Raw genomic sequence first — 44,976 nt, 5'->3', positions numbered from 1 at the left:
GCGATTGTTTTGAAAAACTGAAAAACGGCGGTGATAGACTCTTTTTGCAGAGGTGTGAAAACGGTTTCTGTCCAGGGGAATCGGCCGGCAAAGAGTGATTGCGATGAACGGAAAGCCCTGAATCGGTACGCCCTAAATCGGTACAATGAAAAAAAGGGAGGCCTGGCCATGAAAAAATGAAAGTGCTTTCAACCGTTTGCTCGTATTGATGTTTGTTGTGACGGCTTGCAACAGCGGCTCCGGCGGCGGCAATGGCGGCGAGACCGGCAAGACGCCGCCGGCCGATCAAGCAGGCACGGACGCGGCGCCCGGGGAGGAGGATGAGGCAGAGGAGCTGCCGGCCGCACTCGATCTTGGCGGCCGCACGATCCGCATCGCGGCCTGGTGGGACGCTAAGCCGAAGGGGGAGACGGCAGGCGAGAAGGCGAGCCTGGAAAAGATGGCCGAGCTTGAGCAGAAATACAACTTCAAGTTCGAGTTTCTGAACATCCCGTTTGGAGAATACATGGACAAATTCACGACGACCGTCCTTGCCGGCGAGCCTTTTGCCGACGTGCTCATCATGGAATACAAGCGCGCGATCGTCCCGGCAATACAAGGCCAGGTGCTTCCGCTGAGCGAATTCACGACGGAGTCAAGCGACATCAACAACGAGCAGAAGCTTGTCATCAAGCTGCCTCCGCTTGCCGGCGGCGAATATTCCTTCAATTCGCCGGGCGTATCGGTCGTCGGCATGCATTATAACCGCGAATTGTTCAGGAAGCTGGGCCTTCCGGATCTCCAGGAGCTTTACAACAACGGCGAATGGACTTGGGAGAAGTTCCTGGAAATTGCCAAGGAAGCGACGCGCGACACGGACAATGACGGCAAGATCGACGTTTACGGTTACGCCGGCTGGGCGGCGGACATGGCCCGCCATTTTGCCGCGGCGAACGGCGTGGCGTTCGTCGACGCTTCCACGATGGAGGATACGTCCGCCGACCCGAGGATGATCGAGGCGCTCGAATTCGTGAGCCGCATCTTTAACGTGGAAAATGTCGTCAAGGTGAAATCGGGCAACAAAATGGACTGGAACGAAACGAACACGTTCAAAGACGGCGACGTAGCCATGTCCGTTCAATACGACTGGAACATCGGCGATCTCACCTTCGAGGTCGGCGTCGTGCCGATCCCGGCCGGACCGCAGGGCAATCCGGAATTTACATATGCGAACACGGCGATCAACGGCTGGTTTATTCCGAAAGGCGTAAAAGATCCGCAAGCCGTATACCAGATCTTCGAAGCGATGCGCGATGTGCCGCCGACCGAAGAATATTTGGGCCAGGATTGGCTGGAGTCCCGCTACAAGACCGAGGCCGACATCCAAATGGCGCTGGAGCATATTAACGGTACGGGCATTACATTTGTCGAAGAAGGGATTCCGGACTATCCGTTCTTCAAGATTATGGACGATATTATCGTGAACAACCAATCCGTAACCGCAACGGTGGAAAAATACAAGGCGGAAGCGCAGGCGGCATTGGACAAAATCCGCCAATAAGCCGGTTGCGGGCAACGAATAGCGGAAATGAACGGGTGTAACGGGAATAAGGGGTGTCTGCGCCTATCAGCGCCCCTTTTTGTTATCCAAAACTACATAACAAAAAACCAGCGATATGCGGAATGTGTTTTGTTTGGCGGTACCAACGCATAGGGGGGAGACATTGAGAAGGGGAGCACGAATGAGAAAAGCGGCGATGGCGGCCATGAGCGTCCTGCTCGCGTTCGGTCTGCTGGGAACCGCCTTTCTGGTGTCGGCCAAAAGCGATTCGGGCGCTTCTGGCGAGGAAACCGCAGCGGATTTCGAGGGCGACCGGCTGTTCCGGACCATGCATAACCGCCAAAACTACTCCGATTATTTGTCATTATACGAAAGCGCCGCCCTGCCCAACCGGGAAATCGTGGTGCGAGCCTCCGATTATACCCGTATCGAAGGCGACGTCTTCGAACCGTTGGACGGCTTCGAAGGGATGGACGGCATTTCTTTGAAGACAGGCGAGCAGGGCAGCGTCGAGTGGACCGTCGATGTTCCGGAAGCCGGACTGTACCATATGTCGATCCTGTACTATCCGATCGAAGGGAAGAGCTCTAGCATCGAGCGCTCGCTGCTCATCGACGGCGAAATCCCGTTCGAGGAGGCGGCTTACCTGCAATTCGACCGCGTGTGGGATAACGAATCGGACGTGGTCAAGCAAGACAACCGCGGCAACGACCTTCGCCCGCAGCAAGTCGAGAAGCCCGAGTGGCGCGAGGCGATGTTCAAAGATTACGAAGGTTATTACGAGGAGCCGTTTCAGTTTTACTTCTCGGCGGGCAGCCACAAGATCGCGCTCGTCTCGCAACGGGAGCCGATGGCGATTCGCGAGCTCAAGCTGTTCCAATACGAAGCGCCCGTTCCGTACGCGGAAATGGCCAAGCGCTATCAAGCGGAAGGCTGGAAGGAAACCGAAGGTACGCTGATTACGGTTCAGGCCGAGGACGCGTCGGCCAAATCGTCGCCGACCTTGTATCCGCAGACCGAGCGGAGCAGTCCGGCCGTCGAGCCTTACAGCCCGTCGATGACGAGAGTGAATACGATCGGCGGGTACAACTGGCGCATTCCGGGGCAGTGGATCGAATGGGAGATCGACGTGCCGGAAACCGGACTGTACAAGATCGGCTTCAACGTACAGCAAAACTTCGTGCGGGGCACGTTTTCCACGCGCCGGCTGACGATCGACGGCAAGGTGCCGTTCAAGGAGATGGAGCGCGTGCCGTTCAAATTCAAGAGCGGTTACCGTCTGGACGTGATGGGCGGCAAGGAACCCTATCTGTTCAAGCTCGAGAAGGGCAAGCGCACGCTGCGGCTGGAAGTCAGCCTCGGCGAGTTCGCGCCGCTGATCCGGGAAGTCGAAGAAAGTCTGTTCAACCTGAACGCGATGTACCGCAAAATTTTGATGATTACCGGCGCCGCGCCGGATCAGCTTCGCGATTACCGCGTGGAAGTCCAGATACCGGATCTGCTGGACACGTTCGCGGCCGAAAGCGAGCGGTTGAAAACCGTGGGCAAGGAGCTGCGCAGATTGGCGGGAAGCAGCGGCGATTCGGAAGCGCTCCTGAAGACGATGGCCGAGCAGCTGGACGAAATGATCGAGGAGCCGCATACGATTCCGAGACGACTGTCCGCCTTCAAGACGAACACCGGCGGACTGGGCACGTGGCTGCTCAAGGCGCGGGAGATGCCGCTGGAAATCGACGCGATTTACGTCGCGTCTCCCGGTCAGAAGCTGCCGAAAGGCCGTACGGGCTTCTTCGCCGAACTGAGGCACGAAATGGCCACGTTCGTCCACTCCTTCCTGATCGATTACAACCAGATCGGCAACACGCCCGAAGGGGACGGGGGACGGTCGATCACGGTCTGGATCGGCAGCGGACGGGATCAGGCGAACACGCTGAAAGCGATGATCGACGAAACGTTCACCCCGGAAACGGGAATCAACGTCAATTTGAAGCTGGTGCAGATGCAAACGCTGCTGCCCGCGACGCTGGCGGGCCAGGGACCGGACATCGCGATGCAGATCGGCAACGACATCCCGGTCAATTACGCCATGCGGAATGCGGTGGCGGATCTGACCCAATTCGCCGACTTCGAGGAAGTGGCCGGCCGGTTCCGGCCGAGCGCGCTGGTGCCGTATACGTACCAGAACGGCGTCTACGCGTTGCCCGAAACGCAGACGTTCAACATGCTGTTTTACCGCAAGGATGTGCTTGACGAGCTCGGGTTGGCGATTCCGGAAACGTGGGACGATGTGGCCAACCTTTTGGCCGTGCTGAACAAGAACCATATGGAATTCGGGCTGCCGCTCGTTCTTCAGCCGTCGTATCCCGGGGAGAACATTCCGCCCAATTCCGCCTACGCCATGCTGCTGATGCAGAACGGCGGACAGTTCTACCGCAATGACGGCAAGGAATCCGACCTGGACTCGCGAATCGCTATCGAGACGTTCAAGATGTGGACGGAGTTTTATACGGATTACAAGCTGGAGCGGGAATTCGACTTCCCGAACCGCTTCCGCACCGGCCAGATGCCCATCGGCATTGCCGATTACACGACGTACAACCAGCTGTCCGTATTCGCACCCGAAATTCGCGGTCTGTGGGGCTTCGTTCCGGTGCCGGGCACGAAGCAGCCGGACGGCAGCATCCGGCGCGACGTGCCGAGCGGCGGCAGCGGTACGATTATGCTGCAGAAAGCCAGGGACAAGGAAGCGGGATGGCAGTTTATGAAATGGTGGACCAGCGAAGAGACGCAAACGAAGTTCGGCCGGGAGATGGAAAGCTTGATGGGCGCCGCGGCGCGTTACCCGACCGCAAACAGGAAAGCGCTGGACCGTCTGCCGTGGCCGGTGGCCGATTACGAAAATCTGAAGGCGCAGTTCGAGTGGGTGCGCGGGATTCCGGAGGTGCCTGGCGGCTACTTCACCGGCCGTCATCTGTTGAACGCCTTCTACCAGGTCGTCGTCAACGCCAAGACCGAGCCGCGGGAAGCGATTGTCGACTATGTGCAGTACATCCAGGAAGAAATCCGCTCGAAACGCAAAGAGTTCGGTCTGCCTGAATAAGGGGAGGGAATCGTATGTCCGACGTCACTTTGCAGGAACCGTATCCGGACGTCCCGACCGGGAGACCCTCGATCCGGCCTGAGTCCTGGTGGTCCGTCAAGCGGCAGGCTATCAAAGCGCACAAGCATGCCTACATTCTTATGGCGCCTTATATGCTGCTCTTCGGGATGTTTACGGTATTGCCCGTCATCATGTCCATCGTCATCAGCTTCACGTATTTCAATATGCTGGAATTTCCGAAATTTATCGGGTGGCAGAACTATTCCAAGCTGTTTCTGGAAGACGACATTTTCCTCATCGCAGTCAAGAACACCTTGCTGTTCGCGGCGATTACGGGGCCGCTCAGCTATTTGGCCTGCTTCATCTTCGCCTGGATCATCAACGACTTGCGTCCGAAGCTTCGCGCCTTCATGACGCTGGTGTTCTATGCGCCCTCGATCTCCGGCAACGTCTATTTCATCTGGCTGATGATTTTCTCCGGCGATCGGTACGGCATCGCGAACGGATTGCTGATCAACTGGGGAATCATTCTCGAGCCGATTCAATGGTTGAAGACGGAAGCCTACATTTTGGCCATTATCATTCTTGTGCAGCTGTGGCTCAGTCTCGGCACCGGCTTCCTGGCCTTTATCGCCGGGCTGCAGACCGTAAACAAGACGTTGTACGAGGCCGGCGCCGTAGACGGCGTCAAGAACCGGTGGCAGGAATTGTGGTTCATTACGCTGCCGTCGATGAAACCGCAGCTCATGTTCGGCGCGGTCATTCAGCTGACGAGCTCGTTCGCGGTGGCCGACGTCTCGATTTACCTGGCCGGTTTCCCGAGCGTCAACTATGCGGCCGAGACGATCGTCACACATCTGATGGACTTCGGCACGATCCGTTTCGAGATGGGTTTCGCCTCGGCGATCGCGACGGTGCTGTTCATGCTGATGGTCGGCACGAACCTGATCGTCCAACGACTTCTCCGGAGGGTGGGGGAATGAGCGCATGAATTTCACTATCCAACTGCGGAAGAAACGCGTCAACCGCTCCTTTGCGGGCAGCTTCATGCTGTTTGCGTTTCTGGCGGTCGCCGGCGCCTTCATGGCGCTGCCGCTCGTGTATGCGATCAACGCCGCGTTCAAGCCGCTGGATGAAATCTTTTTGTTCCCGCCGACGCTGTTCGTCCGCAATCCGACGATGTCCAACTTCGTGGACTTGATTGCGCTGCTCGGCAACTCCTGGGTACCGTTCTCGCGCTACATTTTCAATACCGTATTCATTACCGGCATGGGCGTTGCGGGGCACGTTATTCTCGCTTCGGCGGCGGCGTACCCGCTGGCGAAGTTCAACTTCCCGGGCAAGACGCTCCTGTTCACGACGGTCGTCCTGTCGCTCATGTTCACACCGCAAGTGACCGCGATCCCGAACTACATGATCATGTCGTGGATCGGTTTTATCGATACGTATTGGGCGGTTATCGTACCGGCGTTCGCTTTTCCGCTGGGACTTTATCTGATGAAGCAGTTTATGGAGCAAATTCCCGATGCGCTCATCGAAGCGGCGAAAATCGACGGCGCCTCCGAGTACCGGATTTTCTGGCAAATCATCATGCCGAATGTCAAGCCGGCGTGGATGACGCTGATCATTCTGTTGTTTCAGCTGTTATGGGGTACGGACGGCAACGGCTTCATTTACAGCGAGCAGTTGAAGACGCTTCACTACGCCTCGAGCCAGATCATTCAGGGCGGGATCGCCCGGGCGGGCGTCGGCGCCGCAGTGGCGCTTATTCTGATGAGCGTGCCGATTACGCTGTTCGTCTTCTCGCAAAGCCGCATCATCGAAACGATGGCCACATCCGGCCTGAAAGATTAAGGGGGGGGCGACCGTGAGATGAAAAAATGCTTCTCATGCTGGCGGGCCTGTCCCTTGCCGCGGCGACGGCTGTTCCGGCAGTATTCGCGGCGGCGCCTTACGAGGCGTATACCTACAACTATTACCGGGATGCCGTCCCGCTGCCGGCCCCGTTTCTGCCGGAGCGGTCCGTTTCGGGCCTCGATCTGGGAACGGGGGATTTCAAGTCTCCGAACGATATGTTCGTGACAGAAGACGGCTATGTCTATGTTCTGGACAGCGGCAACAAGCGCATTATCGTCACGGACGACGAGTGGAACGTGATCCGGGTCATCTCGGCGTTCGACAACGCCGGCCGGGAGGATACGTTCAACAATCCGGGCGGCCTCTTCGTGACCGAAAGCAAGGAAATCTACGTCGCAGATACCGATAACGGCCGCATCGTCGTGTTGACGAACGAGGGGGAGCTGATCAGAATCGTGTCCGATCCCCAATCCGATATTCTCCCGTCCGGTTTCAAATTCGCACCTGTCAAGATCACCGTCGACAGAGCGAACCGGATTTTCGCCGTCGCACGCGGCGTGTTCGAGGGTTTGATGCAATTCGACGACAAAGGCGGCTTTATCGGCTACGTCGGCACGATTCATGTAACCCAGAGCTTCGCGGACAGGTTATGGCTGCGACTGGCGACGGACGAGCAGCGCAAGCGGATGCAGCTGTACATTCCGACCGAGTTCGCGAGCGTCGATATCGATCACAAAGGGTTCGTGTACGCCACGAACATCGATGTGAATTCGACCGCGACGATCAAACGTCTCAATCCTTCGGGCCAGGATGTCATCAAACGGTTCGGCTATTACCCGAACATGGGGGACATCCGGTTCCGGAGCTTCGGCAATAACGCGGGCCCCTCCCGGCTGACCGACATCAAGGTGATCGGCGGCGGCATGTATACGGTGCTGGATTCGTTCCGCGGCCGTCTGTTTACGTACAACGACGAGGGCGAGCTCCTTTACGCCTTCGGCGGCAAAGGGACGCAGCTCGGCCTGTTCAATACGCCGGTCGCGGTGGAGCGCATCGGCAGCAAGCTCGCCGTATTGGACCGCGGCAAGAACAACATCATCGTGTTCCGGCCGACCTTGTTCGGAAGCGCCGTCCACCAGGCGACAACGCTTCATTACAACGGCCGTGACGCCGAAGCGGTCGAGCTCTGGAAAGAGGTTCTTCGCCTGAATTCCAACTATGACATCGCGTATCTGGGCATCGGCAAATCGCTGCTCATGGAGAAGAAAAACAAAGAAGCGATGGAGTACTTCAAGCTCGGCATGCAGCGCAAATATTATTCGGTGGCGTACAAACGATACCGGAGGGAAGTGATGCAAGAGCATTTCGGCACGATGATGACCTTGCTGACGGTGCTTGCGGTTGCGCTCTTCTCGTTCCGATTCGTCAAGAGATGGAGAATGAGGAGGACGGTGAATCGTGAAGTTGGAACATTATAAATTTCCGTTTCATGTCATCCTGCATCCGTTCGACGGATTCTGGGACATGAAGTACGAGGGCAAAGGTAAAGTCGGAATTGCGATGATCATTCTGTCTTTGCTCGTATTGAGCGTCATTGTGCAGCGCCAATTCTCGGGGTTTCTCGTGAACTTCAACGATCCGCGTTACTTGAACAGCCTGGACGATATGCAATTTACCGTTCTTCCGTTCTTTCTCTTCTGCATCGCGAACTGGTCGATTACGACGCTCATGGAAGGGGAGGGGAAGTTCGGGGAAATCATCATGGCGACCGGATATGCGCTACTGCCGATCGTAATCGTCAACCTGCCGCTCACCTTCGTCAGCCGGTTCATGACCATGGAAGAGACGCCTTTCTATTATTTGATCAACAGCTTCGCGGCGATCTGGTTCTGCTTCCTGCTGTTCGTCGGCATTATGACGGTGCATCAGTATACCCCGGCCCGCACCTTGATTACGCTCGGACTGACCGTCGTGGCCATGGGCATCGTCGTATTTCTGGCGTCGCTTGCGTTCAGCATGACGATGCAAATTTACTATTTCATCGCCAACATCTACCGCGAACTGATATTCCGGATGTAAAGGAGGCCGCCCCCATTGCGAAAACGGACCAAATGGTATGCGGCGCTGGCCTGCAGTCTGGTCGTCTGCGTCTCGGCTCTGTCGATATACGCGGCGAATCGAGGCGTGCCTGCCATTCAGCCGGATTCATACGTCCATGGAACTTTGGAGCCCGTTCGGACGACGGAGCTTTCGTTTCTGAGCGGCAGCGCCGATGCCGTTCCGGGGATGAAGCTTGCGGCGCGAACCGATGCGCTCGAGCTGTACTTCCACCCGGAGACGACGGAGTTCGCCGTATTGAACAGACGAAGCGGCAAAGTATGGCGAAGCAACCCCGCTGACCGGGACGAAGACGGCAAGGCGTCGCCTTTCGAGAAGGAAGTGCTGGCGTCCCAGCTTTCCGTCACGTTCCGGGACGGGATGGGGCGGATCGGCACGTTCGCGAATTTCTCGCAGAGCATCAGCCGCGGCCAGTTTCAGGCGGAATCTATCGAGAACGGAATCCGCATCACGTACACGCTCGGCGACATGTCGCTCGGCATCGACGCTTTGCCGCGGCTGATCAGCAAGAAGCGGATGGAGGAGAAGGTGCTCAGCCGGCTGGATGAGGCGAAGGCGCAATATGTAAGCAACCGGTATTATCCGCTCGAATCGAATCCGGACGTTCTGGAGCGGCTGGATCAGGCGGTCTCCAGAGAGCTTGTGCTGAAGCGGATGATCGAAGCGTTTCAGGAAGCCGGTTATACGGAGGACGATCTCGCGTACGACAACGAAGAGAACGGCATTGCAGGCGACGCTGCCGCGGATCGGCCGAACTTCACCATTCCTCTGGAAATCCGTCTGGACGGCGATTCGCTGCTCGTATCCGTTCCGGTCGGCCAGGTGCGGGAAAGCGACGGATACCGGATTCGCATGCTGGAGCTGCTCGGATTTTCGGCGCGGCCGGCACGGAAGAGAAGGGCTACATGCTCGTTCCGGACGGTACCGGCAGCCTGATTCATCTGAACAACGGCAAGACGAACCAGGAGGTGTACGCCCAACGGCTGTACGGCGAGGACGAGAACGACAACAGCGGCCGCCGCGGTCAAATTACCGAAAGCGCCAGACTGCCGGTATTCGGATTGAAATCGGGAGACGAGGCGTGGTACGCGGTCATCGAAGAAGGCGACGGCATCGCGAGCGTCAACGCCGACATCAGCGGCCGCAACAACTCCTACAACCATGTCTACGCCGGCTTCGCGATTCGCGGCGAGGACGAATACGAATTGTATAAAGGCACCAGCATCGAGGAGATACAACTGCTCACCGAAGCGCGCTACGAAGGCGACATCAAGGTGCGCTACAGCTTCCTGTCCGGCGAAGACGCGGATTATTCCGGTATGGCGAAGCATTACCGGGGATTACTGGAGCGGCGGGGCGTGCTGAAGCCGCTGTCGGCGCAGGGCGATATGCCGTTTTTCCTGAGCGTGCTGGGAGCCGTCGACAAGCGGAAGACGTTCCTCGGCGTCCCGTACAAGGGCATGATTGCGATGACTTCGTTCGATGCGGCCGGCGCCATCGCCGACCGGCTGCAGGCGGACGGCGTCGCCAATATTCGGATGCGCTATCTCGGCTGGTTCAATGAAGGCTTGAATCACGAGACGCCGGACAAGGTGAAGGTCGACAGCATATTGGGCGGCAAGGCGGACCTCGAATCGCTGGCCGGCAAGCTGGCGGCGATGGGCGGCAAGCTGTACCCGGATGTCGCGTTCCAGCGCGTGTATCAGGATGAAGGCCGTTTCACGCCGGCTTCCGACGCCGCGCGTTTTGTAACCCGCGAAGAGGCGCTTCGCGCGCCGTTCAACCGGTCGCTGAATTACATGGACCGCGAACTGGGTTCCTATTACCTGCTGTCGCCGGCGAAGCTGCCTTATTATGTCGACCGCTTTCTCCGGGAGTATGCAACGGTCGGCAACGACGCCGTCGCGCTCCGCGATCTCGGCGATCTTCTGCATTCCGATTACCGCGTGAACCGCGTCATCTTCCGTGAAACCGCAAAGAACGTCGTCACGGAACAGCTGGGCAAGATCCGGGACCATTACCCGGACCTTCTGATCGCCGGCGGCAACGCGTACGCGCTTGCTTACGCCGATCAGCTTGTGAACGTGCCGACTTCCACCAGCCTGTTCAACATTACGGACGAAGCGGTGCCGTTCTATCAGATGGTCGTTCACGGCTACGCCGATTATGCCGGACAGCCGGTCAATCTCGATGACGAGCAGGATGTGCGCACGCACCTGCTCCGCGCCGTCGAGCTTGGCGCGGCGCCGCATTTCCTGTGGTCGGAAGAGCCGTCGTCGAAACTGAAATTTACGCCATACGACACGATGTTCTCCATCCAGTACGCATCCTGGTACGACCGGGCGGTGGAGATGTACCGGGAAGTGAACGAAGCGCTGTCCGGCTTGCGCACCGTAAAAATGTCGGCGCATATCCGCCACGCGGAAGGCGTCGTGGAGACGAAATACGAGAACGGCGCTTCCGTCATCGTCAATTATACGGACAAAGCGGTTACCGTCGGCGGAACGCGAGTCGGTCCCCGAGACTTCGAGGTGGGAGGTGGGAGCCCATGATGCTGAGAAGATGGACGTTAACGCAAAAGAGGGCGTTGCTCGGCTTTTCCTTTATCCTGCCGTGGCTGATCGGATTCGTCTTCTTGTTCGCGGTGCCGCTGATCCAGTCGATCAGCTTCAGCTTCAACGAACTGAAAGTCGCGCCCGGCGGATACGAATTGCAGTTTGCGGGTTTTCGGAACTTTAAAGAAGCGCTGTTTGTCGACGCGAATTTTAACCGGATTCTGACCGAATCGGTGACGGATATGGCCTGGAACGTCCCGCTCATCCTGTTCTTCAGCCTGTTCTCGGCGGCGATGCTGAATCAGAAATTCAAGGGAAGGGCGTTAGCCCGGGCCGTCTTCTTCCTCCCGGTCATTCTGGCTTCCGGCGCCATCTCGGCCGCGGAGACATCCGGTCTGATCAGCTTGACCGGCAGCTCGGAAGTGGCCAAGGAACTCGGCGAGACGCAAAGCGGATTCGACACGCTTTCTTTTATCTTGCTGCTCGACAGCGCCGGCATGCCGGAATGGTTCATCCAGTATCTCGTGGATGCCGTTATGCGCATTTATGAAATCATCCGCAGCTCCGGCGTGCAGATTCTGATCTTCCTGGCGGCGCTTCAGTCGGTTCCGCCGGCGATGTACGAAGTGGCCAAGATGGAGGGCGCGACCGCTTACGAGGCGTTTTGGAAAATTACGTTTCCGATGGTGAGTCCGCTCATCCTGACCAATGTCATCTATACGATCATCGACTCGTTCGCGGACAGTCCGGTTACGCAAAAGATCTACGAGACGGCGTTCCGGTCGCAAAATTTCGGGCTCAGCGCGGCGATGTCGTGGCTGTACACGCTCGTCGTCGCCGTCATTCTCGTCGTCATCGGCGTGCTGATTTCGCGGAAAGTGTTTTATTATAACTGAGGCCGAGCGGGAGGAGGGATGGGCATATGGAAAATACGGCGAAAATCGCGCGGAACGAAGCGATGGTGTACCGGTTGCAGCGGACGAAGAACAAGTCGCTCGAATGGCTGTGGATGCTGTCGCTCTACGTTCTCGTCATCGGCATTTCGTTCGTCATTCTTTATCCGCTATTCAGCCGGATTTCGATGGCGTTCAAAGATCCCGTCGATATTTATAACCCTACGATTTATATGGTGCCGATTCATTTTACGCTGGATAACGTCAAGCTGGCGATGAAGGTGCTGGACTATTGGCCGATGCTCGGCAATACGCTTCTGTTCGCCGCCGTGATGACGCTGCTGCAGGCCGCCTCCTGCGCGCTTGCCGGCTACGGATTCGCCAGATTTTCGTTTCCGGGCAGCAACATTCTGTTCACATGCGTCGTGCTGACGATTCTGATCCCGATGAGCACGCTGATGGTGCCGATGTATCTGCATTTTCGCAATCTGGATTTTATGGGGCTGATCAAGCTGTTTACCGGTCGCGACGGCGTCAATTTGCTGAATACGTACTGGCCTTCCATGATTACGTCGGCGACGGCCAACGGGCTGAAATCCGGCTTGTACATCTATATTTTCCGCCAGTTCTTCCGCGGTCTTCCGAAGGAGATCGAGGAAGCGGCGGTCATCGACGGCGCGGGGGGCTATTCGGCGTTTTCCGGATCATGCTGCCAAACGCGGTTCCGGCGCTGATGACCGTGATGTTGTTCGCTTTCGTATGGCAATACAACGATACGTTCTACGCTTCTCTTTTCATGAGCGAAAGCGCGCTCATGTCGGTCAAGATCGCTTCTTTGCCGGCCGACGCGAACCAATACCTGCCTGCCTTGCTTGGGATCGGCACGAACGCGGATGTGAAGGCGGACCCGAATCACGTGGCGATGATCGTCGATACGGGCATATTGCTGGCGATCGCGCCGCTCATCGCGATGTACTTGTTCGTGCAGCGTTATTTTGTCGAAAGCGTGGAGCGCACGGGCGTCGTAGGCTGACCGTCCGATCGGAACCGCCCGACGGAAGGGAGAACCGCCGGAACTTTCTATATACGGAATATACGGAACGAGACCATAAGGGAGGCCGCAATGGCAGATCGCATATTGATGAAAGGCATGACGTGGGGCTGGAACTCCCGGCGGGGCGACTACCGGACGCCGCAAGCCGTCGATTCGTTAACGAAATTGAAGGAGAACGGCTGCGAGTGGGTAGCATTGTCGTTCGATACGTTGCAGGATCACGTGCATTCCACCAGTATTCCTTTCGATTACGGCTATACGGTGACGGACCGCGATCTGGAATTTGCGATCCGGGAGGCGAAGCGGCTCGGGCTCAAGGTATGTCTGAAGCCGGTCGTCAACTCGCGCGACGGCATTTGGCGGGCGCATATCGGGTTTCCCGAGGAAGAGAGCCCGAAGTATCCGTACTGGGACCGCTGGTTCGAATCCTATACGAACTTCCTTGTCCATTACGCGGAACTTGCAGAGGAACTCGGGTGCGAGATGTTCTGTGTCGGCTGCGAGATGGTCAGGACGGAATCGCAGACGACGCGCTGGACGAAGACGATCGCCCGCGTACGCGGGACGTATGCGGGGCCGATCGTATACAACGCGAATCACGGCACCGAAGAAGGGGTCGAGTGGTTCGACCAGGTGGATTATATCGGCACGAGCGCTTATTACCCGGTCGGCGCCGTACCGGGCGATACCGAAGAGAATATGATCGCCCGCTGGCTTCCCGTCCGCGAGAAGCTGGAACGGCTGCATCGGAAATACGGCAAGCCGGTCCTCTTTATGGAGATCGGATGCAGAAGCGCCGCGGGCTGCGCCACGATGCCCTGGGATTTCCGGCATACGGAACTGCCTGTCAGCGAAGAGGAGCAAGCGAACTTTTACAGCTCCGCCTTGAAAGTATTCTGGCATGAACCGTGGTTCGGCGGCTTCTTCTGGTGGGATTGGAGCGTCAAGCTGTACGGCATCGAAGCGGCGAAGCAGAACAAAGGGTTCGACGTATACGGCAAGAAAGCGGGACAACTGCTGAAGGAGTGGTATACGACCAAATAAGCGAATCATGCAGGACCGGGTCGTAAAGATGATCCGGTCTTTTCCTTTATGGTAAAATCGAGGAGAGAGTTATGGGGAAGCGCAAGCGGTTATTGGCGCAACGCGTTGAACATATGGAAGATTGCGGAAGGAGGCCCATGACGGGTGAAGGAACGGCTCATTCAGGAAGCGATCGAAGCGCGCAAGCGGGCGTACGCCCCCTATTCCGGGTTCCAGGTCGGCGCGGCGGTGATGGCGGACGGCAAGGTGTACCGGGGCTGCAACGTCGAGAATGCCTCTTACGGACTGACCAACTGCGCGGAACGGACGGCCGTCTTCAAGGCGGTGTCCGAAGGGGCGCGCCGGATCGAGGCGGTCGCCGTCGTGGCGGACACGGAAGGTCCGGTCTCGCCGTGCGGCGCGTGCCGGCAGGTGCTGGCCGAATTTTGCGATAGCGAGACGGTCGTTTATTTGGCGAATATTCGCGGAGAAGCGGAGGAATGGACGATCGGACGGCTGCTTCCTGGCGCTTTCCGCGCGGCGGATATGGGTGGGTGACGGAGAGCCGGCCGGCTGCGAGCGCGACAGGTGCGGCAGGCGCGACGGGCGTGACAGGCGCGACGGCGTGACAGATGCGATAGGCGCGACAGGTGCGGCGGGTGAGAATGCAAACGGAAAGGAAGCGTGAAAATGGCAGATCAGACAGACAGAGCAGATCAAGCAACGTTCAAACGGGTACATCTCATCGTCATGGATTCGGTCGGCATCGGGGAGGCGCCGGATGCGGCCGAATTCGACGATGTCGGCGCCGATACGCTCGGCCACATCGCCCGCGAAACAGGCGGGCTTCATATGCCGAATATGGCGAAGCTCGGACTTTCCAACATCCGGCCGATTCCGGGGGTGCCGCAGGCGGAACGTCCGCTCGCTTATTATACGGAGATGCATGAAGCGTCGCGGGGCAAAGATACGATGACCGGCCATTGGGAAATTATGGGGTTGTACATCGACAAGCCGTTCCGCGTCTTCCCGGACGGATTCCCGGACGAGCTGATCAAGCGAATCGAGAAGAAAACCGGCCGCAAAGTAATCGGCAACAAGCCGGCCAGCGGCACCGAAATTATCGCCGAGCTCGGAGAGGAGCATCTGAAGACCGGCGCCTTGATCGTGTACACCTCCGCCGATTCGGTACTGCAGATTGCCGCCCACGAAGAGGTCGTGCCGCTTGACGAGCTTTACGCGATATGCCGGTTTTGCCGCGACATTACGCTCGACGAGCCGTACATGCTCGGCCGCATTATCGCCCGCCCGTTCGTCGGCGAACCGGGCAACTTCGTGCGTACGGCCAATCGTCACGACTATGCGCTGAAGCCGTTCGGGCGGACGGTCATGAACGAGCTGAAGGATGCGGGGTACGACGTCATCGCCCTCGGCAAAATTTCCGACATCTACGATGGCGAAGGCGTTACGAAGGCGGTCCGCACCGCATCCAACATGGACGGGATGGATAAGCTGGCGCGGACGCTGGACGAACCGTTCACCGGGCTCAGCTTCATCAATCTCGTCGACTTCGATGCGCTGTACGGGCACCGGCGCGATCCGCAAGGCTACGGGCAAGCGCTGGAGCAATTCGACGCGCGGCTGCCGGAAGTATTCGCCAAGCTGACCGCCGACGATCTGCTCATTATCACGGCCGATCACGGCAACGATCCGACGTTCAAAGGAACGGACCATACGCGTGAGCGCGTGCCGCTGCTCGTCTATTCGCCGCGTTTTGCGGACGGCGGTCGGCAGCTTCCGATTCGCGAGACGTTCGCCGATGTCGGCGCGACGGTGGCCGACAATTTCGGCGTGGCGATGCCGAAGCACGGGACCAGTTTTTTGGCGGAATTGCGGTAACGATTCGAAAGAGGGAGGGAACGGTATGAGCGTACACATCGGCGCGAAGCCCGGCGACATCGCCGAAACGATTCTGCTGCCGGGAGATCCGCTGCGGGCCAGACATATCGCCGAAACGTATTTGCAGAATGTTCAATGCTACAACGAAGTGCGCGGAATGTACGGCTATACGGGGACATTCCGGGGCAAGCGCGTGTCCGTGCAGGGAACGGGGATGGGCATTCCGTCAATCGGCATCTACGTTCACGAGCTTATTGCCGAATACGGGGTCCGGCAGCTGATCCGCGTCGGCACATGCGGCGCCATGCAGCAGCATGTCAAGGTGCGGGACATTATACTCGCCCAGGCGGCCTGCACCGATTCGGGTATGAACCGCCATATTTTCGGAGGCTTCGATTATGCGCCGATCGCCAGTTTTCCGCTGCTGCTGGCCGCTTACGAGCGCTGCAGGGCGAAAGGGCTGAACCCGCATGTCGGGAATGTGCTGACGACGGATACGTTCTACCGGGACGACAAGACCGCCGTCCAGAAGCTGATGGCGTACGGCGTGCTCGGCGTCGAGATGGAAACGACCGCCCTGTACACGATCGCCGCGAAGCATGGCGCCAGCGCGCTGACGATTCTGACCGTCAGCGATCATTTGCTGACCGGCGAAGAGACGACGGCGGAGGAGCGGCAGACGACGTTTCACGACATGATGGAAGTGGCGCTGGAAACGGCGATTTCGTTGTAAAAGGAGAGATCCGGCGATGCGGATGGTGGATTTGATCGCGAAGAAACGGGACGGATTGGAGCTGACGACGGACGAAATCCGGTTCATGATCGATGGATATACGAAAGGCGATATTCCCGATTATCAGATGAGCGCCATGGCGATGGCGATTTTTTCCGGGACATGAGCGAGCGGGAGCGGGCCGACTTGACGATGGCGATGGTTCATTCCGGGGAGACGGTCGATCTGTCGGCGATCGAAGGGGTCAAGGTCGACAAGCATTCCACCGGGGGAGTCGGCGATACGACGACGCTGGTGCTGGCTCCGCTCGTCGCTTCGCTCGGCGTTCCGGTGGCGAAGATGTCCGGCCGCGGGCTTGGCCATACCGGCGGCACGATCGACAAGCTGGAATCGATCTCAGGCTTCCATACGGATATCGGCAAGGAGGAGTTCGTCCGGCTGGTCAATCGGCATCGCATCGCCGTCATCGGCCAGACCGGCAATTTGACGCCGGCCGACAAGATGCTGTATGCCCTGCGCGACGTAACGGCGACCGTCGAATCGATACCGCTCATCGCCAGCTCGATCATGAGCAAGAAGATCGCCGCCGGCGCCGACGCCATCGTGCTTGACGTGAAGACCGGCGCGGGCGCGTTCATGAAGACGGCCGCGGAGGCCGAAGCGCTCGCCCGCGCCATGGTCGGCATCGGCAACAAGCTCGGCCGCAAGACGATGGCCGTCATTTCCGATATGAGCCAGCCGCTCGGCTTTGCGATCGGCAATGCATTGGAAGTGCGGGAGGCGATCGAGACGCTGCAGGGGCGGGGGCCGAAAGATCTGGTGGAGCTGTGCCTGGCGCTCGGCAGCCAGATGGTCTATCTGGCGGGCAAGGCGGCATCGCTGGAGGAGGCGGAGGCGAAGCTGAAGGAAGCGCTCGCCGCGGGCAAGGCGCTGGAGAAATTCAAGACGTTCGTCGCCAACCAGGGCGGCGATCCCGCCGTCGCCGACGATCCGGACAGGCTGCCGCAGGCCGCTTACCGGATCGAGGTGCCGGCGCGGGAAGACGGCGTCGTCGCCGCGATGGCCGCCGACGACATCGGCCATGCGGCGATGCTGCTCGGCGCCGGCCGGGCGACGAAGGAGTCGCAGATCGATCTGGCTGTCGGGCTGGTGCTGAACAAGAAGGTCGGCGATCCGGTCCGTGCGGGTGAATCGCTCGTGACGATTCACGCGAACCGGGAAGCGGTGGACGAGGTGAAGGACAAGCTGTACGCCAGCATCCGGATTGCCGGCCAGGCCGAGGCGCCGGCGCTCATACGCGGCATCGTGACGGAATGAGGGCGGCGCCGCCCTCAAACCCAGCGGATGAGCCGCAGCACGCAAACGAGGCAAATCGGGATGAACGTAACGTTTTTGACCAAATAGATGGCGGCATTTCGAGCGGACGGAAGATGCAGCCCTTCCATGGGCAAGTTGTGCAGCACCGCGTCTCGGCCCACCCGAACACCACGAAGGCATTCAGTACGAGCGAGGGGAGCATCGAACAGCCTCCTTCGGAATGAAATTATTTTAGGGATTAAATATTTAGATTTTCGAGATATATGGACATGAGGATTCTGCTTCTGCCGCTTCGGCGCCATAGCATAATATATGATATACGCCGGGGAAATTGGCCGCGCTTGCGGGGCTGTCTTCCGGAGCGGCGACAACCGTCATCGATCGTCTGGAAAATCCGGGTTCGTCCGTCGGGAGCCGGTTCCGCAGGACCGCCGCAAAACGATTCTGTAAGCCGACAAGGAGAAGCGGAGATCGTGCCGCTGATGGCTTCGTTCCGGGCCGCGACGGGCCAGCTTTTCTCCGAATATAGTCCGGAGGAGACGGTCATGCTGGCGGACTTTCTGGTGAAATGTACGGGCGTTTTTCAGGCGGAAGCGAAAAATTGAGGGAAGGGACGGCGGAATAGAACAAGGTTTGCGGCATGACGGAGCCGTTTGCCGGAATTTTAGCAGGAAAGGATAAAAGGGAATGGAAATTCCTTCGCTCGAAATTATGCTTCTGCTTGCCGCGGTCGGATTTGCGGCCGCCTTCGTCGATTCGGTCGTCGGCGGGGGAGGACTCCTCACGGTGCCTGCGCTGCTGATGACCGGACTTCCGCCCAGCATGGCGCTCGGAACGAACAAATTCGCAGGGACGCTCTGCTCGTTCACGAGCACCGCGGCCTTTCTCGCGTCCGGCAAAATCGACATCAGGCCGGTGCTCGCGCTGTTCCCGCTGTCCTTCGCCGGCTCGGTGCTCGGCACGTATACGGTGCATCTGATCCCGTCGGCATTTATGCGGCCGCTGGTCGTCGGGATGCTGGCGGTCATTTTGATTTATACGGTGCTGAAGAAAAGCTGGAGCGGAGCCGGCCGCGTCGTCAGGCTTTCCCCGATGCGCCGGACGCTGGTCGGCGCCGGCGCTTTCGTCATCGGGTTTTACGACGGCTTCTTCGGCCCCGGTACCGGATCCTTTCTGCTGTTTATGTTTTTGCTGATCGGCTACGATTTCGTCGCGGCGTCGGGCAATGCGAAGGTGCTCAACTTCGCAAGCAATATCGCCAGCCTGGCCACCTTCCTCCTGTTCGGCACCGTTCACTTCGGCTACGGCTTGCCGCTCGGGCTCGCCATGATCGCCGGCGCCTATGTCGGCTCCCGGTTCGCCATTCGCAGAGGCGCATCCTATGTCAGGCCGCTGTTTATCGCCGTCACGGCGCTGCTTGTCGGCAAGCAGCTGTGGGATTTGCTGTAGAGCGGTATAAAGGAGAAAACGGAATAACGGCGTAAACTAATATGCCATATCGAACCCAAATGGGTATACCGGAACATGTTGCCGATGGAACCGTCCTGCATCACAAATGGGTATACCGGAACATCTTGTCGATGGAACCGCCCTGCATATTGATGCGAATGGAGTTCGCGATCAACTGGGACATGGACAGGACGCGGAATTTGTCCGGATATTCGGAATGCTCGATCGTATCGGTAATGACTACTTCCCGGATGTTGGGATGGTTCAGCTTCTCGATGCCGTTATCGGAGAAGAGGCCGTGCGTCGCGCAAATATAGGCGTCGTGGGCGCCGCGGTTCTTGAGCGCCTGGACGACGTTGACGATCGTGCTGCCCGTGTCGATCATATCCTCGATAATAATCGGCGTACGGCCTGCGACTTCGCCGATGATGTGGGTGATCTTGGACTGGTTGTGGGCCGGCCGGTTCTTGATCATGATCGCGAACGGCGCGTCCAGATGATTGGCCAGCTTCTCGGCCGTCGAAGCCCGTCCGGCGTCGGGAGATACGACGACCGGGTTGTCGATATTTTTGCTGCGCAAATATTCGATGATCAGATCGAGCGCCGTCAGATGATCGACCGGAATATTGAAGAAGCCCTGGATCGGGTCGGCATGCAGATCGACGGTAATGAGCCGGTTCGCGCCGACCCTGGTCATCACATCGGCCATCAGTTTGGCGGAAATCGGCTCGCGCGGCGCCGTTTTGCGCTCTTGCCGGGCATAGCCGTAATAAGGCACGACGAGATTGATCGTTTTGGCCGAAGCCCGTTTGGCCGCATCGATCATGACCAGCAGTTCGACCAGATGCTCATTGACCGGGTGAGACATCGACTGGACGATAAAAACGTGGCAGGACCGGATCGACTCCTGGTACGAAACGTGAACTTCCCCGCTTTCGAAGCGGGATATGGCCACGTTGCCAAGCGGAAGCTGCAGCTCTTCGCATATTTTCTCGGCCAGCGGCCGGTTGGACAGGCCTGCGAATATTTTGACTTTATGACTGCTAAACATAGCCGCCTCCCGATAACTTGAATGTTAGAATGCCGGACGATATCGGCACGGTGCGCATCATTGCATTGCCTCCATTATACACCAAATCGTACAGGAGTAGCCAATCGGCCGTTTATCCCGAAATGAAAGGACATGCCAGGTCGAATGCACAATTTTCTCCGCGCTTCCCCTTATTGATTCAGCACGTTGTCTTCCAATACCGCGAACTTGTCCCCGTATTCCCGGACGATGTGTTTTTCCCCCCAATCGCATAGAGCGTCCAGGATCGGCTTCAGGCTCCATCCGTATTCGGTAAGCTCATACTCCACTTTCGGCGGCACCTGATTGTAAACGATTCGTCTCACGATGCCGTCCTGCTCCAACTCCCTCAGCTGCTGCGTCAGCATCTTCTGCGTAATATTGGGCATGTTGCGCTTCAAATCGCTTGTTCGTTTTTTCCGCGCGTCAAGTGGCATAGGATTACGCATTTCCATTTGCCCCCGATCACTTCCAGCGTAGCTTCCACCGAAATGTTGTATTTTTTCGTGCTCAAAACGTATTCACTCCTATGCTTGTATAGGCACTTTTTAGTACCTATAGTACTTCAAAGTACGTACTGTTATTCGGTGTATGCATCATTCATAATAACATTTGCCGGCCGGCAACACCATACTGCAGGAGTCGAGATAATATGCCGCAGAATCAAAGGAAAAGCGCGTTTGCGCTATTTGCGCTGGCGATCAGCGCATTTGCCATCGGAGCGACGGAGTTTATCAGCGTCGGACTGCTCCCGCTTATTTCCGAAGACTTGAATATATCGGTCACGACTACGGGATTGACCGTTACGTTGTACGCTTTGGGGGTCACGTTCGGCGCGCCTGTCTTAACGGCCCTTACTTCCGGAGTCGCGAGAAAGACGCTGCTTTTGTGGATCATGATTGTATTTATTATCGGAAACGCCTTGGCCGCTTCGGCCACCGGCATCGGCGTGCTGCTGGCGGCGCGCGTCATCTCGGCGTTTTCGCACGGCGTCTTCATGTCAATCGGCTCGACCATCGCCGCCGATCTGGTGCCCGAGAACCGTCGGGCCAGCGCCATCTCGATCATGTTTTCCGGCCTGACGATCGCGACCGTCATCGGGGTGCCTTTGGGAACTTATATCGGGCAGGAGTGGGGTTGGCGAATCGCTTTTATGCTCATCACCGCAGCCGGTATTGCCGCTTTTGTCGCCAATCTGACGCTGGTTCCTTCTTCAGGCTTGCGTAAAGGAAAGCCTGTCACCTTTCGGGATCAGGCCAAAGTAATCACGAACGGACGGCTGCTGCTCGTGTTTGCCATCACTGCCTTGGGGTACGGCGGAACCTTTGTTGTCTATACGTATTTGTCCCCGGTGCTGAGCGAAATCAGCGGATTCCCGGAAAAACGGTCGCGCTTATTCTCGTGCTTTACGGCGCGGCGATTGCCATCGGCAATGCAATTGGAGGAAAAGCGGCCAACCGCAAACCGGTTACCGCGCTGCTGTTCATGTTTTTCATCCAGTCCGCCGTGCTTTTCATCTTTACCTTCACCGCACCGTACCCGGCGGTCAGCCTGATCACCGTATTTTTTATGGGCTTGCTCGCGTTCATGAACGTTCCCGGTCTTCAGGTTTATGTGGTTATACTTGCCGAGCGGTTTGTTCCACAAGCGGTGGACGTCGCTTCCGCGATCAACATTGCCGCGTTTAATGCCGGTATTGCGCTCGGGGCATACCTGGGGGGAATCGTGACGGACACAATCGGTCTTATGCATACCTCTTGGGTCGGCGCTGTGATGGTTGCGGCCGCCGTCCTGCTGACGGTTTGGGCTAGCTTTATGGAGAACAAAGATTCGAAGGCTGTCAGCGCCAAGCAGGTTCTTCATTCCAAAGGAGGTCTATAATAATGGCAAAACATTTGCAAGATACGACCGAGCTTCACAACGGGGTGCGAATGCCCTGGTTCGGCATCGGGGTCTTTCAAGTCGAAGAGGGAGACGAGCTCGTCCAGGCTATTAAATTTGCGGTCAATCACGGCTACCGGAGCATCGATACCGCAGCGATTTACAAAAACGAAGCGAGCGTCGGCCAAGCGATTCGCGAAGCGCTTGCGGAGACCGGACTTGCAAGAGAAGAGCTGTTCGTGACATCCAAAGTGTGGACAGCCGATCTGGGCTACGAGCAGACGCTGGCCGCCTTCGATACGAGCCTGAACAAACTGGGGCTGGATACGCTCGATTTGTATCTGATCCACTGGCCTGTAAAAGGGAAATATAAAGAGGCGTGGAGGGCGTTGGAAACCTTGTACAAACAGGGGCGAGTCAGAGCGATCGGCGTCAGCAATTTTCAGGTTCACCATCTCGAAGACCTGATGCAGGACGCCGAAATCAAGCCGATGGTCAACCAGGTCGAATTCCATCCGCTGTTGACCCAGGAAAAGCTGCGGTCGTATTGCCGGGAGCACGGCATACAGCTCGAAGCCTGGTCGCCGCTCATGCAGGGCCAACTGCTGAATCATCCGGTCATTATGGAAATCGCCGGCAAATACGGCAAAACGGCGGCTCAGGTTATATTACGCTGGGATTTGCAGCATGGCGTCGTCACGATTCCGAAATCGACGAAACCGAGCCGGATCGCCGAAAACGCCGACGTCTTCGATTTCGAGCTGGCGCCGGAAGACGTCGGGCGCATCGACCGGTTGAACGAAGATCGCCGTGTCGGTCCCGATCCGGACAACTTCGATTTTTAATTGCTCGTTATAGGAGCCATAAAAACGAGACTGCCGGAAGTCATTTCCGGCAGTTTGATGTTTAGCGGCGCTTTCCCGGCCGAAAAACCGTATCAACCGTCAGCGACTGGCAAGATGCCGGGCTCCCCTGCCGGCAAAATGGCGTTTCGCCGCCGGTTTTCATGCCGGCTGCTGCCTATGAGTTTGTCTTGTCAGTCGCCGCTTGCGTCTTATTATCGGTTGCTTCGTGCGACTTACCGGCCTCTTCATTCTTTTTATCGGCCGCCGCTTGCGTCTTGGACGGCTTCGGGTGCGGCTTCTTCGCCATCTCCTCTTCAAAGCACGCCTGCAGCTCGGCAAGCTTTCGGGGATCGTCGAGCGCCACTTTGTTTTGGAGATATTGCTCGACGATCTTCTCCCATTGCGGTTCCGTCTTTTGCAACCGCATCGACCGGACCGCCTGCTTGACGAGACGGCGTTCCTTGGCGTTGGTGTACGTGTCCTTGTATTGCTGCGCCTGGTCGAAGTCCAGATGATCGAATACGGCGCGGAATATTTCGGCCGTCATGCGCGCGTCGTCCAGCGCCCGATGCGCCGAGCCGGCGGGCGTTATGCCGAGATCGGCCATCGCTTTCTCCACGCTGACGTCGTTCGTCAGGTTGCGATACCGCAAAAATCCCTTTAACAAGTCAAAATATTTCGCGGCCAGCCATCGGGAATCGTCCAGTTTATGCATTCGCGTATCCAGCACGATGCGCTTGATATCTTCTCCGCCCCAGGTGACGAGCAAATATTCGCCGCTTCGGTCCAGCCATGCGCAAAAGTCCGCGATAACCTTGGGAAAACGGGGCGCGCGGTCGATCTCTGCCTGAGGGATGCCGGTCTTTTTCCGGATGAAGCTGTTCAGCTTGGAAAAATAAACGGGCTTGATCAGAGAGGTAAACTCGTCTGTCTTCCGCAAGGAGGAGTCGAGCCGGACCGCTCCGATCTCGATCAGTTCCATCGGCAGATCGCTTGCAAATTTGCGGCCGTTAAATTCAATGTCCAGCACAATGTAATCCACGATGCAGGCCTCCGTATCGTTCAATTCACGCTTTCTATTGTAACAGAAATGAAGTCGGGATGGCGAAACCGGGAGTAAGACTAATCGCCGCCGCCCCCCACCGCCATCACCACCGCCGCCGCTGTCCCCGCCGTTGTCGCTGCCGCTATCCCAACCGCCGCCCCCGCCGTAACCGCCCCCGCCGTGGCCGCCGGAGCGGGAGGCGGGCTTTGCCAGCGGGATGGCGTTCCAGATGCGGTACTGCTCCTGAATGGCGGATATCGCTGCGGGCTGAAGCAGCGGAACAACGGACAGCAAGTCCGAATCGGTCTGCCGCAGCTGTTGGATAAACGACGGACTGACGCCGGTAATAAGCGCTGCCTGCGCATGCCGCTCCAGCGAGTCCCTGTCGATGGTGTCGGGATCTGTTTTTCTTCAACTGCCGTCTCCAGCGCCGGATCGCGTAGTAGTATGCCAAAGATTCGCTGTTCAAATTATGCCTCGGAAGACGCCACAGCAAAATAAGCGAAGCCAAAACAAGCAGCATGAGCCGGTCGAAAACCTCGTTATCGACGATGTATGCGCCGGCAAACAGGCTTCCGAGCAATACGGCGGCCGTATAGCCTTTGTGCCCGGTAACGAGAATCGAGACCCGGTTCTTGTCGACGTCATTAAACATAAAAAAATTCCAGTCCAGTTTGGCAAAATCGGCATAGTTCCTTGCCGTCCGGCGGAATGTACGCTTCGAAAAATTCGATGCCTCCGTGACCGAGCGTTTCGACGTATCGTTCCGTTCCGTTCATTTCCCGGTGGAAATTGTATGTAACGATTTCTTCGATATACAGATCGCCGTCCGGCATGATGTAGGCGCGCGCATCAACACGGTCGACGGAATACAAGTCCGATGTTGTCGTGCATCCGGCCAGAAGCATACTTGGGTCGGGGCAAAACGATGCCGGAATACGAAATAGATGCGAGGAAACGCCGGATAGTACGGATGAAGCGGGATTTGCGCAGAAGGCGGTTCAGAAACGGTCACGAAGGCCGTGTAAGACGCTCGAGCCGTTCCAGATTGAGGTAAGCTTCTTCGTCCGACTGGCCGCACATTTCGGGGGAGGGGCGCAGACTTGTGCAGACGGATGGCCGCTCGGGCTTGCCGAATAGCCGGCAGCGGTTGTCTGCCGTCAATTGCGCGCAGCGGACGCCGGCCGGTTTGCCTTCCGGCATGCCCGGGATCGGAGAGGAGATGGAGATGACGATGCAGCATGCGGCACATCCGACACGGCAATCCATAACGGCATACCTCCTCGGTTCGGTTTAACACGTTCGGGCCATAAACGATTAACGGGGCCAATTATTAAGCGGGTTGATTAGCTGGCCATCATTTTTTGAGTCTCTTGTATACATTTTCCACATTTTATAAAATAAGTCCAGCAGGTTCGTCGGTTTTAGGGCGAAAGTCCGGGCGGCAACAGCTTGAGCCGTTCGGCCGACCGTGCTGATAACGGGTACGTCATCAAGCCGAAGGGCCAAATCGCAGCTGCCGACGGGCTGAGCACGATTGCCGTAGCCGTTAGGCCGTTAGGCGGCGCGAACGAACGGTATAGTTACGGAAGAAGAAGATTTTGGTTTTGTCGCGGTCAAGTTTTTTTCAGACTTTTGGTTTATAAGCGGTTAGATTTATGCCGATCCCGGCATCTACAATAGTGGGAGCGGAAGGGGGAGTAGCAGGATGGACGAATCGTTCGCGGCGGACGACAGTACGCTTGCGGCGCAAGCCCGCGAGGGCGATCATGCTGCATTTTACGAGCTGGTCAGACGCCACCGTGCCCGGGCTTGCGGCATCGCGCGGTCGATTATGAGGGACGATCATTTGGCGGAAGACATTGTCCAGGAGGCGCTCATCCGGGCGTTTCTTCATTTGGGTACTCTTGCGGATACCGGACGGTTTCTTCCCTGGTTCCATCGGATCGTGCGGACGCAGGCGCGGATGAAGCTGAGACGGGGCGGCCTGTATCGTCGCGAGCTGCCATTAACCGTCCTGGCCCCGCGGTTTTCGCGTGACGATCCGGGGTATTGGAACCAAGTGGACGGCAAGCTGTTCCATACGGAGGAACGTTTTGCCGAACCGTTCGGAGCTGCGGACGAACCTTCTGCGGAACTGATGCGCAAGGAGATGCTGGCTGCCATTGTCGGACTGCTCGATTGTCTGAACCGGAAGGAACGCGACATATTCGAGGCTCATTTCTTTCGCGAGCTGTCTCCGAAGGAAATTGCCGAATGCTTTCGCACGTCGCCCGCCTATATTTATAACAGCTTGTCAAAGGCGAGGAACAAGGTGCGAAACGAGAGACTGCGCGTATATGTCCGGGATTATGTGGCACAGCGACGGATCGAGGGATTGCCCGTTCGCCGCATGCTGGATGCCTCCATCATTCGCTTCCATTAATTTGTACGGAGGGGATTGCGTATGGAACAGCCGGTGCTGGCATACAAGCCGAGAACGGTCATCGGCGGTTTGAAACGGAAGTTGAACTTGCGGGAAAATGAAGAACAGCGGCTTATACCGCAGCTTTACACCCAATGGGAAAGGCGCCGCGGCGAATTGGCCGACGCGGTGCCCGGACGGACGTTCGGGGTGGAAATATATCCCGAAAAGCCGGATTTCAACCCGCACGTCGACCATTTTCATTATTTGGCCGGCGCGGAGATAACAGGGGAACATGAGCTGCCGGAAGGGATGGAAGCGTTCGTCGCCGAAGCGGGCACGTATGCGGTCTTTACTTATCGCGGGAAAATGGACGGTATCGGTGCGTTTATCAGCGAGGTTTACCAAGAGTGGTTCCCCCGGTCCGCGTACCGTCCAGGCTGTTACGATCTGGAAGTGTACGACGAGCGGTTTCGGGGACCCGATGACGAGCGGTCCGTCATGGAGTTTTGGGTGCCGGTTATCTATACGAAGCCGCATCATTGCGGAATTTATGAAAGCACTTGGACAACTGCCGCACAAGCGGTCCGGGAAGCGATCAAATTTACGGGAAAGAAGGACGTTTCGCTCGTCGATGTGATGGGCTATACCGGGCATGCATTCCGCATTAACATTCGCGATGGCGATGTCCACGTTTCCGGGCCGACCGCGTGGCATTGGGGACCGGTGCTGACGGAAGGGCTGCTCAACCTCGGCATTCGCGCCTCTTACTTGGGCGAGCTGAATTTTACGCCACCGACGCCCGAGCAGCTCGGTGATGCCATCGCCAAAGTGCAGCGCAGCATCGACCGGGGCGTTCCGGCGGTCGCCTGGGATCTGTTCATCCCGGAGTTCGGCGTCATTTTCGGTTACGACGACGAGAAGCAGGAGTTTCATGCCAAGGATGTCGGCAAGGAAGGGACGCTGCCGTACCACAAGCTCGGCCGGGGCGAGGTCGGCGAACTTTTCGTGCTGACGATGGACGAATGGTTCGAGGTCGATAAACGGACCGCTTTGGCCGGTGCGCTGCAAATCATTATTGATCATGCCCGCATCCAGGATCGTACGTTTCCCGAGTACCGGAACGGCCTTGCCGGTTTCGATGCCTGGATCGGGGCATTCCGCAAAGGCGCCGTCGACGTGTTCGGCAACGCCTACAACACGGCGGTCGTATGCGACGCGCGGGCCTATGCGGTGAAATTTCTCGAACAAATTGAGCAGCAGTGGAACGGTCCGGAGCCGGAACAACGCGAAGTATCCCGGCTTGCCGGAGAGGCTGCGGCTCATTACCGGACCGTATACGAGGCGCTGGCCGAGCTGCCGCCGCTGTATCCGTTTCCGCAAGGCGGCAATCCGGACATCGCCGCTAATGCGGAATATTCCATTGCGGTGCTGGAACGCGCCAAAGCCGCCGAAGAACGAGGCGTAGCCGTACTGGAACGGATGCGTGACGCGCTCGGCGGTTGACCGGGAACGGGCGGTTCCGTGTGAAGCCGCCAAGTGCGTCCCCGCGGGTGTCCGTTTGGAGTTGCTTAGTGCGTCCCTGTGGGTATTCGTATGGAGCTGTCTAGTGCGTCCCCGCGGGTATCCGTAAGGAGTTGCCTAGTGCGTCCCCGCGGGTATCCGTGTGGAGCTGTCTAGTGCGTCCCCGCGAGTATCCGTGTGGAGCTGCTTAGTGCGTCCCTGTGGGTGTCCGTTTGGAGCTGCTTAGTGCGAACCTGCATGCTTGGTGGTGCGAGAGGATGGGGGTGGTCGCCCCCTCCTACTCGATTTTAATCGCAATTCATTGTACAACATACAGTAGAATGTCCGATAACGGGCTTATAATCGGCGTTTCATTGTAAAATATGCAATAGAATAGGCCGAAACACCGGAATTAAGCGCTTTGGACGACAACCTATTGTACAAAATACAATGAAGTGCCCGAATAAGGGAGGCCAAACGGTATTCCGTTGTACAGAATACAATAGGAACGGTCGCACCTCGGGTAGGAGCATGCGTATGCGATCCATTTCACCATTGTAATTAAGCGATGCCCATGCCCAGCCAATCCATTTTTGCTTTAAAATGAGCGAGTACTCACTTCCCAAACGCACGGTCGATCGCATATAATGAAGAAAATGAGTGATTACTCACTTCGAAAGGATGTGTCTTTCATGGTTGCGAGCGTTGCAGGAAATGCCGCCTCCGCCTCTTCCCCGGTTGTGGAGATTCGCGATTTGACGCGCAAATACGGGGAGCGCACGATTCTGGAACGTATAACGCTGCAGGTCGGGCGCGGCGAATTGTTCGGATTGCTCGGCCCCTCCGGCTCCGGCAAGACGACGCTGATCAAGCTGATTACCGGCATCGAGAAGGCGGACGGCGGGACCGTCCATGTTTTCGGCGAACGGATGCCCCGTCTTGCCTTGCTCGGCCGGTTCGGGTATATGGCGCAATCGGACGCGCTGTATAACGAACTGACCGCACGCGAAAATCTGCTCTTTTTCGCCTCGCTTTACGGATTGTCCGGCGCCCGTCGCCAAGAGCGCATACAGGCAGCGATGCGCATCGTCGATCTGACCGATCATATGAACAAACCCGTCGCCGCCTATTCCGGCGGGATGAAGCGGCGGCTGTCGCTTGCCATTGCGCTTTTGCACGATCCGGAACTGCTTGTGCTCGACGAGCCGACGGTCGGCATCGATCCGTTATTGCGGCAATCGATATGGAAGGAGCTGTTCGCCCTGCGGGATCGGGGGACGACGATCATCCTGACGACGCATGTCATGGATGAAGCGGACAAATGCGACCGGATCGGCCTGATTCGGAACGGCCGCCTGACAGCCGTCGATTCTCCGGAGGCGCTCAAGACGCAGAGCGGGGCGGCTACGCTCGAAGAGGCATTCATTGTTCTCGGGGGAGGGGATCAAGCATGAGAACGCGTGCGCTCGCCATTCGGATCATTCGCCAATTTGTTCGCGACAAGCGTACGATGGCGTTGATTTTTCTCGCCCCGCTGCTTGTATTGACGCTGGTTCATTTTATTTTTAACGGCCAGCCGGTCACTCCGGACATCGGTACGGTTCAAATGCCGGAGCAATTGAACCGGCAGCTTGCGGACGCCGGCGCCCGTGTCGTTTTCTATGACAGTCCGGATGATGCGGAGCAGGCTCTGAAGGAAGGGGAATTGGATGCCGTCCTGTCGTTTTCTGATGGAAAGCCGGCGATCGTGCTGGAAGGCAGCGATCCTTCGATGAGTAAAGCCGTTCTGCTCTTGATGCAGCAGGTTATGCAGAACCAGGCCCCGGCGTTTCAGCCGGATATAACGTATTTGCACGGCAATGCGGATCTGTCTTCGTTCGATTCGTTCGGACCGGTGCTGATCGGATTTTTTCCTTTTCTTCGTCTTTCTCATTGCCGGCATTTCCCTTCTGCGCGAGCGCACGACCGGAACGCTGGAAAGATTGCTGGCTACGCCGATTCGTCCGGCCGAAATTGTCGGCGGGTATCTGCTGGGCTTCGGCGTGTTCACCCTGCTCCAATCGACGCTGATCACCTCTTTCTCGGTTGGTGTGTTAGGGATGTACATGGCCGGTTCCTTCTGGCTCGTGCTGCTGATCAACCTGCTGCTCACTTTGACGGCGCTGACGCTCGGCACGCTGCTCTCGACTTATGCCGGCAGCGAACTTCAGATGATTCAGTTCATTCCGCTTGTCATCGTGCCGCAAGTGTTTTTCTCCGGGCTGTTCCCGCTGGACTCGATGAGTCCCTGGCTGCAGAAGCTGAGTTATATCATGCCGCTCTTCTACGGCGCGGACGCGATGAGGGGCGTCATGATTCGCGGGGAAGGGATCGGCTCGATTCAGCTCGACATCTATGTGCTGCTCGGCTTCTCCGCCGTCTTCGCGCTGCTCAATATTGTTGTTTTGCGGAAACAGCGAGCGATATAATGATGATGAAAAGGAACGGTTTTTCAGAAGGACCGATAAGGAGTTAGGTAAAATGACGAAACCGCTGGAGCCTTGGATGGAGGAGCTGCTTCATGGCGATTCCGGAGCCAGAATGACGGAAAAACAAGCCCGAATTTTCAAAGCGGCTATCGATGTGTTCGCGGAAAAAGGCTATGCGGCGTCTTCGACGAGTGAAATCGCGCAGCGGGCCGGCGTGGCGGAGGGGACCATTTTTCGCCATTACAAAACCAAGAAAGATTTGCTGCTGTCGATCGTGACGCCCGCGATGGTGAAGCTGCTGGCTCCGTTCGTGGTGCGGGAAATACGGGAAGTGCTGGATTCCGATTATGAAAGTTTCGACCAGTTCCTGAGAGCGATGATCGACAACCGAATCGCATTCCTGAACCAGAATCGCAGCCTGTTCAAAATAATCGTTCAGGAAATTCCGTTTCATCCCGATCTTCAGGAGCAGTTGGAACATCTCATATTCTCCCAGGTGAAAGGCAAGCTGGACGCCATCGTGAGCAAGTTCAAGGCCGAGGGGAAATTGATCGACCTGCCTTCTTTGACGATTATAAGGCTCACCGCGTTTTCCATCCTCGGTTATGTCGTGCTTCGTGACATCGTCGGAAGACGGGATGAATCGAAATGGGATGATGAGCTCGAACGCGAAGCGACGATCAATTTTATTATGAAAGGGTTGGCGCCGTAAAGCAGCCTTGTTTCTCAAATATTCCCGAGCACGTGTTCCAGCTCGTCCCATTGGCCGGCCGTCCACAGCATTTCGCGGGCGAACCGGTGCGGAGCGGTGCTAAACCGATCCATGCCGGGACGAATCCACCAGAACGATTCGACGAGCCAGGCGTGCCGTACGGCATGCAGCAGCCGGCCTTTCGCCAGCGGCCGAATTTGCCGGTATCCTTCGGCAAGCGCGGCGGCCGCTTCCCGGCGGAAGGCGCCGCGATCCAGCGTTAACGACAGAACGGCCCGTCCGAGATCGAGCATCGGATGCGAATAGCGGACGCGGTCGAAATCGACGATGGCGGCCAGCTTGTCCGACTCGAACAGCAAATTGTCGGCCCACAGATCGAGGTGGGTCCAGCCCGGGCATTCGTCCGCCCATTCGCCCGGAACGAGCCGCCCGATTATGCTCCGTTGAAGCTGCAGCGCTTGCAGCGTCGCCGCCGGTGCGCCGGCGGCTTCTTCCTGCCGCTGCTCCCACTTCTTCATCAAGCCAGGCAGGTCAACGGTCCACAGCGGCTGTGCCGGACGTTCCTCCGCCGCCGCGGCAAGATTTCCATCATTCCAGACGGCATGCATGAAAGCTGCGGCGGCGCCGAGGCTGCGCATTTGCTCCGGGGTAGCCTTGCCGGCCGGGACCATCCTTCCCGGACAGCCGGTCATAACGACGAACATCCGGCCCGAAGCCGTCCGGTGCAGCAGCCGCTGTCCGCCGGCTTCCAGCAATGCCGGGCAGGCGCCTCCCGCTTGGCGGAACGCCGCTTGCAGGCGAAGCGCCTGGCCGATTTCCCGCCAAACGGTCTCCTGATGCTTGCGGTACCGCTCCGGATGATAGCTCTTGACGAACAGCGGTCCGGCATTCGTCTGCAGCATCCATTTCTCGTTCATATACCCCCGGCGAATCGGCCTCGAGCCGGCAATGGCGATATTCCACTCGGCACGCATCACGTCGGCGATCTCTTGCAGCAAATCGCGGCTCATCGTTTTCCCCTCCTCGTTTCGAGTATTTATTTCGGAGCGGAGCGTCTTCATTCCTTCAACGGTTTTCGCCTGCGGCATTTTCGGCCGCTTTTTTATCGGTTTGACATGAAACCAAAAGGTTTCGTATAATGGGAACGGCGATATGAAACCAAATGGTTTCGCATAATCGGTTTGACGATAGGAAACCGACAGCGAAAACCGTCAAGATGAGGAGGAACGAGCAATTGGACAGCCATAAAGGAACCGCTTTGCCGGATATCCGCCATACGCTGGTCATAAACGCGCCAATCGACAAAGTTTGGGACGCCGTTGCGACGTCGGAGGGCATCGCCGCCTGGTTTATGCCCAATACGTTCGAGCCCGTGCTCGGTTATGAATTTATTTTGGAAGCCGGCCCGTTCGGCCAATCGCCGTGCAAAGTAATCGAATTGGATCCTCCGAACCGTCTGTCGTTCCGGTGGGATAAAGATTGGACGGTCACGTTCGCGCTGGAGGCAGACGGGGACAAGACGGTATTCACGCTTATCCATTCCGGCTGGGACGCGGATACGGTCACCAAGTTCAATCAATCGCATACGGACGTGCGGGAGCGGATGGATCAGGGCTGGGGCGGACTCGTGCGGAAGCTGGCGCAATACGCGGAGGGCTGAGATGCGCGCTGCCAAGCCCCAATATGACGTATTCCAGGCGATCGCCGATCCGACCCGGCGCGAGCTGTTAAAACTGTTGGCCGACCGCGAATTGCCGGTGACCGCCATCAGCGTCCGCTTTCCGATGAGCCGGACGGCCGTTTCCAAGCATCTGCGCGTGCTGTCGGAGGCGGGGCTGGTGAAGGGGCGAAAGTCGGGGAGGGAGATGCGGTACCGGCTCGAGCCCGAGCCGTTGCTGGAGCTCAAGCGATGGCTTGCCTATTACGAGCGGTTTTGGGCCAATAAGTTGGCGGCCTTGCAGCGTTATGTGGAAACGAAAGACGATGCGGCCGGGGGAGAGGAAGAACAATCCGGCGCCAATTTTTGAGGCTTGCCCGTAGTCGTCGCAGGACGGCTTCGGGCAAGCTTTTTTGTGCGGTACGGTCGATGCTTCGGTCCGTTTTTGCGTAAGAGGAGGCCGATTCGGGTATAAGTTGCATGCCGGAAAGTGCGGATCATCTCGAAATGACTGCAAATAACGGCAGAACGCAGCTCTATTGGCCGGATCCTTTCATCGCGGGTTCGGGGCATGCGCGCGCGTGAGGAATATTGCGACTTTGGCGGAATCCAATTTTTGCTGGACAACGAACGGGAGATGCACTAGTATTTTGTTTAATTAGAACATTATATGTTCGAAATAAACAAATAAAGGAGCGGTCGGCGATCATGTCCAATAAGGTAAGGATGAACCGCATGTTCAGCGAACGGGGCAAATGCTTCGACGTCGCGATCGACCACGGTTTTTCAATGAGCACTCCTTCTTGTCCGGCATTGAAAATATGAAACAGGCGGTCGAAACGATCGTTCGGGCAGGACCCGACTGCGTGCAGCTGAGCGCAGGCCAGGCGCGCCTTCTGCAAGAGATTCCCGGCAAGCGCAAGCCCGGTCTCGTCTTGCGGACCGACGCGGCCAACATCTACGGCAGCGCGCTGCCAAGCGTGCTGTTCAGCGAGCTGATCGACCGCGCCGCCGAGCAGGCGGTGCAGCTCGACGCGGTGGCGGTCTGCGTCAATCTGCTGCTGCTGCCCGGCCAGCCGGAGCTGCACCGCCAATGCGTCCGCAACGTGATGATGCTCAAGACCGAATGCGAGCGCTACGGCATGCCGCTGATGGTGGAGCCGCTCGTCATGCTCCCGAACGAGGCGAAGGGCGGCTACATGGTCGATGGCGACATCCGCAAATTATGCCGCTCGTCCGGCAGGCGGTGGAGCTTGGAGCCGATATCATCAAGGCCGACCCGTGCGACGATGTGACCGAGTATCACCGCGTAATTGAAATCGCTTCCGGAGTGCCGGTGCTGGTGCGCGGCGGCGGCAGAGCCGGCGATCGGGAAATTATCGGGCGGACGGTAGAACTGATGAAGCAGGGCGCATCGGGGATCGTATACGGGCGCAACGTAATCCAGCACCCGAATCCGGCCGGCATGACCGCGGCGCTGATGGCGGTCGTCCATGAAGGCGCTTCCGCGGAGGAGGCGCTCGCCATACTGGAAAGGGGAGACGTCCGATGAAGAAGCGCATTATCCGATTCGGCGTCATCGGCTGCGGCCTGATGGGCAAGGAGTTCGCCAGCGCGGCGGCGCGCTGGTGCCATCTGACGGATATGGACGTCGAGCCGCGTATCGTCGCAGTAAGCGATCCCGTCCCTGCCGCCGCCCAGTGGTTCAAGGACCGGGTGCCGACGGTGGAGAACGTCTATTCGGACTACCGGGAGCTGCTCGCCGATTCGTCTGTAGAGGCGGTATATTGCGCCGTTCCGCATCATTTGCATGAACGGATTTACATCGACATCGTCAAGGCGGGCAAGCATCTGCTCGGCGAGAAGCCGTTCGGCATCGACCGGGAAGCGAACGCCGCCATTCAGGCCGCGATTGATGCGCATCCCGGGGTCATTGTCCGCTGCTCGTCGGAGTTCCCGTTCTTTCCCGGGGCGCAGCAAATCATCCGGTGGGTAGGGGAAGGCCGGTTCGGCCGCATTATCGAGGTAGAAGCGGGGTTCTGGCATTCCAGCGACCTGGACCCGACGAAGCCGATCAACTGGAAGCGCCGGACGGCCACGAACGGCGATTACGGCTGCATGGGCGATCTGGGCATGCATGTGCTGCATCTGCCGCTGCGCTTCGGCTGGAAGCCGGCCAGCGTTCGGGCCTTGCTTAGCAAGATTATGGAGGAGCGGCCGGACGGCGAAGGCGGGACGGCCCCTTGTGAGACGTGGGACAATGCGATACTGGCATGCGAGGTGAAGACGGCCGATCAGCAGTTCCCGATGCTGCTGTCGATGAAGCGGATCGCGCCGGGTCATGCGAATACATGGTTTATCCGCATTTGCGGAACCGCTTTCTCGGCCGAATTTTCGACGAAAAATCCGAAGCAGGTCGCGTCGCTCCCGTACGAGCCGGGCGGAGAGCAAGCCTGGCACGTCGCCGATGCGCCTTACCGGTCGGCCTACGGGACCATTACCGGCTCCATCTTCGAATTCGGTTTTTCCGATTCGATTTTGCAGATGTGGGCGGCGTTTTGCGACGAGATCGCGCATCCCGGCAAGATGCGGCAGCCGTTCCGCTGCGCCACGCCGGAAGAGGCGGCGGACAGCCATCGCGTCTTCACCGCCGCGCTCGAATCGGAACGCACCGGCGCCACGATCGCGATAGACTGGAGGAATTGAGCGATGAGTGCGGGCAAGGCGGATATCGTCGTCGCCGGACATATCTGTCTGGACATTATTCCGGACATGCAGCAGAGCGGCGGAAGCGTCGAGGGGATGCTGACCCCGGGCAAACTGACGCAGGTCGGGCCGGCGCTTGTCGCGACCGGCGGCGCGGTCTCCAATACCGGACTGGCGCTGCATCGGCTCGGCTTTCCGGTGCGGCTTATGGGCAAAATCGGAAACGACGGCTTCGGCAAAACGATTGTCGAGGTGTTGGAAAGCTACGGGAACGGACTGGCGGACGGCCTGATCGTCGCCGAAGGCGAGCACAGCTCTTATTCGATCGTCATCAGCCCGCCGGGCGTAGACCGTATTTTCCTGCACGCGACAGGGGCGAACGATACGTTCCGGGCGGCGGATGTGCGTCCGGAAATGCTGGCGGGCACCCGGCTGTTCCATTTCGGCTATCCGCCGCTGATGCGCCGGATGTACGAACGCGGCGGCGAAGAGCTGGAGCGTCTTCTGTCCGGCGCCAAGTCGGCGGGGCTGACCGTATCGCTCGATCTGGCCAGGCCCGATCCCGGCTCGCCGGCCGGGCGCGCGGACTGGCGTTCCATTCTGGCCCGGACGCTGCCGCATGTCGATGTGTTCATGCCGAGCTATGAAGAAATCTTGTTTATGCTGCGGCCGGATCGGTACCAGGCGCTTGCGCGGGAGTACGGTTCGGAGGCGCTGCTTCGTTATGCGGACGGGGAAGAGCTGTCGCGGCTTGCCGGCGAGCTGCTCGGGATGGGTGCCGCCGTCGTCGCCTTGAAGCTCGGCGAATACGGGCTATATGTCCGTACGACGGACGATCCTGCCCGGCTGTCCGCGATGGGCCCGTGCGCTCCGCAGGCGGCGGCAGCCGCAGGCTGGACCGGAAGGGAGCTGCTCGCACCCTGCTTCCGGGTCGAGACGGCGGGAACGACCGGCGCCGGCGACTGCACGATCGCGGGTTTCCTTGGCGGATTGGCGCAAGGGCTCGCCCTCGAGCAAACGCTGCTCTGCGCCGTCGGCACCGGCGCCTGCAACGTCGAGCGCGCCGACGCCGTAAGCGGCGTGCCGGCGTGGAGCGAGGTGCGGCGCCGGATCGCCGCAGGCTGGCCGCAGCGCGAGCGCACCGTTCCGCTGTCCGGCTGGCGGCGGATCGACGCAGGCGATGGCGCCAGTCTGTACGAGAAAGGTTAGCTGGCGTCCGGCCCCGTTGCTTTGCGCCGGGATAATGTCCGGCCGCGGTCAAGTCGCGCCAACGCGCCGTGACACCATCGTCCAGCCGCGGTCAAGCCGCATCAACGCGCCGTGACTCCGCTGTTCGGTGCGGCCAAGTCGCGCCAACGCGCCGGATTCCGCTGTTCGGTGCGGTCAAGCCGCGTCAACGCGCCGTGACTCCGCTGTTCGGTACGGTCAAGCCGCGCCAACGTGCGGATTCCGCTGTCCGGCCGGCCTCCATCGATGGCGGGGCATACGGCGGGGCGGCCGGCGGGGGAAGAGCGTCACAAGGGCATTTAAATTTTGAAGGAGGGGTAGAAGCATGACATTGAAGCGAAGCGAAGTGCGCAAGGCGCAGGCGAGAGCGGCCGACATGCTGGCCGCGGCGGGCATTGCGGTCACGCCGTCCGAGCGGGACAGCCTGGAGGTGGCCGGATTCGGTCTCGGGTCGCTGGAACGCGAAGGGCTGCAGTTGATCACTTATATCAATACCGACCGTTACTGCGCCAAGGAACTGGTCCTGTTTCCCGGTCAGACTTGCCCCGAGCACCTGCATCCCCCGGTCAACGGCGAACCCGGCAAAATGGAGACGTTCCGCTGCCGCTCCGGTCTTGTCTATCTGTACGTCGAAGGAGAACCGTCCCGGAACATTCAGGCCGTCGTCCCCGCCGAAAGCAAGGCGTATTATACGGTATTTCACGAAATCGCGCTCCGTCCCGGGGAGCAGTACACGATTCCGCCCGGCACCAAGCATTGGTTTCAGGGCGGCCCGAACGGCGCGGTCGTCTCGGAATTTTCCAGCACGAGCCGGGACGAATTCGATATTTTCACCGATCCGCGAATTGTAAGAATGCCCGTTATCGAGGAAGACGAAGAGCGAAGCACATAGAAGAAAGCGAGGCCGAAGCGGCATCCGTCACGCTTCCGGCGCCAGGCCCGGGAGCCGGAAGCGTGACGGCTTGAGCCGCATGCTGCATCGCAGCAAGCGCTCTTTGCGCGCGGTCAGGCGGACCGCTTCGGCCGGAGCAGCCCGGCCGGTAAGCGCATGGCTGCGCGTATGGCCAGCCCCCCTTATCCGGCCGGAATCGTCACGGCAAAGGGAGGCTGCTGCGGCGGCGCTGCAGGCCCGTTTCATGACAGATCGACCCTAAAACCCTCGCCGCGCAACGTCCGGATCATCCGGCGCTTCTTGCCCTCAGGTTTGTCCCTAAGGCAACGAATATATACCTTCGCCTGTTGCTCTTCCTGCCGAATTCATATCCCCCGCCCTTGTCCCACATGACCGCCCAGCCGAGGGCGATGCCGCGGTCCAGCCATCGATCGTTTCACAATGCGATAATCACAATACGATAATTCACAATATGGTAAGTCACAATCCGCTAATTCACAACACGGCAATTCCTTTTCTATGATCCTATTACGCGCCTTTCTAGCATCAAGCTGCATCTTCACGTAATATAGAAGGGAGATGCAGCATGGATCGAAATGGAGGAGAAGGAACAAAATATGAAAAAATCGATAATCAGCTGGATAGCGGTATTGTTCGCATTGCTGCTTGCGGCCGTTATGGCCGGTTGCGGCTACGTCGGAACGGCTTTTGAAGGAAAGACCGTATCCGAGACCGTCGCCCTGGAAGGGGTCGATACGATACGAATCGAGGCGGGCGGCACGGACGCCGTGCTGGCTGCCGGGGGAAAGACGGAGAGCTGCTCGCCGAGATGGTGACGTACGGCAAAGGGCCGGAATTGAACGTGTCCGAACGCGACGGCGTCGTCACGATCGCAATCGACAAGCCTGCCGGACTTTCGGTTGGCAGGCAGCCCCGATTGGCCGTGTCTCTACCCGACAACTATGAAGGTGCGGTCGAGATCGAGAGCGGCAGCGGCGATGTGACGGCCGATAACCTGACCGCAGGCGATCTGACGTTCGACAGCGGCTCTGGCGATTTCGAGGTAAAATCGCTGAAAGCCAGCCGCATCGACGGCCGAACGTCCAGCGGGAATATTCGGATAGACGCCGCGGAGAGCGGCGGAGATATTGCATTATCGACATCGAGCGGCGAGATCCGGCTGCAAAAGCGGAGAGCGGCGGCGGCATCGCGCTGAATGCTTCGAGCGGGGACATCGAATTGAACGCCGCCGGTAGCGCCGGCGACATCAAACTGTCGACGTCGAGCGGAGATATCGAGCTGGAGCTGGCGAACAGCTTGGGCGATATCGATTTGTCGACAGCGAGCGGGGATGCGTCCGTTCAATTTGCCGGCGAGCGTCCCGGTATGCGGCTCGATCTGGAGTCTGCGAGCGGCTCGAAGACGGTCGCGTTCGAGCTGCGGGATCTGGAGCAGACGAAGCGGACGTTGAAAGGCATTTACGGCGACGGTTCCCGCACGCTCAAAATCCGCACGCAGTCCGGAGACATCTCGGTCCGTTGACAGACCCTTAAACGTTTCCCGACCCGAAAAGTTTCAGTATACGGTGCGAATCGTTTTCGTGCGAGTCATGGTAAAGAGAAAAAGCGAACATGCATCTTCGGCTCCACACCGACAGTGGTTCCGGAGATGCTTTCGTTATGTTTGCGGTACGGCACTCGGCTGTCAAATGGCCGTGTCGTCGTGCTAACGGAAGGAGCCCGCAGCGCCTGCGAAAATGACGATTGCAGTTTGGACGCAAACCGGTATAATTACTGGTGTTATTATTGGATATTGCCGGATGGTCCGGACCGGTTTCGGACGCTCCGGATACGTATGAGCAGTGGCGCGAACAGCCGCCTTATTCTGTCAAACAAAGGGGATGGGATGAACGACATGACGAGCCAACCGATTATCCGCTTCGAGCGGGTAACCGTTCAGTATGACGACGATCCGCCCGTACTGCGGGACGTCAGCTTCGAAATCGAACGGGGCAAATTTTATACGCTGCTCGGCCCTTCCGGCTGCGGCAAAACGACAATTCTGCGCCTGATCGCCGGCTTCATCGAACCGACGCAAGGAAATATTTATTTCAACGGGACCGTCGTCAACCGCGTGCCCGCCGAGAAGCGTCAGGTTAACACGGTGTTTCAGGACTACGCGCTGTTCCCGCATCTGAACGTTTTTGAAAATGTCGCCTTCGGCCTGCGGGTGAAAAAAATGAAGTCGGCCGACATCAAGGTCAAAGTGCGGGAAGCGCTGCGGTTCGTCAACCTCGACGGCTACGAGACGCGCCGCATTTCGGAAATGTCCGGCGGGCAGCGTCAGCGCGTCGCGATTGCCCGGGCGATCGTCAACCGGCCGGAAGTGATTTTGCTGGACGAGCCCTTGTCCGCGCTCGACCTGAAGCTGCGCACCGAAATGCAGTACGAGCTGCGGGAGCTGCAGCGCCGTCTGGGCATTACCTTCATCTTCGTCACCCACGACCAGGAAGAGGCGCTCGCGATGTCGGACGAAATTTTCGTGCTGAACGAAGGGATCATTCAGCAAAGCGGCACGCCGACCGACATCTATGACGAGCCGATCAACCGGTTCGTGGCCGATTTCATCGGCGAGTCGAATATCGTGCCGGGCCGGATGACCCGCGATTATCTGGTCGAATTCGCCGGCAAGCCGTTCGAATGTGTCGACCGCGGATTGACGCCGAACGAGCCGGTCGAGGTCGTCATCCGCCCCGAGGATTTGGAAATTACGTCGCCGGAGCAGGGCAAGCTGCGCATAAAGGTCGATTCCCAGCTGTTCCGCGGCGTTCATTACGAGATTCTCGGCCACGACGAAGCGGGCAACAAGTGGCTCGTCCATTCGACGAAGAAGGCGACCGTCGGCGAAGAGATCGGCCTCACCTTCGAGCCGGAAGCGATCCACGTCATGCGGTTCGGCGAGACGGAAGACGAGTTCGACAAACGGTTGGAAGCGTACGGAGAGAACGGTCATGTCAAGTAATACCCGAAATCTGTACCTCATTCCGTACGTCGCCTGGATCGCGCTGTTCGTCGTCGCGCCGATTCTGCTTATCGTCTATTATTCGTTCTTCGATGTGGAAGGACAGCTTACGCTCGATAATTACGCCCAATTTTTTACGCCCGTCTATTTGCGCATGACGCTCAGCTCGTTCTGGTACGCTTTTCTGATTACCGCGTTTTCGCTGCTGGTCGCGTACCCGACTGCCTACTGGCTCACCCGGACGAAGCATAAACGGCTGTGGCTCATGCTGATTATATTGCCGAGCTGGATCAATCTGTTGCTGAAGGCGTACGCCTTCCTCGGACTGTTCGGCACATACGGCCTGGTCAACGCGCTGCTGGAGACGATCGGCATCGGCGCGCGGCAAATTTTGTTCACCGACTTCAGCTTTGTGTTCGTGTCGGTTTATATTTTTATTCCGTTTATGGTGCTGCCGATTTTCAATTCGCTGGAAGAATTGAATCCGTCGCTGCTGTATGCGGCGCGCGATCTCGGCGCTTCGCCCTGGACCACGTTCCGGCGCGTCGTCTTCCCGCTGACGCTCAGCGGCGTGAAAGCGGGCTGCCAGGCCGTGTTCATTCCGGCGCTTTCGCTGTTTATGCTGACGCGGCTGATCGCCGGCAACCGGGTCATTACGCTCGGCACGGCGATCGAGCAGCATTTTCTCGTGACGCAGGACTGGGGAATGGGAGCGACGATCGCCGTCTTCCTCGTCATCGTCATGGCCCTTTTCATGATCGCGACGGGCGAGAGGAAGGTGAGAAGAATCCGGTGAGAAGGACAATCAAATGGCCCAATTTATATTTAATCGCCGTCTTCATCGTGCTGTATGCGCCGATTTTGTACCTGGTGTATTATTCGTTCAACAGCGGCGGCACGATGCGCGAATTCGAGGGTTGGACGCTGGCGTGGTACCGCGAGGTATTTGCCGATACCCGGCTGCTCATTATTGTGCTCAATACGCTCGTCATCGCGCTCTTGTCGGCCGCCATCTCGACGATGCTCGGCGTCGTCGGCGCGCTGGCGATCCATCAGGTCAGAAGACGCCGGCGGAAAAATGCGCTGCTGTCTCTCAATAACGTGCTGATCGTCAGCCCGGATGTCATTATCGGGGCGTCGTTCCTCATTCTGTTCACGATCGCCGGCATCCAGCTCGGCTTCTCGTCGGTGCTGCTGTCCCACATCGCGTTCAGCGTGCCGATCGTCGTGCTGATGGTGCTGCCGAAACTGCAGGAGATGAGCCCGACGCTGGTCGACGCGGCGCGCGATCTCGGAGCGAACCGCTGGAATGTGCTGACGAAAGTGACGCTGCCCTGTATCAAGCCGGGCATTATCGCCGGATTTTTCATGGCGCTCACCTATTCGCTCGACGATTTTGCGGTTACCTTCTTTGTGACGGGCAACGGCTTTTTGACGCTGTCGGTGGAAATTTACTCGCGGGCTCGCCAAGGCATTTCGCTGTCGATTAACGCGCTGTCGACGCTCCTGTTCCTCTTCACCATGCTGCTGGTCGTCGGCTATTATCTGATCGATCAGCGGAGCGGCCGGCCCGCCGGAGCGGAGGTGCGCCGATGAAATCGATCGTAAGGCTGTTCGTCGGCGTTTTCGCGGCGGCGTTCGCGCTCATGTACGTGACGTCGCTGCTCAATTCGTCGCAAGGCTATACCGGCGGCAATACGCTCACGATCTATAACTGGGGCGATTATATCGATCCGGAACTCATTACCGAGTTCGAGGAGCAAAGCGGCCTGAAGGTGATCTATCAGACGTTCGATTCGAACGAGGCGATGATGACAAAGGTGGCGCAGGGCGGCACGACGTTCGATGTCGCCATACCGTCGGAATACGCGATCAGCAAGATGAAGGAAGACGATCTGCTGATTCCGCTCGACCACGACAAGCTGCCGAACATGAAATATATCGACGAACGGTTTATGGACCTGCCGTTCGATCCGGGCAACGAATATTCGATTCCGTACTTTTGGGGCACGGTCGGCATCGTCTACAATCCCGACATGCTGGACGGCCGCAAGCTGACGAGCTGGAACGATCTGTGGGATGAACGGCTGCGCAATCAGATTCTGCTCGTGGACGGCGCGCGCGAAGTGATCGGGATGGGGCTGAACAGTCTGGGCTATTCGCTTAACGACACGAACGAGGAGCATTTGCAGGAAGCGAAGCGCAAGCTTGCCGCCTTGACGCCGAATGTGAAGGCGATCGTCGGGGACGAGATCAAGATGCTGATCGCAGGCGAGGAAGCCGCTGTCGGCGTCGTCTGGTCCGGCGACGCGGCAGAGATGATGTGGGAGAACGAGAAGCTGGACTATGTCGTCCCGAAGGAAGGGTCCAATCTGTGGTTCGACAATATGGTCATCCCGCGTACGGCCCGAAACATCGATGGGGCTCACGCGTTCATCAATTTCATGCTCGATCCGGAAGTTGCGGCGCGCAATGCGGAATATGTCGGATACTCCACGCCGAACGCCGCCGCGCTGGAACTATTGCCGGAAGAGATATCGGGCGACGAGCGGTTTTATCCGGACGCCGTGCTGACCGCCAAGCTGGAAGTGTATGAAAATCTCGGAAAACGGATGCTCGCGCATTACAACGATCTGTTTCTGGAATTCAAAATGCATCGAAAATAGCGCCGGCGCGAATCGGCAGACCCCGGACAGGCTGAAACCAAATATGGTATGATAACGAAGACAACAGGATGAGCCGAAACAGCGGTTATCCATGCTGGACGGATTTCAACAGATGGGGCGGTGGATCATGTATGAAGCATGTCGTGACGGTATGGGGAGCGAATTTTCGCACCGAGGAAGAACTGAGAGCATTCGTCGAGCCTGTAAGCCATGACGACGGTGAAACGTTGCCCTCGGAGTTTATGACGCGAAGCGGTATCGGTTGGTTCGATGCGGATTTTATGGAGACCCACTTTATAAACAGCGATGAAGAGCGCAGAATGTTCATCGCGTACATGCATCGGGATTATTCGCCGCACGAGCAATTTGCCGAACATCTGCCAGCCACCTTATACGCCAGCATCGGGCTGTACAATTCCATTATTTTGCTGTACGGCAACGATTCCCCGTCAGGCGCCGTCAACGAACAGCTGTTCCGGATCGCTCGGTCCGGGGCGGCTCCCGGTTCTTCCGCCATCCTGGTGGCGGGAATCGAGTACGAGACTTGAAGCGATGAGAAAGCAAGGGGAGCCGGTTCGGGAACAATCCGGCCCCTTTGCTGTTCCAAAGTCAAGGGCGGTGCAATTCCATCATAACCGGAACGTTGAGCTTGTTGTGATGGAACAAATAATCGGAGCATTGAGCCGGTTGTGATTCAACAAAAATAATCGTAACCCATTAGGCCGGTTGTGTTTAACAAAAATCTGAAGGGCTTGTGAGTTTGCTGGCGGTGATCAGCGAGAAGGGATACTCACCAACATGGAATACACTTGGACAGAATACACTTGGAAATTTACCAATCACGTATTTGGGAAATTTTTACTTATGAATACCTCCTTTGTTATGGAGTAGGTAACATGCCTGCACCACTAACAATAGGAGATTTTTTATAGGTGCCAGAGACGCTGACGAACCCTGGAAACGCTATTTGTGCGAAAACGGTGGGGGGATTAACTCCGGCCATTTTTCACTCGGGAAACTGCATTTTGCAGTTTCTGCTCATCGCTTCTGCTTGCCCGCCCAAACGTCCGCTCCATCCGTCAAACTGTCCCCGTCGATCGGTGTGTCCTGCCTTCATCGTCCCCGTCTCCCGTCCGTCTGTGCGCCCCACCTGCATCGTCCCCGTCGTCCGTCCGTCTGTGCGCCCCACCTGCAGCATCCCCGTTGCCCGTCCAACGGTGCGCCCGCTTTCAACGCCCCTAGTCTCCCGGCAGATTGCTTTGGCGAAATCCTGCAAAAGTGCAGGAATTTTGGCCCGAATAGATGACTATGGGGTAAAATCCTGCGAAAGCTCTACGGCCCC

41 protein-coding genes and 6 pseudogenes are annotated in these 44,976 nt (G+C 58.0%); 38 read left to right on the top strand and 9 right to left on the bottom strand.

Features of this window, described 5'->3' with window-relative positions:
- Positions 1-196: 196 nt before the first annotated feature.
- The 14 genes and pseudogenes from PACILC2_RS03560 (at position 197) to PACILC2_RS03495 (ending at position 18,089) form a co-directional block, all read left to right on the top strand.
- Positions 197-1,540, top strand: coding sequence for an ABC transporter substrate-binding protein (locus tag PACILC2_RS03560; RefSeq protein WP_244863204.1), 1,344 nt, complete (start codon positions 197-199; stop codon positions 1,538-1,540).
- Positions 1,541-1,721: 181 nt separating this feature from the next.
- Positions 1,722-4,640, top strand: coding sequence for an extracellular solute-binding protein (locus PACILC2_RS03555; RefSeq protein WP_213527538.1), 2,919 nt, complete (start codon positions 1,722-1,724; stop codon positions 4,638-4,640).
- 14 nt (positions 4,641-4,654) lie between these two features.
- Entirely contained in the window at positions 4,655-5,623 is a 969-nt protein-coding gene (locus PACILC2_RS03550) for a carbohydrate ABC transporter permease (RefSeq protein ID WP_213527536.1), read from the top strand.
- A 4-nt stretch (positions 5,624-5,627) separates the two neighbouring features.
- The gene (locus tag PACILC2_RS03545) at positions 5,628-6,494 is read left to right on the top strand and encodes a carbohydrate ABC transporter permease (RefSeq protein ID WP_062490684.1); all 867 of its coding nucleotides are present in this window, start codon (positions 5,628-5,630) and stop codon (positions 6,492-6,494) included.
- Between the two features lie 26 nt (positions 6,495-6,520).
- Positions 6,521-7,975: an NHL repeat-containing protein gene (locus PACILC2_RS03540; RefSeq protein WP_213527535.1), complete on the top strand. Its 1,455-nt coding sequence runs from the start codon at positions 6,521-6,523 to the stop codon at positions 7,973-7,975.
- Positions 7,956-8,576, top strand: coding sequence for a Yip1 family protein (locus PACILC2_RS03535; RefSeq protein WP_213527533.1), 621 nt, complete (start codon positions 7,956-7,958; stop codon positions 8,574-8,576). Before PACILC2_RS03540 ends, PACILC2_RS03535 begins: the two co-directional genes overlap by 20 nt.
- Before the next feature lie 207 nt (positions 8,577-8,783).
- Positions 8,784-11,167, top strand: a pseudogene (locus tag PACILC2_RS26280) (DUF5696 domain-containing protein).
- Positions 11,167-12,066 carry a carbohydrate ABC transporter permease gene (locus PACILC2_RS03525; RefSeq protein WP_062496501.1) on the top strand — a complete coding sequence of 300 codons (900 nt, stop codon included), beginning with the start codon at positions 11,167-11,169 and terminating at the stop codon, positions 12,064-12,066. The pseudogene PACILC2_RS26280 and the gene PACILC2_RS03525 overlap by 1 nt, the downstream one beginning before the upstream one ends.
- Before the next feature lie 62 nt (positions 12,067-12,128).
- A pseudogene (locus PACILC2_RS03520) lies at positions 12,129-13,096 on the top strand (carbohydrate ABC transporter permease).
- Positions 13,097-13,186: 90 nt separating this feature from the next.
- Positions 13,187-14,161, top strand: coding sequence for a glycoside hydrolase family 113 (locus PACILC2_RS03515; RefSeq protein WP_244863201.1), 975 nt, complete (start codon positions 13,187-13,189; stop codon positions 14,159-14,161).
- A gap of 144 nt (positions 14,162-14,305) precedes the next feature.
- Positions 14,306-14,698: a cytidine deaminase gene (locus tag PACILC2_RS03510; protein ID WP_213527531.1), complete on the top strand. Its 393-nt coding sequence runs from the start codon at positions 14,306-14,308 to the stop codon at positions 14,696-14,698.
- A gap of 132 nt (positions 14,699-14,830) precedes the next feature.
- Positions 14,831-16,039, top strand: a complete 1,209-nt coding sequence (gene deoB / locus PACILC2_RS03505) for a phosphopentomutase (RefSeq protein ID WP_213527529.1) — start codon at positions 14,831-14,833, stop codon at positions 16,037-16,039.
- A gap of 25 nt (positions 16,040-16,064) precedes the next feature.
- On the top strand, positions 16,065-16,772 hold the full coding sequence (deoD, locus tag PACILC2_RS03500) for a purine-nucleoside phosphorylase (RefSeq protein ID WP_062490691.1): 708 nt from the start codon (positions 16,065-16,067) through the stop codon (positions 16,770-16,772).
- A 16-nt stretch (positions 16,773-16,788) separates the two neighbouring features.
- Positions 16,789-18,089 (top strand): annotated as a pseudogene (locus PACILC2_RS03495) (pyrimidine-nucleoside phosphorylase).
- Positions 18,090-18,103: 14 nt separating this feature from the next.
- Here PACILC2_RS03495 and PACILC2_RS27805 read toward each other — a convergent pair.
- Positions 18,104-18,235, bottom strand: coding sequence for a hypothetical protein (locus PACILC2_RS27805; protein ID WP_280515265.1), 132 nt, complete (start codon positions 18,233-18,235; stop codon positions 18,104-18,106).
- A gap of 195 nt (positions 18,236-18,430) precedes the next feature.
- On the opposite strand from PACILC2_RS27805, the gene PACILC2_RS03490 reads away from it, so the two are divergent.
- Complete coding sequence (locus PACILC2_RS03490) at positions 18,431-18,694, top strand: hypothetical protein (RefSeq protein ID WP_213527527.1); 264 nt, start codon at positions 18,431-18,433, stop codon at positions 18,692-18,694.
- 82 nt (positions 18,695-18,776) lie between these two features.
- A complete protein-coding gene (locus PACILC2_RS03485; RefSeq protein ID WP_062490696.1) occupies positions 18,777-19,538 on the top strand; it encodes a TSUP family transporter in 762 nt (253 codons plus the stop codon).
- A 100-nt stretch (positions 19,539-19,638) separates the two neighbouring features.
- Here the strand turns inward: PACILC2_RS03485 and PACILC2_RS03480 are convergent, their stop codons facing one another.
- Positions 19,639-20,589, bottom strand: a complete 951-nt coding sequence (locus PACILC2_RS03480; RefSeq protein ID WP_062490699.1) for a ribose-phosphate diphosphokinase — start codon at positions 20,587-20,589, stop codon at positions 19,639-19,641.
- A gap of 170 nt (positions 20,590-20,759) precedes the next feature.
- Positions 20,760-21,121 (bottom strand): annotated as a pseudogene (locus PACILC2_RS03475) (winged helix-turn-helix transcriptional regulator).
- A 138-nt stretch (positions 21,122-21,259) separates the two neighbouring features.
- Between PACILC2_RS03475 and PACILC2_RS03470 the strand changes: the two are divergent.
- Both PACILC2_RS03470 and PACILC2_RS03465 read left to right on the top strand, forming a co-directional pair.
- Positions 21,260-22,488 (top strand): annotated as a pseudogene (locus tag PACILC2_RS03470) (MFS transporter).
- Positions 22,489-22,490: 2 nt separating this feature from the next.
- Positions 22,491-23,333, top strand: a complete 843-nt coding sequence (locus PACILC2_RS03465; RefSeq protein ID WP_213527525.1) for an aldo/keto reductase — start codon at positions 22,491-22,493, stop codon at positions 23,331-23,333.
- A 175-nt stretch (positions 23,334-23,508) separates the two neighbouring features.
- Here the strand turns inward: PACILC2_RS03465 and PACILC2_RS03460 are convergent, their stop codons facing one another.
- The 3 genes from PACILC2_RS03460 to PACILC2_RS03450 all read right to left on the bottom strand — a co-directional run bounded on the left by PACILC2_RS03460 (position 23,509) and on the right by PACILC2_RS03450 (position 25,647).
- On the bottom strand, positions 23,509-24,672 hold the full coding sequence (locus PACILC2_RS03460) for a 3'-5' exonuclease (RefSeq protein ID WP_244863200.1): 1,164 nt from the start codon (positions 24,670-24,672) through the stop codon (positions 23,509-23,511).
- A 353-nt stretch (positions 24,673-25,025) separates the two neighbouring features.
- Positions 25,026-25,253 carry a hypothetical protein gene (locus PACILC2_RS03455; protein WP_213527523.1) on the bottom strand — a complete coding sequence of 76 codons (228 nt, stop codon included), beginning with the start codon at positions 25,251-25,253 and terminating at the stop codon, positions 25,026-25,028.
- Between the two features lie 136 nt (positions 25,254-25,389).
- Positions 25,390-25,647, bottom strand: a complete 258-nt coding sequence (locus tag PACILC2_RS03450; RefSeq protein ID WP_213527521.1) for a YkgJ family cysteine cluster protein — start codon at positions 25,645-25,647, stop codon at positions 25,390-25,392.
- A gap of 439 nt (positions 25,648-26,086) precedes the next feature.
- Here PACILC2_RS03450 and PACILC2_RS03445 point away from each other — a divergent pair, with 439 nt between their 5' ends.
- The 5 genes and pseudogenes from PACILC2_RS03445 (at position 26,087) to PACILC2_RS03425 (ending at position 31,465) form a co-directional block, all read left to right on the top strand.
- Positions 26,087-26,803: an RNA polymerase sigma factor gene (locus PACILC2_RS03445; protein ID WP_062490714.1), complete on the top strand. Its 717-nt coding sequence runs from the start codon at positions 26,087-26,089 to the stop codon at positions 26,801-26,803.
- Positions 26,804-26,824: 21 nt separating this feature from the next.
- Positions 26,825-28,288, top strand: a complete 1,464-nt coding sequence (locus PACILC2_RS03440; protein ID WP_213527519.1) for a GyrI-like domain-containing protein — start codon at positions 26,825-26,827, stop codon at positions 28,286-28,288.
- A 689-nt stretch (positions 28,289-28,977) separates the two neighbouring features.
- Entirely contained in the window at positions 28,978-29,739 is a 762-nt protein-coding gene (locus tag PACILC2_RS03435; RefSeq protein ID WP_062490718.1) for an ABC transporter ATP-binding protein, read from the top strand.
- Positions 29,736-30,753 (top strand): annotated as a pseudogene (locus tag PACILC2_RS03430) (ABC transporter permease). Before PACILC2_RS03435 ends, PACILC2_RS03430 begins: the two are co-directional and overlap by 4 nt.
- A gap of 52 nt (positions 30,754-30,805) precedes the next feature.
- A complete protein-coding gene (locus PACILC2_RS03425; RefSeq protein WP_062490722.1) occupies positions 30,806-31,465 on the top strand; it encodes a TetR/AcrR family transcriptional regulator in 660 nt (219 codons plus the stop codon).
- 14 nt (positions 31,466-31,479) lie between these two features.
- Here PACILC2_RS03425 and PACILC2_RS03420 read toward each other — a convergent pair whose 3' ends face one another.
- The gene (locus tag PACILC2_RS03420; RefSeq protein ID WP_213527517.1) at positions 31,480-32,475 is read right to left on the bottom strand and encodes a phosphotransferase; all 996 of its coding nucleotides are present in this window, start codon (positions 32,473-32,475) and stop codon (positions 31,480-31,482) included.
- A gap of 224 nt (positions 32,476-32,699) precedes the next feature.
- Between PACILC2_RS03420 and PACILC2_RS03415 the strand changes: the two genes are divergently transcribed.
- The 7 genes from PACILC2_RS03415 to PACILC2_RS03390 all read left to right on the top strand — a co-directional run bounded on the left by PACILC2_RS03415 (position 32,700) and on the right by PACILC2_RS03390 (position 37,947).
- On the top strand, positions 32,700-33,125 hold the full coding sequence (locus PACILC2_RS03415; protein ID WP_244863199.1) for an SRPBCC family protein: 426 nt from the start codon (positions 32,700-32,702) through the stop codon (positions 33,123-33,125).
- A gap of 1 nt (position 33,126) precedes the next feature.
- The gene (locus tag PACILC2_RS03410) at positions 33,127-33,492 is read left to right on the top strand and encodes an ArsR/SmtB family transcription factor (protein ID WP_213527516.1); all 366 of its coding nucleotides are present in this window, start codon (positions 33,127-33,129) and stop codon (positions 33,490-33,492) included.
- Positions 33,493-33,925: 433 nt separating this feature from the next.
- Entirely contained in the window at positions 33,926-34,417 is a 492-nt protein-coding gene (locus PACILC2_RS27800; protein WP_280515264.1) for a hypothetical protein, read from the top strand.
- On the top strand, positions 34,348-34,674 hold the full coding sequence (locus PACILC2_RS27795) for a hypothetical protein (RefSeq protein ID WP_372447035.1): 327 nt from the start codon (positions 34,348-34,350) through the stop codon (positions 34,672-34,674). Before PACILC2_RS27800 ends, PACILC2_RS27795 begins: the two co-directional genes overlap by 70 nt.
- Entirely contained in the window at positions 34,671-35,828 is a 1,158-nt protein-coding gene (locus PACILC2_RS03400; protein ID WP_213527514.1) for a Gfo/Idh/MocA family protein, read from the top strand. Before PACILC2_RS27795 ends, PACILC2_RS03400 begins: the two co-directional genes overlap by 4 nt.
- Positions 35,829-35,831: 3 nt before the next feature.
- Complete coding sequence (locus PACILC2_RS03395) at positions 35,832-37,037, top strand: carbohydrate kinase family protein (RefSeq protein WP_213527512.1); 1,206 nt, start codon at positions 35,832-35,834, stop codon at positions 37,035-37,037.
- 394 nt (positions 37,038-37,431) lie between these two features.
- The gene (locus PACILC2_RS03390) at positions 37,432-37,947 is read left to right on the top strand and encodes a D-lyxose/D-mannose family sugar isomerase (RefSeq protein ID WP_235593411.1); all 516 of its coding nucleotides are present in this window, start codon (positions 37,432-37,434) and stop codon (positions 37,945-37,947) included.
- A 27-nt stretch (positions 37,948-37,974) separates the two neighbouring features.
- On the opposite strand, the gene PACILC2_RS03385 is transcribed toward PACILC2_RS03390, so the two are convergent.
- On the bottom strand, positions 37,975-38,193 hold the full coding sequence (locus PACILC2_RS03385) for a hypothetical protein (RefSeq protein ID WP_213527509.1): 219 nt from the start codon (positions 38,191-38,193) through the stop codon (positions 37,975-37,977).
- 371 nt (positions 38,194-38,564) lie between these two features.
- On the opposite strand from PACILC2_RS03385, the gene PACILC2_RS03380 reads away from it, so the two are divergent.
- The 8 genes from PACILC2_RS03380 to PACILC2_RS03345 all read left to right on the top strand — a co-directional run bounded on the left by PACILC2_RS03380 (position 38,565) and on the right by PACILC2_RS03345 (position 44,182).
- Positions 38,565-38,783 carry a hypothetical protein gene (locus PACILC2_RS03380; protein WP_213527507.1) on the top strand — a complete coding sequence of 73 codons (219 nt, stop codon included), beginning with the start codon at positions 38,565-38,567 and terminating at the stop codon, positions 38,781-38,783.
- Positions 38,777-39,163, top strand: a complete 387-nt coding sequence (locus PACILC2_RS03375) for a DUF4097 family beta strand repeat-containing protein (RefSeq protein WP_213527505.1) — start codon at positions 38,777-38,779, stop codon at positions 39,161-39,163. The genes PACILC2_RS03380 and PACILC2_RS03375 overlap by 7 nt, the downstream gene beginning before the upstream one ends.
- 23 nt (positions 39,164-39,186) lie before the next feature.
- A complete protein-coding gene (locus PACILC2_RS03370) occupies positions 39,187-39,489 on the top strand; it encodes a DUF4097 family beta strand repeat-containing protein (RefSeq protein WP_213527503.1) in 303 nt (100 codons plus the stop codon).
- A gap of 372 nt (positions 39,490-39,861) precedes the next feature.
- Entirely contained in the window at positions 39,862-40,968 is a 1,107-nt protein-coding gene (locus PACILC2_RS03365; RefSeq protein WP_062496511.1) for an ABC transporter ATP-binding protein, read from the top strand.
- On the top strand, positions 40,958-41,764 hold the full coding sequence (locus PACILC2_RS03360) for an ABC transporter permease (RefSeq protein WP_213527501.1): 807 nt from the start codon (positions 40,958-40,960) through the stop codon (positions 41,762-41,764). Before PACILC2_RS03365 ends, PACILC2_RS03360 begins: the two co-directional genes overlap by 11 nt.
- Entirely contained in the window at positions 41,761-42,564 is an 804-nt protein-coding gene (locus PACILC2_RS03355; protein ID WP_062490737.1) for an ABC transporter permease, read from the top strand. Before PACILC2_RS03360 ends, PACILC2_RS03355 begins: the two co-directional genes overlap by 4 nt.
- The gene (locus PACILC2_RS03350) at positions 42,561-43,634 is read left to right on the top strand and encodes an ABC transporter substrate-binding protein (protein WP_062490739.1); all 1,074 of its coding nucleotides are present in this window, start codon (positions 42,561-42,563) and stop codon (positions 43,632-43,634) included. The genes PACILC2_RS03355 and PACILC2_RS03350 overlap by 4 nt, the downstream gene beginning before the upstream one ends.
- A 131-nt stretch (positions 43,635-43,765) precedes the next feature.
- Entirely contained in the window at positions 43,766-44,182 is a 417-nt protein-coding gene (locus tag PACILC2_RS03345) for an immunity 22 family protein (protein ID WP_062490741.1), read from the top strand.
- 458 nt (positions 44,183-44,640) lie between these two features.
- On the opposite strand, the gene PACILC2_RS03340 is transcribed toward PACILC2_RS03345, so the two are convergent.
- Positions 44,641-44,823: a hypothetical protein gene (locus tag PACILC2_RS03340; RefSeq protein ID WP_213527499.1), complete on the bottom strand. Its 183-nt coding sequence runs from the start codon at positions 44,821-44,823 to the stop codon at positions 44,641-44,643.
- Between the last annotated feature and the right edge of the window lie 153 nt (positions 44,824-44,976).

This window comes from Paenibacillus cisolokensis (genome assembly GCF_018403665.1).
In the GTDB taxonomy this organism is placed as follows: Bacteria; Bacillota; Bacilli; order Paenibacillales; family Paenibacillaceae; genus Paenibacillus_AH; species Paenibacillus_AH cisolokensis.
The sequence above is the reverse complement of the archived record's forward strand: the minus strand, read 5'-3'. Positions and strand labels throughout refer to the sequence as shown.

Bases quoted from the DNA above. Each gene is read 5' to 3' on its own strand.
- PACILC2_RS03525 (WP_062496501.1), top strand. From the start codon at position 11,167: ATGCTGAGAAGATGGACGTTAACGCAAAAGAGGGCGTTGCTCGGCTTT.
- PACILC2_RS03485 (WP_062490696.1), top strand. From the start codon at position 18,777: ATGGAAATTCCTTCGCTCGAAATTATGCTTCTGCTTGCCGCGGTCGGA.
- PACILC2_RS03435 (WP_062490718.1), top strand. From the start codon at position 28,978: ATGGTTGCGAGCGTTGCAGGAAATGCCGCCTCCGCCTCTTCCCCGGTT.
- PACILC2_RS03400 (WP_213527514.1), top strand. From the start codon at position 34,671: ATGAAGAAGCGCATTATCCGATTCGGCGTCATCGGCTGCGGCCTGATG.
- deoD (WP_062490691.1), top strand. From the start codon at position 16,065: ATGAGCGTACACATCGGCGCGAAGCCCGGCGACATCGCCGAAACGATT.
- PACILC2_RS03420 (WP_213527517.1), bottom strand. From the start codon at position 32,475: ATGAGCCGCGATTTGCTGCAAGAGATCGCCGACGTGATGCGTGCCGAG.
- PACILC2_RS03345 (WP_062490741.1), top strand. From the start codon at position 43,766: ATGAAGCATGTCGTGACGGTATGGGGAGCGAATTTTCGCACCGAGGAA.
- PACILC2_RS03550 (WP_213527536.1), top strand. From the start codon at position 4,655: ATGTCCGACGTCACTTTGCAGGAACCGTATCCGGACGTCCCGACCGGG.
- PACILC2_RS03410 (WP_213527516.1), top strand. From the start codon at position 33,127: ATGCGCGCTGCCAAGCCCCAATATGACGTATTCCAGGCGATCGCCGAT.
- PACILC2_RS03365 (WP_062496511.1), top strand. From the start codon at position 39,862: ATGACGAGCCAACCGATTATCCGCTTCGAGCGGGTAACCGTTCAGTAT.
- PACILC2_RS03480 (WP_062490699.1), bottom strand. From the start codon at position 20,589: ATGTTTAGCAGTCATAAAGTCAAAATATTCGCAGGCCTGTCCAACCGG.
- PACILC2_RS03425 (WP_062490722.1), top strand. From the start codon at position 30,806: ATGACGAAACCGCTGGAGCCTTGGATGGAGGAGCTGCTTCATGGCGAT.
- PACILC2_RS03380 (WP_213527507.1), top strand. From the start codon at position 38,565: ATGAAAAAATCGATAATCAGCTGGATAGCGGTATTGTTCGCATTGCTG.
- PACILC2_RS03395 (WP_213527512.1), top strand. From the start codon at position 35,832: ATGAGTGCGGGCAAGGCGGATATCGTCGTCGCCGGACATATCTGTCTG.
- PACILC2_RS03385 (WP_213527509.1), bottom strand. From the start codon at position 38,193: ATGAAACGGGCCTGCAGCGCCGCCGCAGCAGCCTCCCTTTGCCGTGAC.
- PACILC2_RS03360 (WP_213527501.1), top strand. From the start codon at position 40,958: ATGTCAAGTAATACCCGAAATCTGTACCTCATTCCGTACGTCGCCTGG.
- PACILC2_RS03445 (WP_062490714.1), top strand. From the start codon at position 26,087: ATGGACGAATCGTTCGCGGCGGACGACAGTACGCTTGCGGCGCAAGCC.
- PACILC2_RS03515 (WP_244863201.1), top strand. From the start codon at position 13,187: ATGGCAGATCGCATATTGATGAAAGGCATGACGTGGGGCTGGAACTCC.
- PACILC2_RS03440 (WP_213527519.1), top strand. From the start codon at position 26,825: ATGGAACAGCCGGTGCTGGCATACAAGCCGAGAACGGTCATCGGCGGT.
- PACILC2_RS03540 (WP_213527535.1), top strand. From the start codon at position 6,521: ATGCTTCTCATGCTGGCGGGCCTGTCCCTTGCCGCGGCGACGGCTGTT.
- PACILC2_RS03390 (WP_235593411.1), top strand. From the start codon at position 37,432: ATGCTGGCCGCGGCGGGCATTGCGGTCACGCCGTCCGAGCGGGACAGC.
- PACILC2_RS03375 (WP_213527505.1), top strand. From the start codon at position 38,777: ATGGTGACGTACGGCAAAGGGCCGGAATTGAACGTGTCCGAACGCGAC.
- PACILC2_RS03465 (WP_213527525.1), top strand. From the start codon at position 22,491: ATGGCAAAACATTTGCAAGATACGACCGAGCTTCACAACGGGGTGCGA.
- PACILC2_RS03545 (WP_062490684.1), top strand. From the start codon at position 5,628: ATGAATTTCACTATCCAACTGCGGAAGAAACGCGTCAACCGCTCCTTT.
- PACILC2_RS03350 (WP_062490739.1), top strand. From the start codon at position 42,561: ATGAAATCGATCGTAAGGCTGTTCGTCGGCGTTTTCGCGGCGGCGTTC.
- PACILC2_RS27795 (WP_372447035.1), top strand. From the start codon at position 34,348: ATGCCGCTCGTCCGGCAGGCGGTGGAGCTTGGAGCCGATATCATCAAG.
- deoB (WP_213527529.1), top strand. From the start codon at position 14,831: ATGGCAGATCAGACAGACAGAGCAGATCAAGCAACGTTCAAACGGGTA.
- PACILC2_RS03555 (WP_213527538.1), top strand. From the start codon at position 1,722: ATGAGAAAAGCGGCGATGGCGGCCATGAGCGTCCTGCTCGCGTTCGGT.
- PACILC2_RS03450 (WP_213527521.1), bottom strand. From the start codon at position 25,647: ATGGATTGCCGTGTCGGATGTGCCGCATGCTGCATCGTCATCTCCATC.